General features: G+C 71.7%; 54 protein-coding genes and 1 pseudogene (2 of these 55 running past the window's edge). 37 read left to right on the top strand and 18 right to left on the bottom strand.

All coding sequences use genetic code 11. The features are described from left to right. The 6 genes in view from FE633_RS03885 to FE633_RS03855 are tightly spaced (each overlapping or abutting the next) and all read right to left on the bottom strand, a layout consistent with a single transcriptional unit that may run on beyond the window. Positions 1–98, bottom strand: partial view of a carboxymuconolactone decarboxylase family protein gene (locus tag FE633_RS03885; protein WP_138043630.1) — the start only. The gene continues 379 nt to the left of window position 1, outside the view; only the first 98 of its 477 coding nucleotides appear in the window; the start codon lies at positions 96–98; its stop codon lies beyond the left edge, outside the window. Then, the gene (locus FE633_RS49425) at positions 95–1576 is read right to left on the bottom strand and encodes a Gfo/Idh/MocA family protein (protein WP_342790830.1); all 1482 of its coding nucleotides are present in this window, start codon (positions 1574–1576) and stop codon (positions 95–97) included. The genes FE633_RS03885 and FE633_RS49425 overlap by 4 nt, the downstream gene beginning before the upstream one ends. Further along, entirely contained in the window at positions 1576–2745 is a 1170-nt protein-coding gene (locus tag FE633_RS03870) for an Ldh family oxidoreductase (RefSeq protein WP_212747153.1), read from the bottom strand. The genes FE633_RS49425 and FE633_RS03870 overlap by 1 nt, the downstream gene beginning before the upstream one ends. Continuing rightward, entirely contained in the window at positions 2742–4106 is a 1365-nt protein-coding gene (locus FE633_RS03865) for a M20 family metallopeptidase (RefSeq protein ID WP_138043629.1), read from the bottom strand. Before FE633_RS03865 ends, FE633_RS03870 begins: the two co-directional genes overlap by 4 nt. Further along, on the bottom strand, positions 4103–5059 hold the full coding sequence (locus FE633_RS03860) for a sugar phosphate isomerase/epimerase family protein (RefSeq protein WP_138043628.1): 957 nt from the start codon (positions 5057–5059) through the stop codon (positions 4103–4105). Before FE633_RS03860 ends, FE633_RS03865 begins: the two co-directional genes overlap by 4 nt. Further along, positions 5049–6104 carry a Gfo/Idh/MocA family oxidoreductase gene (locus FE633_RS03855; protein ID WP_138043627.1) on the bottom strand — a complete coding sequence of 352 codons (1056 nt, stop codon included), beginning with the start codon at positions 6102–6104 and terminating at the stop codon, positions 5049–5051. Before FE633_RS03855 ends, FE633_RS03860 begins: the two co-directional genes overlap by 11 nt. A 333-nt stretch (positions 6105–6437) precedes the next feature. Here FE633_RS03855 and FE633_RS03850 point away from each other — a divergent pair, with 333 nt between their 5' ends. After that, entirely contained in the window at positions 6438–7649 is a 1212-nt protein-coding gene (locus FE633_RS03850; protein WP_138043626.1) for a DegT/DnrJ/EryC1/StrS family aminotransferase, read from the top strand. Continuing rightward, on the top strand, positions 7646–8773 hold the full coding sequence (locus FE633_RS03845; protein ID WP_138043625.1) for a DegT/DnrJ/EryC1/StrS family aminotransferase: 1128 nt from the start codon (positions 7646–7648) through the stop codon (positions 8771–8773). Before FE633_RS03850 ends, FE633_RS03845 begins: the two co-directional genes overlap by 4 nt. 18 nt (positions 8774–8791) lie before the next feature. On the opposite strand, the gene FE633_RS03840 is transcribed toward FE633_RS03845, so the two are convergent. Further along, positions 8792–10048, bottom strand: a complete 1257-nt coding sequence (locus FE633_RS03840; RefSeq protein ID WP_138043624.1) for a nucleotide sugar dehydrogenase — start codon at positions 10046–10048, stop codon at positions 8792–8794. A 262-nt stretch (positions 10049–10310) separates the two neighbouring features. On the opposite strand from FE633_RS03840, the gene FE633_RS03835 reads away from it, so the two are divergent. The 9 genes from FE633_RS03835 to FE633_RS03795 all read left to right on the top strand — a co-directional run bounded on the left by FE633_RS03835 (position 10311) and on the right by FE633_RS03795 (position 21159). Further along, a complete protein-coding gene (locus FE633_RS03835) occupies positions 10311–10811 on the top strand; it encodes a hypothetical protein (protein WP_138043623.1) in 501 nt (166 codons plus the stop codon). Positions 10812–10910: 99 nt separating this feature from the next. Further along, positions 10911–11237, top strand: a complete 327-nt coding sequence (locus FE633_RS03830) for a hypothetical protein (protein WP_138043622.1) — start codon at positions 10911–10913, stop codon at positions 11235–11237. A 53-nt stretch (positions 11238–11290) separates the two neighbouring features. Next, entirely contained in the window at positions 11291–12106 is an 816-nt protein-coding gene (locus tag FE633_RS03825; protein ID WP_246113394.1) for a class I SAM-dependent methyltransferase, read from the top strand. Next, positions 12103–13848 carry a CoA transferase gene (locus tag FE633_RS03820; protein WP_138043621.1) on the top strand — a complete coding sequence of 582 codons (1746 nt, stop codon included), beginning with the start codon at positions 12103–12105 and terminating at the stop codon, positions 13846–13848. Before FE633_RS03825 ends, FE633_RS03820 begins: the two co-directional genes overlap by 4 nt. Next, positions 13845–15617 carry a class I adenylate-forming enzyme family protein gene (locus FE633_RS03815; RefSeq protein WP_138043620.1) on the top strand — a complete coding sequence of 591 codons (1773 nt, stop codon included), beginning with the start codon at positions 13845–13847 and terminating at the stop codon, positions 15615–15617. Before FE633_RS03820 ends, FE633_RS03815 begins: the two co-directional genes overlap by 4 nt. After that, complete coding sequence (locus FE633_RS03810) at positions 15617–17077, top strand: FAD-dependent oxidoreductase (protein WP_138043619.1); 1461 nt, start codon at positions 15617–15619, stop codon at positions 17075–17077. Before FE633_RS03815 ends, FE633_RS03810 begins: the two co-directional genes overlap by 1 nt. Continuing rightward, positions 17074–18054 carry a UbiA family prenyltransferase gene (locus FE633_RS03805; protein WP_138043618.1) on the top strand — a complete coding sequence of 327 codons (981 nt, stop codon included), beginning with the start codon at positions 17074–17076 and terminating at the stop codon, positions 18052–18054. Before FE633_RS03810 ends, FE633_RS03805 begins: the two co-directional genes overlap by 4 nt. A gap of 122 nt (positions 18055–18176) precedes the next feature. Continuing rightward, positions 18177–19775 (top strand): class I adenylate-forming enzyme family protein, encoded by a 1599-nt coding sequence (locus tag FE633_RS03800; protein WP_138043617.1) that lies wholly within the window; start codon positions 18177–18179, stop codon positions 19773–19775. Positions 19776–19827: 52 nt separating this feature from the next. Continuing rightward, positions 19828–21159 carry a protoporphyrinogen/coproporphyrinogen oxidase gene (locus FE633_RS03795; protein ID WP_138043616.1) on the top strand — a complete coding sequence of 444 codons (1332 nt, stop codon included), beginning with the start codon at positions 19828–19830 and terminating at the stop codon, positions 21157–21159. 21 nt (positions 21160–21180) lie between these two features. Here the strand turns inward: FE633_RS03795 and FE633_RS03790 are convergent, their stop codons facing one another. Then, the gene (locus FE633_RS03790) at positions 21181–22560 is read right to left on the bottom strand and encodes a hypothetical protein (RefSeq protein ID WP_138043615.1); all 1380 of its coding nucleotides are present in this window, start codon (positions 22558–22560) and stop codon (positions 21181–21183) included. 207 nt (positions 22561–22767) lie between these two features. Between FE633_RS03790 and FE633_RS03785 the strand changes: the two are divergent. Continuing rightward, positions 22768–22926 (top strand): annotated as a pseudogene (locus FE633_RS03785) (IS5/IS1182 family transposase); the annotation flags it as partial. A 56-nt stretch (positions 22927–22982) separates the two neighbouring features. Then, positions 22983–23525, top strand: a complete 543-nt coding sequence (locus FE633_RS03780) for a GNAT family N-acetyltransferase (RefSeq protein WP_138043614.1) — start codon at positions 22983–22985, stop codon at positions 23523–23525. Here FE633_RS03780 and FE633_RS03775 read toward each other — a convergent pair. Then, positions 23522–24046, bottom strand: a complete 525-nt coding sequence (locus tag FE633_RS03775; RefSeq protein ID WP_138043613.1) for an HAD domain-containing protein — start codon at positions 24044–24046, stop codon at positions 23522–23524. The two genes, FE633_RS03780 and FE633_RS03775, sit on opposite strands and share 4 nt — an antisense overlap. Before the next feature lie 397 nt (positions 24047–24443). On the opposite strand from FE633_RS03775, the gene FE633_RS03765 reads away from it, so the two are divergent. From FE633_RS03765 to FE633_RS03755, 3 genes are all read left to right on the top strand, one after another. Further along, positions 24444–25961: an alpha-N-arabinofuranosidase gene (locus tag FE633_RS03765; RefSeq protein ID WP_138043612.1), complete on the top strand. Its 1518-nt coding sequence runs from the start codon at positions 24444–24446 to the stop codon at positions 25959–25961. 51 nt (positions 25962–26012) lie between these two features. Then, positions 26013–27365, top strand: a complete 1353-nt coding sequence (locus tag FE633_RS03760; RefSeq protein ID WP_246113393.1) for a glycoside hydrolase family 27 protein — start codon at positions 26013–26015, stop codon at positions 27363–27365. Between the two features lie 91 nt (positions 27366–27456). Continuing rightward, the gene (locus FE633_RS03755; protein ID WP_138043611.1) at positions 27457–28491 is read left to right on the top strand and encodes a LacI family DNA-binding transcriptional regulator; all 1035 of its coding nucleotides are present in this window, start codon (positions 27457–27459) and stop codon (positions 28489–28491) included. Positions 28492–28539: 48 nt separating this feature from the next. Here the strand turns inward: FE633_RS03755 and FE633_RS03750 are convergent, their stop codons facing one another. Then, positions 28540–28911: a DUF4333 domain-containing protein gene (locus FE633_RS03750; RefSeq protein ID WP_138043610.1), complete on the bottom strand. Its 372-nt coding sequence runs from the start codon at positions 28909–28911 to the stop codon at positions 28540–28542. Positions 28912–29071: 160 nt separating this feature from the next. On the opposite strand from FE633_RS03750, the gene FE633_RS03745 reads away from it, so the two are divergent. Then, complete coding sequence (locus FE633_RS03745; RefSeq protein WP_138043609.1) at positions 29072–30229, top strand: sensor histidine kinase; 1158 nt, start codon at positions 29072–29074, stop codon at positions 30227–30229. Positions 30230–30327: 98 nt separating this feature from the next. Here the strand turns inward: FE633_RS03745 and FE633_RS03740 are convergent, their stop codons facing one another. The 3 genes from FE633_RS03740 to FE633_RS03730 form a co-directional block, all read right to left on the bottom strand. Beyond that, entirely contained in the window at positions 30328–31239 is a 912-nt protein-coding gene (locus tag FE633_RS03740) for an SDR family NAD(P)-dependent oxidoreductase (protein WP_138043608.1), read from the bottom strand. A 208-nt stretch (positions 31240–31447) separates the two neighbouring features. Then, the gene (locus tag FE633_RS03735) at positions 31448–32095 is read right to left on the bottom strand and encodes a response regulator (protein ID WP_138043665.1); all 648 of its coding nucleotides are present in this window, start codon (positions 32093–32095) and stop codon (positions 31448–31450) included. Continuing rightward, entirely contained in the window at positions 32083–33792 is a 1710-nt protein-coding gene (locus FE633_RS03730; protein ID WP_138043607.1) for a sensor histidine kinase, read from the bottom strand. The genes FE633_RS03735 and FE633_RS03730 overlap by 13 nt, the downstream gene beginning before the upstream one ends. 225 nt (positions 33793–34017) lie before the next feature. Here FE633_RS03730 and FE633_RS03725 point away from each other — a divergent pair, with 225 nt between their 5' ends. The 9 genes from FE633_RS03725 (at position 34018) to FE633_RS03685 (ending at position 41929) form a co-directional block, all read left to right on the top strand. Beyond that, positions 34018–35787 (top strand): AMP-binding protein, encoded by a 1770-nt coding sequence (locus tag FE633_RS03725; RefSeq protein ID WP_138043606.1) that lies wholly within the window; start codon positions 34018–34020, stop codon positions 35785–35787. After that, positions 35784–36533 (top strand): PIG-L deacetylase family protein, encoded by a 750-nt coding sequence (locus FE633_RS03720; RefSeq protein ID WP_138043605.1) that lies wholly within the window; start codon positions 35784–35786, stop codon positions 36531–36533. The genes FE633_RS03725 and FE633_RS03720 overlap by 4 nt, the downstream gene beginning before the upstream one ends. A gap of 329 nt (positions 36534–36862) precedes the next feature. Then, complete coding sequence (locus tag FE633_RS03715; protein ID WP_138043664.1) at positions 36863–37870, top strand: PDR/VanB family oxidoreductase; 1008 nt, start codon at positions 36863–36865, stop codon at positions 37868–37870. A 28-nt stretch (positions 37871–37898) separates the two neighbouring features. After that, positions 37899–38954: an aromatic ring-hydroxylating oxygenase subunit alpha gene (locus FE633_RS03710; RefSeq protein WP_246113392.1), complete on the top strand. Its 1056-nt coding sequence runs from the start codon at positions 37899–37901 to the stop codon at positions 38952–38954. Next, a complete protein-coding gene (locus FE633_RS03705) occupies positions 38951–39664 on the top strand; it encodes an alpha/beta fold hydrolase (protein ID WP_138043604.1) in 714 nt (237 codons plus the stop codon). Before FE633_RS03710 ends, FE633_RS03705 begins: the two co-directional genes overlap by 4 nt. A 12-nt stretch (positions 39665–39676) precedes the next feature. Next, the gene (locus tag FE633_RS03700) at positions 39677–39958 is read left to right on the top strand and encodes a muconolactone Delta-isomerase family protein (RefSeq protein WP_138043603.1); all 282 of its coding nucleotides are present in this window, start codon (positions 39677–39679) and stop codon (positions 39956–39958) included. Continuing rightward, a complete protein-coding gene (locus FE633_RS03695) occupies positions 39955–40698 on the top strand; it encodes an SDR family NAD(P)-dependent oxidoreductase (RefSeq protein ID WP_138043602.1) in 744 nt (247 codons plus the stop codon). Before FE633_RS03700 ends, FE633_RS03695 begins: the two co-directional genes overlap by 4 nt. 33 nt (positions 40699–40731) lie before the next feature. Then, positions 40732–41088, top strand: a complete 357-nt coding sequence (gene ligA / locus FE633_RS03690; RefSeq protein WP_138043601.1) for a protocatechuate 4,5-dioxygenase subunit alpha — start codon at positions 40732–40734, stop codon at positions 41086–41088. A gap of 1 nt (position 41089) precedes the next feature. Next, on the top strand, positions 41090–41929 hold the full coding sequence (locus FE633_RS03685; protein ID WP_212747156.1) for a class III extradiol dioxygenase subunit beta: 840 nt from the start codon (positions 41090–41092) through the stop codon (positions 41927–41929). A gap of 78 nt (positions 41930–42007) precedes the next feature. On the opposite strand, the gene FE633_RS03680 is transcribed toward FE633_RS03685, so the two are convergent. The 3 genes from FE633_RS03680 to FE633_RS03675 all read right to left on the bottom strand — a co-directional run bounded on the left by FE633_RS03680 (position 42008) and on the right by FE633_RS03675 (position 44146). Continuing rightward, entirely contained in the window at positions 42008–42895 is an 888-nt protein-coding gene (locus FE633_RS03680; protein WP_138043599.1) for a glutathione S-transferase C-terminal domain-containing protein, read from the bottom strand. Positions 42896–43030: 135 nt separating this feature from the next. After that, positions 43031–43153: a hypothetical protein gene (locus FE633_RS49130; protein ID WP_281291113.1), complete on the bottom strand. Its 123-nt coding sequence runs from the start codon at positions 43151–43153 to the stop codon at positions 43031–43033. Between the two features lie 114 nt (positions 43154–43267). Next, the gene (locus FE633_RS03675; RefSeq protein ID WP_138043598.1) at positions 43268–44146 is read right to left on the bottom strand and encodes a LysR family transcriptional regulator; all 879 of its coding nucleotides are present in this window, start codon (positions 44144–44146) and stop codon (positions 43268–43270) included. A 95-nt stretch (positions 44147–44241) separates the two neighbouring features. On the opposite strand from FE633_RS03675, the gene FE633_RS47010 reads away from it, so the two are divergent. From FE633_RS47010 to ssuE (FE633_RS03625), 11 genes are all read left to right on the top strand, one after another. Then, complete coding sequence (locus tag FE633_RS47010; RefSeq protein WP_171059781.1) at positions 44242–44403, top strand: hypothetical protein; 162 nt, start codon at positions 44242–44244, stop codon at positions 44401–44403. A gap of 199 nt (positions 44404–44602) precedes the next feature. Further along, the gene (locus tag FE633_RS03670) at positions 44603–45379 is read left to right on the top strand and encodes an alpha/beta hydrolase (protein ID WP_138043597.1); all 777 of its coding nucleotides are present in this window, start codon (positions 44603–44605) and stop codon (positions 45377–45379) included. Further along, a complete protein-coding gene (locus FE633_RS03665) occupies positions 45376–46239 on the top strand; it encodes a sulfurtransferase (protein ID WP_138043596.1) in 864 nt (287 codons plus the stop codon). The genes FE633_RS03670 and FE633_RS03665 overlap by 4 nt, the downstream gene beginning before the upstream one ends. A gap of 61 nt (positions 46240–46300) precedes the next feature. Further along, positions 46301–47290 carry an ABC transporter permease gene (locus FE633_RS03660; RefSeq protein ID WP_246113391.1) on the top strand — a complete coding sequence of 330 codons (990 nt, stop codon included), beginning with the start codon at positions 46301–46303 and terminating at the stop codon, positions 47288–47290. After that, positions 47287–48075: an ABC transporter ATP-binding protein gene (locus FE633_RS03655; RefSeq protein ID WP_138043595.1), complete on the top strand. Its 789-nt coding sequence runs from the start codon at positions 47287–47289 to the stop codon at positions 48073–48075. Before FE633_RS03660 ends, FE633_RS03655 begins: the two co-directional genes overlap by 4 nt. Beyond that, complete coding sequence (locus tag FE633_RS03650; protein ID WP_138043594.1) at positions 48072–49091, top strand: ABC transporter substrate-binding protein; 1020 nt, start codon at positions 48072–48074, stop codon at positions 49089–49091. The genes FE633_RS03655 and FE633_RS03650 overlap by 4 nt, the downstream gene beginning before the upstream one ends. A 7-nt stretch (positions 49092–49098) precedes the next feature. Further along, the gene (locus FE633_RS03645; RefSeq protein ID WP_138043593.1) at positions 49099–50196 is read left to right on the top strand and encodes an LLM class flavin-dependent oxidoreductase; all 1098 of its coding nucleotides are present in this window, start codon (positions 49099–49101) and stop codon (positions 50194–50196) included. Between the two features lie 53 nt (positions 50197–50249). Next, the gene (locus FE633_RS03640; RefSeq protein WP_138043592.1) at positions 50250–51305 is read left to right on the top strand and encodes an ABC transporter substrate-binding protein; all 1056 of its coding nucleotides are present in this window, start codon (positions 50250–50252) and stop codon (positions 51303–51305) included. After that, positions 51302–52477 carry an acyl-CoA dehydrogenase family protein gene (locus tag FE633_RS03635; RefSeq protein ID WP_138043591.1) on the top strand — a complete coding sequence of 392 codons (1176 nt, stop codon included), beginning with the start codon at positions 51302–51304 and terminating at the stop codon, positions 52475–52477. The genes FE633_RS03640 and FE633_RS03635 overlap by 4 nt, the downstream gene beginning before the upstream one ends. Positions 52478–52535: 58 nt before the next feature. Then, entirely contained in the window at positions 52536–53978 is a 1443-nt protein-coding gene (locus FE633_RS03630; protein ID WP_138043590.1) for an FAD-binding oxidoreductase, read from the top strand. A 33-nt stretch (positions 53979–54011) separates the two neighbouring features. Then, positions 54012–54572, top strand: a complete 561-nt coding sequence (ssuE, locus tag FE633_RS03625) for an NADPH-dependent FMN reductase (protein WP_138043589.1) — start codon at positions 54012–54014, stop codon at positions 54570–54572. A gap of 37 nt (positions 54573–54609) precedes the next feature. Here ssuE (FE633_RS03625) and ssuE (FE633_RS03620) read toward each other — a convergent pair whose 3' ends face one another. Further along, the gene (gene ssuE, locus FE633_RS03620) at positions 54610–55167 is read right to left on the bottom strand and encodes an NADPH-dependent FMN reductase (protein ID WP_138043588.1); all 558 of its coding nucleotides are present in this window, start codon (positions 55165–55167) and stop codon (positions 54610–54612) included. 76 nt (positions 55168–55243) lie between these two features. Further along, on the bottom strand, positions 55244–55616 hold the 3' end of the coding sequence (locus tag FE633_RS03615; protein WP_138043587.1) for an ABC transporter substrate-binding protein. Its footprint extends 611 nt past the window's final position; the window shows 373 of its 984 coding nt (coding positions 612–984); its start codon lies off the right edge, out of view; its stop codon occupies positions 55244–55246.

Below are 55616 nucleotides of genomic sequence, written 5' to 3'. Positions count from 1 at the left end.
TGCTGGAAGGCGACCATGGCGTGGTAGGCGGCGGGCGCGGCGGCCATCACGTCGACCCGGTCACGGTCCTGGGTGGTGTCCGACATGTCAGCGGTCATCGAAGCTCCTCGATTTCTTCCTCGGGCATCTCGGTGGTGCCGTCCGGCCCGGCAGCCGTCGCGGCGGGGACGAACCGGACGTCGGCCCGGGGTGCCAGCGCCAGGTCACGGCCGGTCACCGGCTCGGGGACGGAGATCAGGATGTTGTAGTGGTTGGGGAAATGGCAGGAGTCGAAGCCGAGGACGGTGCCGACCGGCCGACCGTCGATCCAGACCCGGTCGCCCCGGTCCAGAACACCACCGCAGCCCATCTCCGCGAAGCCGAGGAAGCCGACCCGGTCCACCCGGGTGCCCGGGGCCGTCTCCCTCTGATCGGTGGTCACCAGCTCATGGATCTCGCCCCGGCGGACGCAGCGGCTGGCGAAGTCCTCCAGCCGCATCCCCCGGTCGTCCCTGCGATGGGTCAGGACCTTGACCAGGGTGCCGTGGGTCGCATGCTTGACGGCACTCTCGCCGTGCATCGGTTCGTGGCTCTCGCCGTTCATCGGTTGGCGGCTCTCGCGGTGCATCGGTTGGTCTCCGTCCTCGGCGGGGCGCCCGCGGCTCCCCGGCACGCGGGCCGGCGGGTGGCACGCGAGCCGGTACGTCTCCTCCACCAGCGAGAGCGCGACGAGTCCGTCACCGGTGCGGTCGGTGGCCATACGGATCGCGTGGTCGAAGTCGTCGAGCACCCCGACGTACTCGTGCCACAGCGAGCCCTTGAACGCCCGGAACCCCCGCAGCATGTCGGCCGTGCGCACGGCGCCGTCCGCCAGCCGCACCGTGACGTCCTTCACCTCACCCGGGTACGACCAGTCGAGCTCGACCCGTACGGGCAGGCCGGCGCGCGAGCGCAGCCGCACCGTGGCCCGCCGGTCGGTCCCGAACCGGTCCCGTACCACCTCCGCGTGCTCCACCCGCACCTCGCCGGCCAGCAGCCGCGCGAGGTCGTACGCGTTCGGCCCGTTGTCGGCGACGCAACCGCCGCCGCACCGCGCCGGGTCCAGGTACCAGGCGTCGTCGCCGATGTGCTCCTCGATCCGCTCGAAGTAGCGGATGGCGAGCTCGGCCGGCGCGGCGCCCGCGCGCAGCTCACGGACGAGTCGTCGGACCTCACGGTTGTAGCGGCGGTGGAACGCGGTGAACAGGCACACTCCGCGTGCCCTGGCCTGTTCGACCAGCGCCTCCGCGTCGGCCGCGCGGGTGGCCAACGGCTTCTCCACACAGACCGGGAGGCCGGCGGCGAGGACGTCCGCCGTGATCGCCGCGTGCCGGTCGTTGGGCACCGCGACGACCACCGCGTCCAGCCGTGCCTCCGCGAGCAGCGCGCGATGGTCGGTGAAGACGGGACACCGGTCACGGTGGGGGGCCAGTCGTTCCGGCGACACGTCGCAGACGGCCGCGAGCTGCCAGGCCGCCGCCGATTCCTCGATCGCGGCCAGATAGAACCGGGAGATCGCACCGAGTCCGATGACCGCGATCCGTCGCGGCGCCGCCATCACGCCTCTCCCGCGCTCGTCGGGAACGGCAGACCGTACGCGGCAGCGAGCCGCGCCAGTTCGCCACGCACCACCGGCTCCAGGGGTACGCCGTGCTCGCGGCGGTGACGAGCCCGCTGTGCCTCCGGCCAGCCGGGATAGCGGACCGGAGCGTCCGCGTCGCTGGGCGGGCAGGCCAGCACGGTGCCGAACAGCCGCTCCGCGTCCGCGATGACGGACTCCTGTCCGCGCAGCAGCCCGGGTGCGATCGCCACCATCAGCATGCCGATGTCGTCGTCCCGGCCGGACGGGCGCCCGTCGGCGCCCAGTGCCTCGCCGGCGGGACCGAACCCGGAACCCGCGACCAGCGCCGACAGCACCTCCACCATCAGGCCGAGCCCGAACCCCTTGAAACCGCCGGCCGACGTCGCCCCCAGCCAGAGCAGATGTGCCTCTCCACGGTCGAAGGCGGCGGGATCCGTGACGGGTCCGCCGTTTTCGTCGGCGAGCCAGCCCGGCGGAATCGACTGCCCGGTACGCGCCGCCGCCCGCACCCTGCCCGTGGGTACCGCGGTGGTGCTCATGTCCAGGACGAACGGCGGGTGCGCGCCGGCCGGGGCGGCCACGCTCAGCGGGTTGGTGCCCAGCAGCGCCACCCGGCCGCCCGGAGGCCGGGCGATCCGCTGCCGACCGCAGTTGGACGCGACCAGCCCGATCATTCCCTGTTCGGCGGCGCGCAGCGCGTGATGGCCGGCGCAACCGAAGTGCGTGCCGTCCCGTACCGAGACCAGGCCGACGCCGAACCGCGCGGCTCGCTCCACCGCCAGGTCCATGGCCTCTCCCGCCTGCCACAGACCGAGTGCGCGGCGCGCGTCGACCAGTACGGCCGCCCCGAGATCGGCCACGACGGCCGGGGAGGCGACCGGTTCGGCCCGGCCCTGCTCCAGCAACGGCAGGTAGAGACGTGACAGGTTGACCGTGCCGTGCGAGCCGGCGCCGACCAGGTCTCCGTAGCAGAGCGCCTCGGACGCCTGCCGGGCCCGCGCGTCGGGGACACCGTGTGCCGTGAAGGCGGCGGCGACGACGTCGAGCAACTGCTCGTAGGGGACGGGGACTTCGGTGGGAGCGCCGGACCCGGCTTCGGCAGGGGCGCGGGATCCGGCTTCGGCGGGAGCGCTGGTTCCGATCACTGTGACCGGCCCTCGTTTCGGGTGTAGTCGCGGGAGTACGGGTATGAGTGGTGGCTGGGGAGCATGGCGTCGAGACAGGTGCCGCGGAACGCGAGCAGGATCCTCGCGACACCGGCGGCGAACGCTTCGAGGTCCGCGAGGTCGACGAACTCCCCCCGCGCATGCGCGTGGTTGTGTTCCAGCGATCCGGGCCCGTACACCACGGTCGCCGCGTCCTCGCGGTCCGCCAGCCAGATCGCGTCGCAGGTGAACGCGGACTCGCCGTCCGGCCACCGCTCGACGCCGGCGACTTCCTCCAGCAGACGCTCGGCCCAGGCCGGCGTGTGGGCGAGGGCGGGCAGTCCGCACTTGAGCCAGTGCAGCCGGGTGATGTCGGCGGCGTCCTGTGCGGTCCTGGCGAGTTCGCGGACGGGGGCGAAGCGCGTACGGAACTCGGCGATTCCCGTGCGCAGGGCGTCGCCGGTCGCGGCCTTGAGCCGATGTGCCGTCTCGGTGCTCGTGTAGGAGAGGTTGAGCAGCAGCTCGCCGCGGCCGTAGACGCGGTTGTGCAGCGACCCGGTGGTCAGCCCGGCGACACAGACCCGCCCGTCGGCGGCGAGCGGTGGCAGCGTCCGGCCCAGGTGCTGTGCCAGATGGCCGAGGAGCACCGTGGCGTTGTGGCCGTGCTCGGGGCGGTCGTCGACGGCGTCGTCACCGTCGACCCGGATGCGGGCGGTCATCGCCGCGCTGGCCCGGGGGAGGTAGCGCAGGCCGGTCGGCTCACAGAACACGTTGAGCCGGCCGTACCAGCCGCGGTCGACCAGCGGACGGGTGCCGATCGTGCCGAGCGCGCCCCCTTCCTCGCCGGCGACGGCCTGGATCAGCACGCCGATCTCGTCGCCGAGCCGAGGCCGCGCGGCCAGTGCGGCCCTGACACCGGCCAGCAGCCCCACGGCGGGGCCCTTCGCGTCGACCGAGCCTCTCCCGGTGAACCGCCGGCCGTCGAAGCCGACGGGCTCCACGCCCGACACGGTGTCCAGGTGCACGTTGAACATGACGGTCCGGTGCCGTGGGTGGCGGGCCCCCAGCCGGAGCACCAGGTTCGGCTGGCAGCTCAGAAATCCGGGGCTCTCCGCGACGGCCTCGCGGACCGGGAGCGGCACGCCGTCCACCGCGAGATCCTCGGGGCGCGCCGCCGCATGGTGAGTGACCGAGAAGCCGAGCGGCGCGGCCGCCTCGGCGTAACGGCGCCCCGCGGCCCACAACTGCGGCTCGGGGAAGTCCGCGCCGGTCTCCAGCGGTCCTGCCGTGGGAAGCCGCAGCAGGTCGAGCAGCAGGCCGTGCTCGGCCGGGCCCACCCGCGCGCCGGTCGTCGTGGTCATCCCGGCCGCCCGTCACCGAGGGCGAGGCCGGGAGCCCGGGCCTCACCGAGAGCGGGAGCCCGGGCCTCACCGAGGGCGAAGTCCGGGCTCCCGCCCTCGGCCGTCCGCTCCCCGAGCAGTTCGGTGAGCGCGCGTCCGGCGGCGACGAACGCCGCCGCGCACACGCTGTCGGGCTCGCGGCGCCCCTCGTGCGGTACGACGGCCAGATGCGGCTCGATCGAGAGGGCACCGGCGTAGCCCGCGTCGAGCAGCAGCCGCAGACAGTCCGCGACACCCGCGTCTCCCTCACCGGGCAGACAGTACGCCGGAGCCGTGGCCGGGCCCTTCGCGTCCTTGACGTGGACGTGGTCCACCCACCCGACGATGTCGCCGAGCAGGTCGGGGGCCGCATAGCCGTACGCGATGCCGTTGCCGATGTCGAACAGCAGCCGGAGCGCCGGACTGTTCACGGCCTCCAGCACCTCCCGCATGCGATCGGCGCTGCTCGCGGCCCAGCCTGCGCAGTTCTCGACCAGCAGGACCAGTCCGGCGTCGGCCGCGCGGTCAGTGAGCACCCCGATGCGGTCGATCGCGGCCGTCCGCCAGGCCGGCCCCGACAGGCCGCCCCGGGGATAGGACATGATCCGGACGTAGGGGGTGCCGAGCGAGCGGCAGCGCCGGGTGAGTACGTCCAGCTCGGCGAGATCGGCGGCGAAGTCGCCGTCGGCGGTGCGCGCCCATCCCCCGATGCGGGAGTCGACCGCTACAACGCGCAGCCCGGCAGCGTCCACCGCCTCGGCCACCTGCGCGAACGCCTGATCGGAAAGGTCGGCCAGTGCCAGGCCGTCGACGCTGCGCAGCTCGATCGCCGACCAGCCGAGCGCCCGGACCGCGGCCACCTGCGCATGGATCCCGTACCCCGCCTCGTCGCCGATACCGGCGAGGAGGAGGCCCTTGGACGCGTCAGCCGGCATGGCGTACCGGTCCGGCCGTGGTCCTCGGGCGCCCCGGCCCGCCCTCGTGATGAGCGCAGTACCGCTTGGCCGCGTCCACCAGTCGCACCACCTCGGCGTTGACGGCCAGATCGCTGCCGAACGGGCCTTGGTCCGCGAAGCGTTGGTAGGCGTCGAGGACGAACGCGGTCAGCGCGTCGTCCGGGAACACCTCGCGCACCGCGCCGTCCTGGTCGGCGACGGTGAGCTGGGCGTAGCCGTCGTCCTGGCTGACGGGGTAGTGCCCGATGACGTTGGCGCCGGTGAACTCGCAGACGATGCTGCGCTCCCGGACCGGCGCCGTCAGGTCCGAGACGAGACAGGTCGCGGGTCCCCGGTGGTGGGTCAGACGCAGCGTGGCGGGGCCCAGTCGCGGCCGGACGAGATCTCCGGCCACGAGGTCCGACCAGGTGGCGCCGGTGAGTTGGGCCGGTCCGGCCAGCCGGAGGGCGACGCCCAGCGCGTGCGGGATCTCGATGTCGAAGGCGGTCGGGTGGCCGTTCGTGGCCGCGCTGCGGGTGAAGCGCGGTTTACTCTGGGTGAAGTGGATCGTCCGCAGCTCGCCGTACTCCCCGCCCGTCACGCATCGCTCCAGGCGCCGGGTCAGACTGCTGACCAGCCACTGCGCCACCACGACCAGGCGGAGCCCGAACCGGCCGCACAGCTCTTCGATGCGTGCCAACTGGGCGGCGTCGACCGCCAGTGGCTTCTCGACGAGGAGATGGACGAAACCCAGCCGGGCCAGGTGCCCGAGTACCGCGGCACGGTCCTCGGGCGGCGTGCAGACGTGGACGACCGTGGTCTCCGGGTCGAGTTCGGCCCGGGCTCGCTCGAGGGAGGGCAGCACGAGCGTGCCCGGCCGGTGGAAGGAGGGTGGCGGAGCGGGGTCCACGGCGACGATCGGTGCGTCGGCGAACGGCCCGCCCATGGCGTCGGTCTCCGCCCGAAGGCGATCCAGCACGGGCAGGTGCAGGGCAGCGCCGGCCCGGCCCAGGCCGACGACGAGGGTGCGGAACTTCGGGCTCATCCGTTGTGCGTCCGCCTGATCGATTCGGGAACACGGGACGCCGTCCCGGGCGAATGCCCACATGGTGGGGACCGTTCACGAACTCCCGTCGGGCCCAGGTCGGTTCGTGCAGAATTTCCAAGGCATACGAGTACTGTCAAGCGACCCTCTGAAAACACTCCGCCGCCCGGGTGAATGTGACGGGCCTGGCGTGCCGAGAACGCGATGGGTTCCCCGCGACGGCAAAGTAGCCGGTCGGTCCGGGCATGAGAACGGACTCCCCGCGCAACCGACCGTATTCCCTTCACGACCGCCCCATTTCGCTTGTGCCCGCCTGCAATTCAAGGGAGACGCATGCAGCTCACCTCGTCTACCGAGCGCGGTCATGGTGATCCGTTCGACACCGGCCACCCGCGGGTTCCGTTCTTCTCCCAGGCCGCGTCGTTCGAGCGCGTCTGGCCCGAGATCCAGCGACATCTCACGGAGGTGGTCGAACGGGGCAAGTACTCACACGGACACAAAGTCGCCGAATTCGAAAGCGCGTTGGCCGATTTCACCGGCGCGCGGCACGCCATCGCCGTCAACAGCGCGACCGACGCACTGATCCTGCTGCTGCGGGCCGCCGGACTGCGCCCCGGTGACGAAGTCGTCGTCCCGGCCATGTCGTTCGTGGCCTCGGCCTCGTCGGTGGTTCTGGCAGGTGGGCGGCCGGTGTTCGCGGACATCGACCCGGTCGGCTACGCACTCGATCCGGCCTCCGCCGCCGCGGCTGTCACCCCGCGGACCCGGTTCGTCATGCCGGTCCATCTGTTCTGGCAGATGGCCGAGATGGACGCGCTGACCGATATGGCGGCCGAAAAGGGGCTGACGATCGTGGAGGACAGCGCCGAGGCCATCGGTATGCGATGGAACGGAAAGCACGCCGGACTGCTCGGCGCGGGCGGTGTTCTGTCGTTCTTCCCGGCAAAGACCCTCGGTGCCCTCGGGGACGCCGGTGCGGTACTCACCGACGACGACGAAATCGCCGAAACGGTGGCCGCGCTCAGGCATCACGGCAGATTCGGGCCGACCGTCGGTGATTTCCGCCGGATCTCCACCGAGACCACGGTGTCCGGCGTGAACAGCAAGATGGACGATATCCAGGCCGCCGTTCTCCTGGCCAAACTCGGCCGTCTGGGCACTGATATCGCGCGTCGCGCCGAGATCGCCGCGAGATATACGGAACGCCTCGCGCATGTGCCCGTAATCCGGCGGCTGCCGACCGTTGTTCCGCGTGAGGCCACGACCAATCCGGTTCACTATGTCTATCTGGTGGAGGCCGATCACCGCGACGAGCTGGCACGGTTCCTGGCCCGGCACGACATCGGCACCGAGACCTATTACCCGATCCCCCTGCACCGCCAGCCCGCCTTCGCCGAGTTCGACCGCTCCGTACGCGGATTCCCGCACGCCGAGGCCGCGTGCCGGTACGCCCTCGCTCTGCCGCTCCACGCGGACTTGACGGACGATCAGGTCGACTACGTCTGCGAGACGATCGAAGCCTTCGCCCATGGAGGTGCCGCGTGATCGAGTTCTTTCCGCCGGACGTCTTCGAGGACGATCACGAGACGTTGTTCGAGATCATCCGGGAGATCGGCCTCGCGCCGGAGCAGCGGTTCATCCTGGGCGACCACACCGCCCGGTTCGAGCGGGAACTCGCCCTGAGCCTCGGCGTCGCCGACGTCATCGCCTGCTCCAGCGGAACCTCCGCCCTCACCCTGATCCTGCACGCCATGGGGGTGGGGCCCGGAGACGAGGTCGTCGTCCCCGCGTTCGGGTGCGCGCCACTGGCCGCGACCGTGGTCAACCTGGGTGCCACGCCCGTGTTCGCCGACATCGACCCCTGGACCATGGTCATCGACCCGTCCGACGCGGAGGCGTGCGTCACGGAGCGGACCAAGGTGCTGCTACCGGCCCACGTCTTCTCCGTGATGGCCGACATGCCCCGGCTGCGGGAGATCGCCGAGCGTCACGGCCTGCGGCTGGTCGAGGACTCCGCCGTCGCCCAGGGGGCCGTTCTCGACGGCCGCCCGGCCGGGCTGTGGGGCGAGGCCGGGCTGTACTCGTTCGTCCAGGTCAAGAGCTTCGGCACGGCGGGGGAAGGCGGTGTCGTCGTGACGGACGATCCCGAACTGGCCCGCGCCGTCCGCATGCTGCGCAACCACGGCCAGGACGGCCGCCACCGGTTCCTCCACCATGTGATCGGCTACAACAGCCGGTTCGACGAGATCCAGGCCGCGTTCCAGCTCCACCGGCTGCCCGGCCTCCCCCAGCGGCTGGAGCGAAGGGCACGAATCGCCGACTACTACGCCGAGCGGTTCGCGGGCCTGGCCGAACACGGTGTCCTCGCACCGCCACCGGGCCGCAACGGCCGCTGCTACTACGTCTACACGCTGCTGACCGAGCGGCGGGACGCACTGCGCGACCACTTGGCGCGGCACGGAATCGCCGGTCACGTCTACTATCCGCGGCCGCTCCCGGCCCAGGCGGCCTTCGCCGGTTACGCGCCGGCCGGACGGCGCTGGCCGGCCGCCGAGCAGGCAAGCCGGCGCGCGCTGTCGATTCCGGTGCACCCGCTGCTCACCGACGCACAGGCGGAGCGGATCGCCGACGCGGTCTGCACGTTCGCCGCCGGCCCCGGCCGTCCCTGATGGGGGACGCCGGCGGCGTCACAGTCTGACCACGCGCTCCCCACATGCCCGGCCCGTGACGTCGAACAGCAGCCGGGCGGAGCGGCCGAGCCGGTCCAGATCGTAGGCGCGGTGGGCGTGCAGCAGAACGCTGATGTCGGCGTGCGCGGCGGCCTCGTAGGGATGGTCCGCCCGTCGCAGCGGCGTCCCGTCGACGTCGAGCCGGTCCACGTGCGGATCGTGGAAGAGGGCTTGGGCGCCGAGCTCGGTCAGCCGCTGTGCCACCGCGATCGCCGGTGACTCGCGCAGGTCGGCGACGTCCGGCTTGTAGCTCACCCCCAGCAGGAGCACCTCCGCTCCCCGGACGGGTCGCCCGGCGTCGGCGAGCAGTCCCGCAACGCGGCGTGCCACATGAGCGGGCATGTCCTGGTTCACCTGCTGGGCGGCCGCGACGACCTTGAAGGTGAACCCTTCGGAGCTGGCCTTGTGCATCAGATAGGCCGGATCCACCGGGATGCAGTGCCCGCCGACACCGGCACCGGGCCTGAACGGCTGGAACCCGAACGGTTTGGTCGCCGCGCACCGCAACACGTCCCAGACATCGACCCCGAGCCGGTCGCAGTACATCGCGAACTCGTTGACCAGTGCGATGTTGACGTTCCGGTAGGTGTTCTCGAGCAGCTTGGCCATCTCCGCCTCCCGGGTGCCGCGGGCGATCACCACCGTGTCGACGAAGCGCTCGTAGAACGCGGCACACCGCTTGGCGCACGCGCGCGTGTGCCCGCTGACCACCTTGGGGGTGTTGTGGATCCCGAACGTGCGACGGCCCGGATCGATCCGTTCCGGTGAGTAGGCCAGACAGAAGTCGTCTCCCGCCACCAGGCCGGTCCCCTCCAGGATCGGCCGGATCACCTCGCTGGTGGTGCCGGGGTAGGAGGTCGACTCGACAACGACCAGGGCGCCGGGACGCAGGTGTCCGGCCACGGTCGTCGACGCCCGCACCAACGGGCCCAGATCCGGCGCCCGGTCGGCATCCAGCGCGGTCGGGACGCAGATCGCCACGGTCTCCGCATCCGCGAGGACGGCCGGATCGGTGGTCGCGTCGAACCCCGCGGCCAGTATCTCCTTCACGTCCTGGTCGGTCACGTCCTCGATGTGCGAGCGTCCGGAGCGCAGTCCGGTGACGACTCGCTCGGACACGTCCAGTCCGGTGACCGGGACTCCGGCGGCACCGGCGGTTCTGGCGAGCGGAAGCCCGACGTAGCCGAGACCCACGACCACCAGACCGCATGCCATCCGCGACTCCTTCGTTCCCGCCGAGTTGCGGCAGGAGGGCACCTCTGCTTTCGCACAACCCCTCCCCCGCCTGCGGTGATTCTGGCATCGGGGTGGGCGATGGAGGGTGCGCGAGCCGGGCCGGACTCCGATCAGAGGAGTCCCCTCACTCGCGGGGGTGAGAATCGCGCAGACCGCGAGGGCCCGACTGTTCGTATTTGCGTTTTGTGATCGACTGTGCGTGGTTTTCGGGCGATGGGCCCGAAATCATAGAGGAGGTTCCATGCAGAGACCTGTCGCAGGCAAGCGGATCGCCACCGCCCTCGCCACCGCCTCGCTCGCGGCCGCCCTGGGCGCGGCCGGCGCGGCGCCGGTCCAGGCGGCGGACCAGTCGACGACGCCCGAGCCGGTGTCGTTCGTCATCGACTTCACCACGACCTCGATCCCGCAAGTGCCCAGCCTGGGCGGGGGCTTCGCCGGCAATGGCCCGGTGACCGACGCTCTGGGCAGGCGGATCGGCAAGGTCTACGACACCTGCACCTTCAACGCCATTGAGGGTCTCACCTCCGCGAGCGCACTGTGCAAGGCCGTCGTCGTGTTCAACGACGGCGATCAGCTCAGCCTCAGCGGCCAGGCCAAGATCGAGCTCAACCCGCTCAAGTACCCCTACGAGTTCAAGGCCATGGTCGAGGGCGGTACCGGCGACTACAACGGCGCGCGGGGAGAGGCGACGGTCACCGCGGAGCGGCCCGGCGTCTACAAGGTCGACGTCCAGTTCAAGTAATCACCGAGCCGCATCAACCGCATCAGCTGAATCGACGGGGGAGCCGCCGCAGGGCTTGGCGGCTCCCCCGTTCCTGAAAGGTCGACTCCCATGCTCCGTATGTCCCGCATCTTCCGCATGTCCCGCAGAGCGCTCACCGCTGCCGCGACCGCCGGTCTCGTCGTCGGCACCGCGGTTCCGGCCCTCGCCCAGAACGCCACGGACGACGACAAGGTCGTGGTGTTCACCACCGAGATCGACAAGCTGCACACCTACTCCGACCCGCAGGGCTGCCATCGGCTTCCCCTGGCCGCGCACACCCTGAACAACCACACCTCGGGGATCGTCTACCTGTACCCGGACCCGTTCTGCACGAGTGTGGGGATCCCGATCCTCCCCGAGCACGGGATGCACACGCCGCCGGTCGGCGGCAGCTTCTCCGCGTGACGGCCGCGGCGGCCCCGATCACCCCCGAAACTCCCCCTCCAACAGGAGCATCGGTGCAGCTCCCCTTGCAAGAAGCACGCGAAGGGCACGAGGGATACGTCTTCGACAACGCCAACACACAGGCGGTCGAACAGCACCGCTGCCTCGCCGCCTCCCTCGACCCGATCACCACCTCGCGGCTGGCCGCCACCGGCGTACGTGCCGGCTGGAACTGCCTCGAGGTGGGCGCCGGCGGCGGAAGCGTCGCGCGCTGGCTCGCCGACCGTGTGGCCCCCGCCGGCGAGGTGGTGGCCACCGACATCAACCCCGACCATCTGCGGGCGCGGCCGGGCCTGCGCGTACTGCGTCATGACGTGGTGCGCGACCCGCTGCCCGAGGAAGCCTTCGACCTCGTCCACGCCCGGCTGGTACTGCTGCACCTGCCCGAACGGGAGGCCGTACTAGCCAAGTTGGTGAGGGCACTGCGGCCGGGAGGCCTCCTGCAGCTCGACGAGTTCGACATCGACTACGGCCCGGTTCTGCTGGCCCCGAGTCGCGGTGCCGCCGAGCTCTACGAGCGGTTTCTGGCGGCCAAGGCGCGTATGTTCGCGGACGCGGGTGCCGACGGGAGCTGGGGGCGACACGCGGCCGCGGCCATGCGGGCCGCCGGTCTGGCCGACATCGACCCGGTGCCGTACCTGGTGCCCTGGCGCGCCGGGTCACCCGGCGTCGACCTGCTCATCCACCACACCCACCATCTACGGGACCGGTTCATCGCCGCCGGCCTGACCGACGCCGAACTCGCCGACGTCCGTGAGGTCATGCGCCACCCCGACTTCCGGGCCAGCTCCTGCGCGATCTACTCCGTCCAGGGGCGGCGGCCACGATGACGGTCGGGGAGTACGTACGCGACCGGGGGCAGCGGGGGCAGACGTCGAGCCCGCCACTCGGCGGCGTTTCGGCGGCTTCCTTCGGCGCGTCGACCTCGCTGGCGGTGGCGGCCGAGCATCTGACGCTTCTCGGCTGTGCGCCGGCCGATCAGTCGCTGAGCACCGGCACCGACCCCGGCGACGCCGCGACGATCGTCACCACCGCCGGTACGGGGCGAGGCCGAGCCGAGATCACCTGTGCCGTCGACTGGGCGGGACCGGTGGCGCTGCCTCTGGCGGCCGAGGCGGAGGTCCAGGCCGCCTGCGGCATCGCCCAGGTGCACGGCCGCAGGTACGGACGGCCCACGCTGCTCCCCTTCGACTACGCGTCCGCGGTCACCGGTGTGCTGGCCGTGCACGGCGTGCTCGCCGCGCTCCATGCCGCCACCCGGGGAGTCCGGATCCGCCAGGTCCGCACCTCCGTCGCACAGGGCGCGCTCCTCGTCATGAGTCAGTACCTGGCAGCGGCCGGGGCGGTCGGCGGCACCGGCGGAACAAGCGGGACCGACGGGCCCGACGATGAGCCCACCCCTGCCGTTCCGTTGCCCGCCGGCCCGCCCGATGCGCGGACCGCACCGCCGTTCACCAGCGCCGACGACGTCACCTTCGAGATCGAGACGCTCGACGCGGAGGCCTGGCAACGGTTCTGGCGCGCGCTGGGCGTCCCTCACCGTGCGATCTCCCGCGGCTGGCGGCCGTTCCAGTACCGCTATGCCGCCGCCGTCTGCCCGCTCCCCGATGAGCTGCGCCGCGGCGTCGCGGCGCGTCCGTATGCCGCGATCGTCGCGGCGGCCGCCGAGGTGGGTGTCAGCGTGGTGCGCGTCCGCGGCCTCGACGCGGCGGACGCTCTCGCGTCCGCCGCCCCCTGGACCATCACAGAGCTGCCCGCGGACAGGCACGCGGCGCACCCGGCGGCACCGGGCGGGCCGACGCCCACGACCCGACGCCCGCTCGACGGTCTCGTCGTAGTGGAGTCCACCCGGCGGGTGCAGGGGCCGCTGGCCGGGCACGTGCTCGCCCTGCTCGGCGCGCGAGTGATCCGGGTCGAACCGCCGGGCGGAGATCCGGCTCGCGGCGTGCCTCCCCTGGCCGGTGGCTGCTCCGCCCGGTTCCTCGCGCTCAACCGGGACAAGGAGGTCGTCGAGGCGGACCTGCACACCCCCGGCGGCCGCTCGGTCCTGCGTGAACTCGCCGCCGGCGCCGATGTCTTCCTGCACAACTGGGCTCCCGGCAAGGCGGCCGCCTGGGAACTCGACGCCGGGGACCTGGCCGCGGTCCGGCCCGGCCTCGTGTACGCGTGGGCGTCCGGCTGGGGAGAGGCGTTCGGCCCCACCCCGCCGCTGGGCACCGATTACCTGGTGCAGGCCGGCAGCGGGTTGGCCGAACTCACCGCGCGTCCGGGCGAGCCACCGACGCCCTCGCTGATGACGCTGCTGGACGTGCTCGGTGGCCTGGTCTGCGCCGAAGGGGTGCTCGCCGCGCTGGTGGCGCGCAGCACCACCGGACGCGGCCGGCGCGTGGACACGTCGCTGCTGTCCGCGGCGACCGTGCTGACCAGGCACGGCAGGGCGACAGCGGACGCGCCACACGCGGCCGCTCTGTGCACCGATCTCACCGAGCTGATCGCCGACCCGCGGTTCGCCACCGCGCTGACGCGGGCCGAGTGCGCGCTGCCCGACAGCCCCTGGGAGTTCTCGGCATGACGGCGGCATGGAGCTCGGCCAACGGCATCGTGGTGCCCGACCGGGTACCGGCACAGCTGCGCCGTCGATTCGCCCGGCAAGGGCTCGTGCCCGACCAGGACCTCACCACGCTCTTCCGCGCACAGGTACGGAAGCACCCCGGACGGCCCGCGGTCATCGACCCCGAAGGGGAACTCGACTACGCGACGCTCGACGAGCGCGCCCAGCGGATCGCCACGGCGCTCACGGCTTCCGGCATCGGCGCGGGCGACGTGGTCGGCGTACAACTGCCCAACGGCTGGCGGGCCCTCGCCACGGACCTCGCCCTGGCCGCGATCGGTGCCGTGGCGCTGCCCTATCCCGTCGGGCGGGGCACCCAGGACTCCCTTGCCCTGCTGGGCGGTTCGCGGGCCAGTGCCGTGATCACCACGGCCGGGTGGCAGGACGGACGGCTCGCACGGACCCTGGCCGGGCTGCGGCCGGACCTGCCGGACCTGCGGTTCGTGTTCGCCTTCGGTGCGCCCGCTCCCGGATGTGTTCCGCTCGAACCCTGGCTCGACGGTCCGGCGACGGCCCGTACCCCGGAACCGGCGGCCGTGCACCCCGAAGCCCCCGCCCGCATCCTGGTCTCCTCCGGTTCCGAGACCGCGCCCAAGATGGTCGTCTACTCGCACAACGCCCTGGCCGGCGGCCGCGGCAACTACCTCAGGGCGCTGGGGATCGGCGGCGACGCGCTGCGCTGCCTGGTCCTGGTGCCGCTCATGTCCTCGTACGGCTCGCTCGGTCTGGTGGTCCTCGTACGGCTCGGGGGGACGCTGGTGCTCATGCCCGGCTTCGAGCCCGCCGCGGTGCTCGAAGCGGTGACGCGACACCGCCCGAGCCATGTCTTCGCGGTCCCCACCATGCTGCGCCGCATCGCCGACGCGCCGCGGGCCACGGGCGAGGACCTCTCCTCCGTACGGGCCGTCGTCTCCAGTGCCGCCCCTCTGCAGCCGGGCACCCTGCGCGCCGCCCTCGCCAGGTTCGGCTGCCCGCTGGTGAACGTCTACGGATCGTCCGACGGAGTCAACTGCCACACCGTCTGGGCCCGTCCGGCGGACGACGTGCGCCGCGTCGGGCGGCCGGATCCCGCCGTGGCCGAGATCCGGGTCGTCGGGCCGCTAGGGCGCGGGCTGCCGCCCGGCGAGGCCGGCGAGATCCAGGCACGCGGCCCGATGACCCCGCTGTGCTACCTCGCGGCGCCGGACCTCGACGCCGCCCACCGCACCCACGACGGCTGGGTGAGAACAGGGGATCGCGGGTTGATCGACGACAACGGGGAGCTGTGGGTGCTCGATCGGCTCCGGCACACCGTCATCCGCGGCGGACACACGATCAGTCCGGCCGAGGTCGAGCGTCATCTCGGCGGGCACCCGGCGATCGCGGACGTGGCGTGCGTCCCGGTGCCCGATCCGGATCTGGGCGAGCGGTTGTGCGCCTGCCTGGCCACACGCCCCGGCTCGAAGCCGCCCACCCTCGTCGCGCTCCGGACCTACCTCGAGGGTGAGCGGGGGCTGGAACGCCGCAAACTGCCCGACCATGTGCTGACGCTGGATCAGCTGCCGCTCGGCCCGACCGGCAAGGTCTGCCGGAAGACCCTGACCCGGCTCGCGGCCGACCGCACGCTCACCGGCACCGGCGCCAGTACCCGCACCGGCACCAACACCAGCACCAGCTCCGGAAGCGGAAGCGGAAGCGAGCGGGAGACACCCGCACCGCCCGCCCGGCCGACCCCAGAGGGAGTGCGCTGATGGGCGACTGCGACCGCAAGCACGGCGTGGTGATCGGCGGGGGTGTGGCCGGGCTGCTGGCCGCACTCGCACTGGCCGAGGTCGTCGACCGGGTCACCGTGATCGACCGTGACCACCTGCCGGACGGGCCGGCGCCGAGGCCCGGCGCCCCGCAGGGTCATCACGCGCATGTCCTGCTGCCGCGCGGCGCCACCGCGATCGAGTCACTGGCCCCCGGAACGCTGGCCGCCCTGTCCGACGCCGGCGCTCCCCAAGTCGGCCTGCCCAGCAGCATCGTGGTGCGCAGCCCGTTCGGCTGGATGGCCCGGCACGGCCCCTGGGAATCTCTCCTCACCTGTACCCGGGGCCTGATCGAATGGGTACTGCGCCAGCGCCTCGTCGCAGGCGCCCGTACGACACTGCTGTCCGGCACCGACGTCATCAGTCTGCTCGGCGACGCGAGCCGGGTCACCGGCGTCGTGTACCGTCACCGCGCCGACGGCACCCTCACGTCCCTCGACGCGAATGTCGTCGTGGACGCCTCCGGCCACGGCTCCGCCGCGCCGCGCTGGCTCGCCCGGTTCGGTCTGGCCGTGCCCGAGACCGTCGTCGACAGCGGCGTCGCCTACACGACGCGCCCCTACCACGTGCCCGCGGCACTCGCCGCACGGTTCCCGGCCGTGTACATGCAGCTCGACATGCGCAAGGTGAGCCGGGGCGGTCTTCTGGTGCCGGTGGAGGACGACCGGTGGCTGGTCACCCTGTTCGGCACCCGGGGCGCGACACCGTCGTCCGGCGCCGACGGTTATCTCGACTTCGCCCGCAGGCTTCCGCACCCGCTCATCGCGGAGCTGCTGGCCCTCGCCGAACCGGCGGGGCCCGTACGGGGATTCCGCCGTACCGCCAACCGCCGCCGTCACTACAACCGCATGCGCCGCCTGCCGGAGGGCTTCGTCGTCCTCGGGGACGCGGCCTGCACCTTCAACCCGGTCTACGGGCAGGGCGTCTCGGTCGCCGCGCTGGGCGCTCTGGCCCTGCGCGACGCGTACGCGACGAACGCCGGGGGCCACACGGCACGCGAAGCCCAGCGCGCGGTGACGAGGGCCGCGGACACCGCCTGGCAGATCGCGGCCGGGGTGGATCAGCGCAACCCGCTGACACGCGGGGCGCGAGGGCCGCGGACGAGCCGACTGCGGGACCGCTATCTGGACCGGCTCGGCGCGATCGCGGACCACGATCCCCTCGTCCAGCGCGAGGTGATCGGGGTCTACGCCCTGACGGTGCCGCCCGCGCAGCTGCTCAGACCGGCCATGCTGCTCACCGCCGCACGAGGTCCCGCCGCGCCACCCGCCGGTCAACCGCCCCTGACCAACGCCGAGTTGGGCGCGCTGGCCCGCGCCCGAGCACAGGGAACGCAGCACCGTACGCCCGCGAGCCGCTCGGCGGTCGACGTTCTCGACCACTCGGGAGGGGCACGATGACCCACTCCTCCACCGTGGGGCCCACGAGGGTCCCGTCCGGTCTCCCTTCCGGCCGGTCGACGGGGGCGCGCCTGCGCGCATACCTCCGGCTGGCGAAGGCCGGCATGATCGACTACTACCTCAGCCTGGTCGTCGTCTGGTCACTGCTCCCGGAACAACCGCTCAACGGGCCGGTGTCGGCGACGCTGGCCGCGCTGCTGCTCGGCCAGATGTGCCTCGTCGCCGCGGCGGTCGCCTTCGACGATGTCACCGGCTACCGGGACGGCAGCGACGCCACCAACTACGGCCCCGACGCGCCGGCGCGCAAGCTGGCCCGTAAGCCGTTGCTGGCCGGAACGCTCCACGAGTCGAACGCGGTCCGCTTCGCCCGGGGAGCACTCGTCGCCGGTGCCCTGTGCTGGGCGACGGCCGTGTGCACCGCGCCCTGGCGGCCGGCCTGGGCGGTGCTCGGGCTGGCGGCTGCCGCTGTCGTGATCCCGCAGTACTCGTGGGGCCTGCGGCTGAGCTACCGCGGATTCCAGGAGGTGTTCCTCGCCGCGGTCGGCTGGGCCTTCGTGCTGCCGTCCTACGGTCTGCTCACCGGGCGGATCACCGGCCTCGCCGTGGTGGAGGCGTTCCTGTTCGGTCTGGGCCCGCTGCTCTTCGGCGTCTACTCCAACACCCATGACATCGCCGGTGACCGGGCGGTGCGCCGGCCGACCGCCGCCTGTGTCCTCTCCTCCCGCGGCAACACCGTGTTCGTCGGCGCGCTCTGTTTGCTGGAGACCGCCGTGATCGTCGCCGCGGCGCCGCTGGGGATCGCTCCGTGGTGGTTCCCGCTCGTGCTGCTCCCGGTGACGGTGACCCGCGCCGTGCAGTTCACCGTCGGCATGGTGCGCGGCGACGTACTGCGCGCCCGGCTGACCGGTATCCGGGCTCACCGGCTCCTGGTCGTCGCGCTGGTGACGGCCAATCTGCTGGGGGCCGGTACGGCGTGACTCCCTCGGACCTGTGGCGCCTGTCGCCCGCCAGCCCCTGCCCGAGCGATCCGCCGGTCCCATCGTCCGCGGTCGTCCGCCGTCGTCGTCCGCCGCCGTCCGTGTCGGAACAAGGAATGCGTATGAACCTCCCCTCCCCCGGACCGTTCTTCGACGTCCTGGCCGACCACGGCACCCGAACGACGGTCCACCTGAGCCGGCCGCTGGACCTCGCGGACGACGACCGCACCGCGTACGACAGCGAAGGCCTCGCCGCCCTGGTGGCCGAGACCGCGGGTCGGCTCGCCGCACTGGGCGTCGGGCCGGGCGAACGCGTCGCCGTGATCAAGCCCAACCACTGGGACTACGTCCTGCTCGCCTGCGCCGCCGCCCGTATCGGCGCGCTGCCGGCGCTGATCTCCGACCGCCTGCCGCCCGAGACGCTCCAGGTCCTGCTCAAACGCCTCGACGCCACGGCTCTGGTCACCACCGCGGCCACCCTGAGGGCCGCCCACGAGGCGGGAACCGACCTGACGGCATGCGTCCGCCGTACGTTGACCCTCGACGGCCCCGCACCGGGTGCCGTCCCGGTGGCGGACGTGCGCGGCCACCGGCCACCGCCGCCCCGCCGAACCGCCGAGGACGCGCCCTTGGCCATCATGCACACCTCGGGCACCACGGGGATCCCGAAGCTGGTCGTCCACTCGACCACGACATTGATCCACCGGATCGTCGCCGCCGAGGCCCGGCGCATGCCGGTCGTCTCCAGCCGCCGCGACGACACCGTCGCGCAGGCGACCTCGTACGCCCATGGGCGCGGACTCGCCTGGACGCTCAGCGTGTTGTGGCTCGCCCCGCGCGAAGTGGTGATCCTGGACAGCTTCGACCCGCGGCGAGCCGAACCCGTGCTGCGCGCCCATCCGCCGACCACGCTGGAGGCGGTGCCTTCCGCCTTCGTACGCTGGCAGCCCCTCGCGTCCTCGCCGGACAACCCGTTCCGGAACGTACGGCTGTACGTCAACACCTTCGACGCGATCCACCCGCCCGCGGTACGGACGTTCCTCGCCGCCTCACGACGTCGCCGGCCGCTGTGGGTACAGGTGTGGGGGCAGTCGGAGACCGGGCCGCTCACCTTCCGCTGCCTCACCAGAAAGTCCGTACGCGCGACCGGTGAGCGCCACCCCACCACCCGTGACCTCGGGCGGCCGGTCCCCGGGAAGGCCAGGCTGCGGGTCGTCGATCCGCAGACGCTGCGTCCCGTCCCACGGGGGCGCCCCGGCCTGGTGCTGGCCCGGACTGCGGCGTTGTGCGCCGGTTACGTCGGGGAGCCGGAGCGGTTGCGGGCCAAGCTGGCCGGTGGCTGGTTCGCCACGGGAGACCTCGGCGTCAGGACGCGCTCGGGCCGGCTGGTACTGCTCGACCGCGAGGTGGACACGGTGCCCGGCGGCAGCTGCGTCGAGATCGAGGACGTACTCCACGATCGGCTCCCGGAGGTCATGGAGGCGGTGGTGCTCGGTCAGGCGAACGGGCTGCCGCTGCCGGTGCTCGTGACGCACGGCGGCCGGCCGCTGGACAGCGCCGCGTGGCACCGGGCCGTGGCCGACCTGCCACCACTGGACGAACCGGTGTTCCTGACCGCGGATCAGCTTCCGCTCACCGCGACGGGCAAGGTCCGGCGACAGGAACTGCGCGACCGACTGCTCGGCGGAGCATCGCCGTACGGCACCGGCCACTGGACCTGACATCACGTCACCGTCACTGAGAACCGTCGACACCGTGAGGGACACCCAGCCGATGACCGAGACAGATGTGGACGTCGCCGTCGTGGGAGCCGGCATCTCCGGCTTGACCAGTGCCCACGTGCTGACCGAGGCCGGCAGATCGGTACGGGTATTCGAGGCGGCCGACCGGGTCGGCGGACGCATGGCCAGCCGCCACCACGACGGCTACGTCATCGACGAGGGCGCGGAACAGATCGCCACGCGAGGCTACGACTCCACCTGGGAGTTGCTGCGGACGATGGGGGCTGCCCAGGACGCCGTCGTCCCCGTCGGCGGCCGGATCGCGATCTGGCGTGACGGCCGCGCCCACGCCAACTTCGGCCATCCGGCCGGGTTCATCACCGGTGCGGGCCTGTCATGGCGGGGCCGTCTCGCGTGGCTGCGGTTCACCGGAGCGATCATGGCCCGCGGAAGCCGTTTCGACCAGGACCACCCCGAGGCCACGCCTCTGGGCGACGCGACCATCGCCGCCTACGCTCGCCGCTACCACCGCGACCTGTACGACTACCTGCTGCAGCCGCTGGCCGGCGGCCTCTTCGGCTGGCAGCCGGAGCACTCGGCGATCGGGCCCATGGCGGCGCTCCTGCGCGCCGTGGGCGGCGCGGGGGCCCGCTGGGTGGCGTACCGCGGCGGCATGGACACGCTCGCCCGGGCGCTGGCCGAGCGGCTCGACGTGGTCACGGGTACGTCCGTCGTGACCGTCAAGCCGGGGGACGCCGCCGTACGCCTGGACCTGGCGGACGGCACGACCGTGTCGGCCCGGCGTGTCGTCCTGGCGGTGCCGGCACCCGTGGCGCTCACGCTGCACACCGCCCTGCCGGACGACGAGCGCCCCTACCTCGCGGAGAGCACCTACTGCCCGATGCTGAAGGTGGTGTGCCTGCTGGACCGCCCGCTGCCGAGTCCGACGCGCCGGCCGTCCTACGCGCTGGAGGTCTCCGCCGCGGACGACCGGGTCTTCGCCGGCGCCATCCTCGACCACATCAAGGCTGCCGACCGGGTGCCGACAGGCTGTGGCCTCGTCAGCCTGTTCGCCTCCCCGTACTCCTCGCGGGCCCTGCTGGAGCGGTCCGACGACGAGATCGTGGCCACGCTCCGCCGGCGCGCCGAGCGCTACCTGCCGGGGCTCGCGCAAGCCACGCGTGCCACGCTCGTGGTGCGCTGGCCCCATGGCCTGCCCGAGGCGACACCGGCCGCGCTGCGCTTGCGGCGTGCGTTCCTCGACCGTCCCGTCCGACGCGTCGAGTACGCCGGCGACTGGGTGATGCTGCGCCCCAACAGCGAGGCGGCCGTCCATTCGGGCCACCTCGCCGCACACCGCATCCTGACCGCCGACCGGGGATGACAGCCCCAACGGGCGCCCTGGTCAGTGGGTGCCGAAGCCGAAGCCGTTCGTGAAGCTGGTGGGCCAGCTGCCGACGGGGCCGTGGTGGCGAGTCGGGGACGAAGGTGTCTCGGCAGACTTGGGAGGCTTGGGCATGGGGTCGGGACGGCCGGAGCTGAGTACCGCCGAGCGGATGCCTCTGCTCAGCGCGTACATCCAGTCGTCGTTGAGGCAGTCGTGGTTGAGGCTCCGCTCCGGGTACGAGGCGCAGAAGGCGGTCAGGAAGCGGCCGTCGGGATCAGCGGCGTCGTAGCGCTCCCACTGCTCGGTGGCGAACAGGAACACCGCCCTGTGTTCCTCGTCGAAGACGGAGGGGAGGTAACCGGCGTCGACGGCGGCGGCGCGCATCTTCTCGTGGCCGTACAGGGCCCTTCTGCACACGTCGTCGCGGGCCACGGGGTGCTCCAGCTGCCGCAGCGCCTGCCGGCATGCCTCGGTGAACTCGGACGGACCCGGCAGGGACAGCCCGTCGCTCAGCGAGCTCACGACGCCGTGCGGTCCCCGGCGGCGCAAGACCGGTCCGACGAGGTCGTGCCTGCCCTTCAGCAGGGCCAGCAGGACATCGGGGGCATGGGTGTACCAGGGTGGGTCACCGTCGGACGGCGGCGGCAGTACAGGCAGGTGCGGATTGGCCGTCAGTACGCGAGTGAGCAGGGTCGGGCCGGTGTCCCTCCACAGCCGGTACGGCCTGACCGCACGGGCTTCGTCCGTTCTGCCCGCGTAGTGGGCGGCATCGTGGACGCCGGAGGAGAACGCCGAGGAGAGGGCGGCCAGCAGGTCGGGCTGATCGGTCCGGGCGAGCGGGTCCGACAGCGGGCCGAAGGCCTGGCCGACGGCGAGTTCGGTGTCGTCCTCGGCCATCGCGGCGTGCACGAGCCATTCGGCCAGTCGGCGATGGGTTCCGCTGGCGGGCCCGGGCAACGGGAGTTCGGGCGCGGCCAGGAACGAGAACACCCGCCCGCTCGGCCCCTGCCTTGCGTCCTCGACCCGTTCGAGGAGGAACGCGGTGACCGGGGGCGGCAGGGGACGGGGACGGAGGAAGGCGAAGCCCCGGCCGAAAGCGCCGCCCAGGGCCTCGGTGCAGAACGCGGCCAGCAACTCCCTCAGCGCGAGCGGGTTCTCGGCCGCCTCCCGCGCCGCCCGCAGCGCGATACGGGAGGTACGGCTGCCCTCGGGCGCCGTCCACACCGTGAGGGCGAGCTCCCGGAACACTCTCGGCCGACGGGACAGCAAGGGGTACTGGTCGAAGCCGCGGGCAAGCCGGCGCCTTACCCGTACGGCCTGTATCCACGCCCCAGCGGGACGACGGGCCGCTCCACGCAGACCCGAACCCTGCCTGTCCGCCCCACCACCGTCTCCCATGCCGGAGAGCATTCCCGGCGCGGGGCCCACCCACCCCGGCGCCCGCGCCTCCATCAAATCGGGACCGGTACTCGGCCCATGGCCGGGCCCCGCCCTGGCGTCGAATCTGGGTGAACATACCTACGGTGACCGGCGCTTGGCGGGTGGGGGGTGTGCTGGACTCAACGGCCCCATCATGCGCGTTCGGGCTTCGTCCAGCTCAGGAGGTCAAGCCGCCTGGGCCGCCACCGCCGGGTGGTCGAGCGCACCATGTCCCGGCGCGATGGCTGCCGCCGCCTGTACAGGCGCCACGAGCGCAAAGCCGAGCACTTCCTGGCCTTCGTCGGCACCGCCGGCGCCCTCATCTGCTACCGCCGCTGCACCAACTGCGACGACCGCTTATTGGTTTGCCGCCGGCCAGCCCGGTCGGATAGGAAGCTTGCATGCTAAGGGGCAGCAAGGTCGGGCTCAGGGCCCGGCACGAGGACGACATTCCGATCCTGCAGGCCGAGCTCTACGACGACGTGGTCAACTCCTCGCGGGCCGATGGCCGGCCGTGGCGGCCGATCACGCCCGGCTCGAAGGACTCGCGGCTCGTGGTGGACGACAAGGAGGAACGGCACGTCCCGTTTTCTGTGGTGGAGCTGGACGGCGGCACGCTGGTAGGCACCGCGGTGCTGTGGAACATCGACAACCACAACCGGTCCGCGCACATCGGGCTGGGGCTGCTGCCGTCCTCCCGAGGCAAGGGCTACGGCACCGACGTGGTCGCGGTGCTGTGCCACTACGGTTTCGTCGTGCGCGGCCTGCAGCGGCTGCAGATCGAGACGCTGTCGGACAACGCCGCGATGCTGCGCTCCGCCGAGCGCAACGGCTTTGTCCGCGAGGGCGTGCTGCGCTCCTCGGCCTGGGTGATGGGCGAGTTCCTGGACGAGGTGCTGCTCGGGCTCCTCGTCCAGGACTGGAAGCCGGACTCGAAGACCTAGAGACGAGCCGAGGCGCCGGATACGTCCCGTAGCCAGTCGTCGAGCGCCGCGAGGTCGGTGTCGGTGAGGCCGATGGCGGAATCGACGCGGTGGAGCAGGGCCTGTCCCTCGTGCTGTGCCGCCACCCATGCGCGATCAAGGTCGCTGATCTCGTCGTCGACCCAGGCGAAGGGGCGTCCGGCCGCGGTCTCGACCAGAGTCCGCGTCTTCCAGTGCAGCACGCCCGCCTCGTCTTCGTCAGGCGCGTCCGGCAGGTCGGCCACGGGCAGTTCTGGCAGGCCGAGCAGTGGGGCTATCACCTCGTTGGCGTCGTGCATCCACGCAGTGGCCCACATCAGGTCGCAAGGCAAGGCCAGCAGCCGCGGGCCATGTCCGGGAACGACCTTGGCCAGTTGTGGATTGGACGGGTGCTGCCACTGGCCCCATTGTTCGAGGGTTGACGGCAGTTGTGCTCCGCCGCAGGGCAGGAGCGTTCCGTCGACGTCCAGGAAGAGCAGTGGGCGCTGCGCGGGCTTGGTCACGGCGGCACAGTATCGGCCAAGGTCCGAGGTATCGATTGGGGCAGCTCAGGCGGCGGTTGTCTCCTCGGTTCGTTCGGCGAGGATGCCACGTTGGACGCGGGCTCCCACGCGGGCTCCCACGCGGACGAGGGCGACGAGGTGGGGTGCATTCACGGCCCGCCAGCGGGCCTGAGCGGACTCGACGAGCCTGAACACCGACTCAGCGGGGAAGTCGAAGAACGCCGGCGGCAACTTCGCACCGCAGAGCTGAGCGAACGTTGTCTGATGCGGCACTGGGCGCCGTGGCAACCCGTACCGCCAAATGTCTCCGCACCTCTCTTGACACGTCCCCAACCCGATGCGAACTTTTATCGATACAAACGCTCACCACGCCCCACCCCCACCCCTGGAGTACTCCGTGGCCAACGCCACCGCGGTCATCAACCTCGACATCGAGGGTCCGAAGATCAGCCGCCACCTCTACGGCCACTTCGCCGAGCATCTCGGTCGCTGCATCTACGGCGGCTTCTGGGTCGGGGAGGACTCGCCGATCCCCAACGAGGGCGGCATCCGGCTCGACGTCGTGCGGGCCCTGCGCGCCCTGAACATCCCCAACCTGCGCTGGCCCGGCGGCTGTTTCGCCGACGAGTACCACTGGAAGGACGGCATCGGCCCCAGGGACCAGCGCCCCCGGATGGTCAACACCCACTGGGGCAATGTGGAGGAGAACAACCACTTCGGCACCCACGAGTTCATGGCCCTGTGCGAACTGCTCGGCGCCGAGCCGTACATCAGCGGCAACGTGGGCAGCGGCACCGTCCAGGAGATGAGTGAGTGGGTCGAGTACCTGACCCGCGACGGCGACAGCCCCATGGTGCGACTGCGCAAGGCCAACGGCCGCGAGGAACCCTGGCGCGTGAAGTTCTGGGGCATCGGCAACGAGACCTGGGGCTGCGGCGGCAACATGCGCGCCGAGTACTCCGCCGACCTTTCCCGGCAGTACGCGACGTACTGCCGGGACCACGGTGACAACAAGCTCTACCGCATCGCCTCGGGCGCCTCCGACGACGACTACAAGTGGACCGAGACGCTGATGCAGCAGATCAGCTGCTTCGGCTGCGAGGCCACCCCGCGCACCTTCTTCCAGGGCGTCTCCGTCCACTACTACACGGTGTCCGGGTCCTGGGAGGCGAAGGGCAGCGCCACCGACTTCGACACGGACGCCTACTACCGGACGATGGCCTCCGCCCAGAAGATCGACCGCATCCTCACCGGCCACTCCACCGTCATGGACTGCTACGACCCCGGCCGCACGGTCGGCCTGGTCCTGGACGAGTGGGGCACCTGGTGGGACGTCGAACCCGGCACCAACCCCGGCTTCCTGTACCAGCAGAACACCCTGCGCGACGCGCTCGTGGCCAGCACGCACTTCGACATCTTCCACCGGCACGCCGAGCGCCTGTACATGGCCAACATCGCCCAGACCGTCAACGTCCTGCAGGCCATGGTCCTCACCGACGGCGACGCACTGGTCCTGACCCCGACGTACCACGTGTTCGAGATGAACAAGGGCCACCAGGACGCCGCCTCGCTCGCCGTTCACCTGCGTACGGAGGGCGCCCGCCGCCGTGTGGGAGACGCCGACCTGGACACCTTGTCCGCTTCGGCCAGCGTCAAGGACGGATCGGTCCTCATCTCGCTGTCCAACCTCGACACCGAGGAGCCCGCGGAGATGACGCTAGACCTGCGCGGCGGCTCCATCGGTGAGGCGACCGCCCGCATCCTCACGGCCGACGGGCTCCAGGCCCACAACACCGCGGCCACCCCTGCGGCGGTCCGCCCGCGCCCCTTCGACGGCCTGAAGGTCACCGACCAGGGCTTGACCCTGACGCTGCCGCCCCACTCGTTCCTCACCGTCCAGGCTCCGTCGGCCTGACCCACCGCCACCCGCCTCGTGACGAGAACCGACGTCAGGAATAGTTCAGACATGACCCGCTCCGCACGACCGATTCCCGCGCGACGCCTGCGTCCGCCGATGGGCTGGAACAGCTGGGACTGCTACGGCACCACCGTCACCGAGGAAGAGGTCCTCGCCAACGCGACCTTCATGCGGGACCACATGCTCGCGCACGGCTGGGACACCGTGGTCGTGGACATCCAGTGGTACGACCCCACGGCCCGCGCGCACGGCTACAACGCGGACGCCCCGCTGGTCCTGGACGACCACGGCCGCCAGCTGCCGGCGCCGAACCGGTTCCCCTCGGCGGCGAACGGCGCGGGGTTCGGGCCACTGGCCGACCGCGTGCACCAACTCGGTCTGCGTTTCGGCCTGCACATCATGCGCGGCATCCCGCGCCGTGCCGTCGACGCCCGCCTGCCCGTGGCGGGTACCGACTGGACCGCCGACGAGGTCGCCGACACCGGCTCCGTCTGCCCCTGGAACTCCGACAACTACGGCCTGAACCACGACCATCCGGGCGCGCAGGCGTACTACGACGCGCAGGTCGCCCAATTCGCCCGGTGGGGCGTCGACTTCATCAAGGCCGACGACATGCTCTTCCCCTACCACGAGCGGGAGATCTCCGCGTACGCCCGTGCCATCGCCCGCAGCGGCCGGCCCATCGAGCTGAGCCTGTCTCCCGGAACAGACGTCTCCCTCGCCCACCTCGACCACCTGCGGGAGACCGCCACGATGTGGCGGGTCTGCGACGACCTGTGGGACCGGTGGGAGGACGTGGAAGCCCAGTTCGCCCGGATGGCCCGGTGGGCTCCGTGGCAGAGCACGGTGTCGACATGCGGCTCCGCCGCGGGCGGCTGGGCGGACGCCGACATGCTGCCTCTGGGCCGCATCGGCATCCGGGCCGAGAGGGGCGATGACCGCGTCAGCTCCCTGAGCCGTCCCGAGCAGATCAGCCTGCTGACGCTGTGGCTGATCTCCCGCTCGCCGCTGATGATGGGCGGCGACCTGCCCACCAGCCCGCCCGAGACGATCGAACTGCTCACCAACGACGAAGCCCTCGACGTCCTGTGGCACAGCGGCGACAACCGCGAGGTCCTCCGCGAGAACGACCTCGTCCTGTGGACCGCCCGCGACACCGACGGGGATGCCCGCTACGCCGCCGTGTTCTCCCTGGCCGACCGCCCCGAGCGCGTCACCGTCCCGCTCGGCTCCATCGGCGCCCGGCCCGACGACCGTGTCCGGGAACTGTGGACCGGCACCGACACCCCGCACGACGGCCACGCGCTGCACGCCGACCTGCCCGCCCACGGTGCTGCCCTCTACCGCCTCACCCCGTCCGGGCCGTCCGCGCCGTCCAGGCCCTCCGGCACCACCGCCTGAACGAGGCCGAGCCCTGCCTCGCACCGGCGAGGCAGGGCTGAGATGCGATGATGTCGGGGGCTTCGCGAAGACCACAGACCCGGGGGCGTACGTGGCAACGATCCAGGACGTGGCGAAGGCGGCCGGAGTCTCAGCGATGACCGTCTCGAACGTCATCAACAACCATCCCAACGTGCGCAGCGCGACGCGGGAGAAGGTCCTCGAGGCGATGGCCCGCCTCGACTACCGCGTCAACGTGGCGGCCCGCAATCTGCGCAAGGGCCGAACCGGCACCGTCGGTCTCGCCGTCCCCGAGGTGAACAGCTCCTACTACGGTCAGTTGGCCGCCGCCATCATCGCCGCGGCCGAGCGGCACGACCTGCGGGTGTGCATCGAGCAGACCGGCGCCTCGCGGGAGAACGAACTCGACGCGCTGTCCCTGTCGCGCAACCGGCTCTACGACGGGCTCATCCTCAGCACGGTGGGCATGGGCCAGGCCGATGTCGAACGGCTCAAGGTGGACTACCCGGTGGTCATCCTGGGCGAGCGGATCTTCGGCGGCCCCGTCGATCACGTCGCCATGCCCAATGTCGACGCGTCACAAGCGGCCACCCACCACCTGATCGAGCGGGGCTGCCGACGTATCGCGGTGCTGCGTGGGCCGGTGACCGACGAAGTCGACGTGTCCAGCCTCCGCCACACGGGCTACCGTCAGGCACTGCGGGCAGCCGGCCTGCCCGAGGACCCCGACCTCGTGCAGACCCTGCATGCGCTCACCCTGCGCGCGGGTGCCGAACGCGCCCGCGGGATGGTGGAGAGCGGGCTCGACTTCGACGGCGTGTTCTGCGTGACCGACACCGTGGCCATGGGCGTGCTGCGTGGGCTGGCCGATGCCGGGGTGCGGGTGCCACGGCAGGTCAAGGTGATCGGATTCGACAACATCGAGGAGAGCGAGTTCCTCGTCCCCTCGCTGTCCACCATCGATCCGGACCACGACATGATGGCGCAGCGGGCGGTCGACCTGCTGGCCAGGCGGATCGAGCAGACCGATCCCGGCGGCTCGGAGTCGACGGAACGCGAGGAGTTCGTCAGCGACTTCTCCGTGGTGGTCCGGGAGTCGACGGGCGGAACGGGCGGCCCCGGCTAGCGCTCGAACCCTGCGCTCGAACCCAGCGCTCGAATCTAGCGCTCGAATCTAGCGCTCGAACTTCCAGGTGACGGAGTCGCTCGTGGCCTTGACCACGGTGACCGGGATGTCGACGTTCTTGCCGTCATTGTTCTTGCCGGTGCAGGTGATGGTGGCCCCGGCGACGGCCTTGAGGCCGCTGGGACAGGTGACTGCGGAGACCTTGTCCCCGACCCAGGGGAGCGGGTGGTACTTGCTCTGTGCGCGTCCCGCGACGATGTCGCCCGCCAGGGCCTTGTGGCCGCCGACGGTCACCGTGGTGTGCTCGTCCAGCTCGCTGGTCGACTCGGTGCCGGAGAGCAGGTAGGTGCCGACACCGCCGATCGCGAGCACGGCGGTCGCGCCACCGACGATGCCGACGAGGAACTTGCTGCGCTGCATCACGTACTCCTGTGTCTCCGTGGGAAGGATGCGGTCCACCCTCGTCCGCGGGCAGGGGCGCGCGCCTCGGCCATAAGGTCAGGGATGGCGCGGAGGGCTGTTCGCTCCTTCGGCCATTCGGCCGATACGGCTGTCGGTGATTGTGCATACGGTGACCCGCATGGCTTCCCATTCCGGCCGGGGCTGTGCCCAGGGCTTCGGCGTCGGCTTCCTGCTCGTGGGTTCGGTCGTCGACGTTCTCTACGCGGGCGGCTCGGGCTACAGCGTCTGGCCGATCACGGTGGTGCTGCTGGCCGGGCTCGCTGCCGTGCTGGTTCCAGTTGCCTGGCGGCCGGAATGGCTCACCCCGCAGCTGCGCACCTCCGTACCCGCCGCGCTCTCCCTCGTGTACTCGGCGGCTGCGCCGTTGATCGGCCGGTCGATCCTGTTCGGTCCGGGCGAGGCGGCGATCCTGCTGTCTCTGCTGTTCATCGCCGTACGGCACTGCCCGCGGCCCTGGGCCGTGGTGTGCGGCGTGCTGAACGGCGTCGCCCTTCTCGTCCTGCCGGTGCGGTACACCCGGTCGGTGCAGGGCGAGACACCGGGGTTCCTGGTCGTGGGCCTGATCCTCATCGGCCTCATCGCCGGACTCGCCGTCTACCTGCGCTCACTGGACTACCGCCGCACCGTCACGGTCAGCGAGACCCGCCGCGCCGAACGCCTGGCCATCGCCGCCGACCTGCACGACTTCGTCGCCCACCATGTCACCGGCATCCTCGTGCAGACCCAGGTGGCCCGGATGATGGCGGACAGCCGGCCGGACGAGCTCGACCCCGTCCTCGCGGGTATAGAACGCGCCGCGACGGAAGCCCTGGCGTCGATGCGCCGCACGGTCGGCGTGCTGCGCGACACCGGCGAGGAGGCGGCCGACCGCCGCCCGGTGGGCGACCTGGCCTCCGTCGTCGAGCTGACGGAAGGGTTCGCGAGCCCGGGCCAGAAGGTCACCGTGCACCACGACCCGTCGCTGCCCGGCGACATCCCGCACGAGGTGCAGGCGGCAGCCTTCCGGGTCGTCCAGGAGGCGCTGACCAACGTACGGCGGCACGCGGCCGACGCCACCGAGATCACCGTCCACCTGCGACACGAGGCCGGTCGCCTGGGGGTGTCGGTGTCGGACGACGGCCGGGGCGGCTCCCAGCTGCCGGCCGCCGCGCACGGCGGCGGCTTCGGCCTCGTCGGCCTGACCGAACGCGTCACCGCGCTCGGCGGCGAGCTGTACGCGGGGCCGCGCGCCCACCACGGCTGGGAGATCCGGGCCGTCTTCCCGATGGGACGCTGAGGGCAGCCTCGCCAAGGAGCGACGCGATGTCGTCGACCCGTCCGCCGGCGAGGTCGTCACTGACGCCGGTCGCGCCACGGCGCGCACGCGGCCGCGGGTCACCCCTCCGCGATGGCTTCGAGGTCGAGTGGTGTGGGCCTGTACTCCTGCAGCCGGTCCGCGTAGGCACCGGAGAAGAGCTCACCCACCGACTCGGCCGTCCAGCCGCCCGGGCGGAACTGCTCCGCGACTTCACCGGGGTGCGTCCACAGGGCGATCCGGTCGCCCCCTGCGGCGATGGCCTGTCCGGTGACCTGGGCCGACTCCTTCGACGCCAGGTACACGATCAACGGTGCGACGTCGTCCGGCGAGCCCAGGCCCTGTCGCCGGGCCGCCTCGGGCACGGGCTCCCCCGCGTCGACCTTCGCCACGAGGTCACCGAGTCCGGGCATGGTCGCGACCATGCGCGTCAGTGCGGTCGGCACGATGGCGTTGACGGTGACGTCGATCTTCGCGAGCTCGACCGCCCAGGTGCGCGTCATCGCGACGATCGCGCCCTTGGAGGCCGAGTACGCGGTCTGGCCGAAGCTGGCGCGTTGTCCCGCGGGTGAGCCGACCAGGATGAGCCGGCCGCCCTCGCCCTGCTCGCGGAAGCGGGCCGCCGCGGCGCGGCCGCAGGTGAACGTACCGCGCAGGTGGCTGGTGACGACGAGGTCGAAGTCCTCGTCGGTGGTGTTGCGCAGGGTCCGGTCGCGCAGCGCGCCGGCGTTGGTGACCATCACATCGAGCCGGCCGAACTCGTCGACCGCGCGCCGCACGAGCGCGTCGGCGAACTCGGAACCGCCGACCGCGCCCACGTGGGCGACGGCCGCTCCGCCCGCGCCCGTGATCGCGTCGGCCGTCTCCGCGGCCACCTCGGCGTCCAGGTCGTTCACGACGACGGAGGCACCCGCCGCCGCCAGCGCGCGGGCGTAGGCGCGCCCCAGACCTCTGCCGGCACCCGTGACGATGGCAACCCGTCCGTCGAGCATGATGTCCTCCTGAGCTGGGCGTCCGTACGGCGACCTCCCGAGCGTAGGAACGCCCCGGGCTCGCGAGGATCCCGCCGATGACGGCATCCGATCCCGGCCTGTGTCCCGGCCGGTCCGGGACATCCGTCGCGGTCGGCAGGTCGGTCGCCCCGCGGCGGCGCCAGTCCGTACGGCGGTCAACCCGCGGCGGCACCAGCCCGTACGAGGATCAAGCCCGCGGCGGCACCAGCCCTTGCCGCACCGCGAACAGCGCGGCCTGGGTCCGCGAGGTGAGCCTGAGTTTGCGCAGGACGTTGCTCACGTGGGTGCGGGCGGTGCGCTCGCTGATCACCAGCTCGTCGGCGATCTGCTGGTTGGACCGCCCCTCGGCCACGAGGACGAGGACGTCGCGTTCCCGGCTGGTGAGCGAGGCCAGCCCGGTCGGCGGCGAGACGATCTCCTGGGTGAGTCCCCGGGCCACCGCGGGATCGAGGAAGACCTCGCCCTGGGCGGCCGCGCGGATCGCGGCGACCACCTCACCCGCTTCGGCGTCCTTGAGCAGATAGCCCGCGGCTCCCTGCGCGAGCGCGGCGTGGACGCGTTCCATCTCGCCGAAACTGGTGAGCACCACGACCCGGACATCGGGATGACTCGTCTTGATCATTCCGATCGCCGTGGCCCCGTCCATCCTGGGCATGAGCAGGTCGATCAGCACCACGTCCGGCAGTTCCCGGTGCGCCGCCATCGCGTCCAGCCTGGTGAGCGCCTCCTGGCCGTCGGCGGCCTCCGCGGCCACCTCCATGTCGTCGAGGACCTCCAGGTAGGCGCGGATACCACGGCGTACGACGGCGTGGTCGTCGACGATCAGGACCCGGATCGGGCGGGGTTCGGTGTCTCGTGCAGGGGCACCGCCCCCGGGTCGCTCCGCGAGCCGTCCGAGTCCACGGGCGCCGACTCCGGCACCCGTACGGGGAGGGGTATGACCACGCTCACGGTCGTACCGTTCTTCGCCCCGGATCTGATCCTCATGGTGCCGCCCCATCGTTCCGCCCTTTCCCGCATCGTCGTCAGTCCGTAGCCGTGGTCCCAGGCGGCACCGGCCGCCCCGCCGCCCTCCGGCACGCCCTCTGGCCGGTCGGCTTCCGGCACGTCCTCTGGCCTGACGGCTTCCGGCACGGCACCCGGCCCGCCGCCCTCCGGCAGTCCGCGACCGTCGTCGTGGACGCGCGCGGTCAGCGTGTGGTCGCGTACGCCGAGTCGAATGGCGACCGTGGTGGCTTCCGCGTGCTTGACCACGTTGTGGATGGCCTCCGCGACGATTCGGTACATGTCCTCGGCCAGCTCCGGTTCGACCGCCTCGAGTTCCTCTTCCTCCTCGCAGAGCAACCGGATGACGATGCCCGTCCGGTTCGCGGTGCTCTTGACGAGCGCGCTCACCGCGTCCTCCAGCCCGAGCCGGGTGGAGGATGACGGGCGCAGTTCGTGCACCATCGCCCTGAGGTCGGCGAGAACGGTCTGCGAGAGTGCCCCGACCTCGTCCGCGAACTTCCGCACGGTCTGAGCGGGAACCGGTCCACCGCGGGCTCCCAGCACTCCGACGGCGTTGGCCTGCATGCCGATGGAGAACACCTGCTGGACGATCGAGTCGTGCAGGTCGCGGGCAAGACGCTGGCGCTCGTTGCGACGGGCCCCTTCGCGTTCGCGCTGCAGCAGCGTGGCGTAGTCGACGGCGAGCGCGGCCTGTTCCGCCATGGCGGCGAGGAACTCCAGGGTCCGGCTGCCGATCTCCTGCCCGGGCGCGAAGTACGCGTTCAGCACACCTTCGGCACGGCCGCGCGCCATCAGCGGAACGCTGACGAAGGAATCCCAGTTCAGCTCGCCGAGGTAGCCGTGCAGCGGTTCCCAGGCAGGGTCGGTGCGGATCTGGGCCCATCGATGGGGGACGACGATCGGCTTGCGCTCCTTCAGAGTGTCCAGCATGCACAGCCGGGCCCCCCGGTCGCGGCACTCCAGCAGCCGGTCGAGGAAGGCGTCCCAGTGCCGCAGCCCCGCGGAACCCATCAGCCTGAGTTCCCGGCCCGTGCCGTCCAGGATGAGGATCTGCACGCCGGCCAGGCCGTCGGTCCGCACGATCTGCCGGGCCACGGCGTCCAGGGTCGAGCCGAGCGAACCCTTCGACGCCGGCGCGATCGAGGTCCGGGCGATCGCCGCGATCCTGCGCTGCCGGTGCCATGCGGCGGTCACGTCCCGGAACGACACGACCGTGAACTTCGGGTCGGCCGGCAGTCTGCGGGCACGGTAGGCGAACTCGCGCCGGGTTCCGGCGGCAGGCACCCAGTGGGCGACCTGTTCGTCCGGCTGTTCCTCCAGCAGACCGACCTGGCTCGCGGCGGCCCCCTCCACGAGCGCGAACGGGGACGGCGCACCGAGCAGCTCGGCCTCGTCGCCCGCACCGCACAACACCACCGCCGCCGGGTTGAGGCGGAGGAAACGGCCGGCGTCGTCCAGTACGGCGAGACCGTCCGGCGCGACGGCGGCGACGTCGTCCCACCCCACGAGCGGCGATCCGGACATGGCCGATCTCCTCATCATGGTCATCATCGGCGAGCGACGAACCCCGGGCGTGACTCGCGGTCGGCCCCAGCATCGTAGCCCCGCGGTTTCGGCGCCGGTCTACGTCATTCGACCTGTTCGCCGCACGGTCGAAGCGCCGAGCCGGTTCGGTCATTGCTCGCGTTCCCGTGGAGGGGGCACCTGCCTAGATTGAGGAGGCCCCCCGAGGACGAGGAGGTCCGAGACATGGACGTGTCGATCGGCACGATCTGGGAGGCGGTCTCCCGCGCGCTGCCCGATGCCGTCGCCATCACGGAGCCAGGTCGCGAGACCACCTACCGGGAGTTCGACGAGCGTGCCTCACGGCTGGCCGCCGCGCTGGAAGCGGCCGGGGTACGGGAGGGCGACACCGTCGCCTGCTACCTGTACAACGGGGCCGCCTACCTGGAGACGGTCTTCGCCGCCTTCAAGCTCGGCGCCGTGCCGGTGAACGCCAACTACCGCTACACCGGTGAGGAGCTGTCCGAACTCCTCACCGATGCCGACGCGGCAGCCCTCGTCTTCAGCGGCGCCCTGGCCGACCGGGTCACTCATGCCGCAGGACACGTACACACCTTGAAGCTGCTCGTGCGGGCGGGCGATCCGCCCGCCCAGGGCCCGGCCGGGCCCGCCGTGCCCGAGCTGGAGGACCTGCTGGCGGCGCACGCACCGCGCGAGCCACGGCCGCGCCCCGGATCGGACCGGCTCTTCATGTACACCGGTGGAACCACGGGCAAGCCGAAGGGCGTGGTCTGGCGGCAGAGCGATCTGCTCCACTCCCTCGTGGTCCCGATCTTCCACCCGCTCGGTGTCACCGATCTCCCCGCGACACTCGACGAGGCCGTGGCCATCGCGACCAAGGCGCACCACGACGGCCGCGCCCCGACCACAATGCCGGTCGTGCCGCTCATGCACGCCACCGGGCTGTTCAACACCATGGGCGCCCTGATGGTGGGCGGCCGGGTGGTCACCGCACGGCAGGGCGGTCTCTCCCCGGAGCACGTCTGGCACACGGTCGCCGAGCAACGCGTCGAGTTGGTCATCATCGCGGGCAACGCCGTCTGTCAGCCGCTCGTCGACGAACTCCTGCACGCCGAGCGGACCGGCACACCGTACGACCTCGGCTCGCTGCGTACGCTCCTCAGCTCCGGCACCGCGCTGGGCGACCGGCTCAAGAAGGCACTGCACGAGCGTGCCGACGTCACGATCATCGACGCCATCGCCTCAAGTGAGGGCGGCCCCTTCGCCTTCGCGGTCACCTCGTCGGTACGGGACCTGCCCGCGCGGTTCTTCCCCGTGCCCGCGACGAGGGTGATCGGCGCCGACGACCGCTGCGTCGAACCCGGCAGCGGTGAGACCGGAACCCTCGCCTACTGCGGGCCCATGCCGCTCGGCTACTACAAGGACACCGCCAGGAGTGCGACAACATGGCGCACCGTCGACGGAGTCCGGTACGCGATCCCCGGCGACCTCGCCACGCTCGAGGCCGACGGCGCGATCCGGTTCCTAGGACGCGGCTCGGGCGTGATCAACACCGGTGGGGAGAAGGTGCATCCCCAGGAAGTGGAGAACGTCCTGCTCTCGCACCCCGCGGTGACCGACTGCGTCGTCGTCGGTGTCCCCGACGAGACCTGGGGCGAACGAGTCGCGGGCGTGGTGGCGGTCTCGCCCGGTGCCACGGTCACCGAGGAGGAACTGCGCGACTGGGTCCGGCGGAGCCTCGCCGGCTACAAGGTGCCGCGTTCCGTCGTCCTGACGGACGCCCTGCCGCGGACTCCGACCGGCAAGCTCGAAATCGCCTGGGCGAGGAGGAGGGCCCAGAAGGCTCAGGAGGCCCCGGAAACCCAAGAGGCCCCGAAAGCCCCGGAAGCCCAAGAGGCCGACGAAGCCCAGGCAGCCCAGGAAGCCAAGGAAGCCCAGGAGGCCGAGGGTTCCGCCCCGTCCGCTCTGTCCCGCGAGCACAAGGAGTCCCGATGACCCCCACCACCTCCCGTTCGTCCGAAGGCGCACTGCTGGTGATCAGCGCGCACGCCGGCGATTTCGTCTGGCGGGCCGGCGGCGCCATCGCCCTGGCCGCCGAACGCGGTCAGCGTGCGAAGGTGCTGTGCCTCAGCTTCGGCGAGCGCGGGGAGTCGGCCCGCGCCTGGCGGGAGGGACTCGGTCTCGACGCGATCAAGGAGCTGCGCCGCACCGAGGCCACGAACGCCGCCGCGGCGCTGGGCGCGGAGATCGAGTTCCTGGACGCCGGGGACTACCCGCTCCTGGAGACGCCGGAGTTGGTGGACCGTATCGTCCGGGTCTATCGCGAGGTCGATCCGGCGGTCGTGCTCACCCACCCGTCGGCCGACCCGTACAACGGCGACCATCCGGCGGCCTCCCGGATGGCGCTCCAGGCACGCGTGCTGGCCCAGGCGATCGGCTACGACGCACCCGGTGAACCCCTCGGCGCTCCCCCGGTGTTCTTCTTCGAGCCGCACCAGCCGGAGCAGTGCGACTTCAAGCCGAACGTCCTGCTGGACATCACCCCCGTCTTCGACAAGAAGCGCAAGGCCATGGAGTGCCTGGCCGCCCAGCAGCACATGTGGGACTACTACACCGACCTCGCCAAGCGACGCGGCGTACAGCTGAAGCGGAACGCCGGCCCGAACCTGGGTCTGTCGCACACGACCATGGCGGAGGCGTACGTACGGCTCTACCCGCAGACGACGGGGGTCCTGGCGTGAGGGAGAAGAGCACCGCAGAGGAGAGCGCCGCAGAGCGGTCCCGGGTGAGCACGCCGGAGCAGCCCGGAGTCACCCATGTCTGGCTTCCCTTCCGCGACACATCCCTCTACGTGGCGTCGCCCGACGAGACCAGCCGGACGCGAACCCTGCTGGCCCGTGCCCTTCCCCAGGGCGACGTCACTCAGGACACCCGCTACGGCGAGCCGTTGTGGCGCGTCGACGCGGGCGACCTGCACGCCGTCGTCGAGGCCCTCTGGAGCACCGGCCGCCCCGTGCGGGTCCACCTCGACCAGGCCCCGCCGTCCGCACGGCCGGCCGAACCGCGACGGATGACACTCGCCTCCGCCGAAGCCGGCAGCGGCTCCCGGCGCGAAGCCACGTTCGACGGCACCCTCGTCGTGCTGTCCCGGCGGAACGCGGCGGACGGCGTGGTGTCACTGGAACTCGGCACGCGCTCCGGCGAACCGCTGCCGTCCTGGCAGCCGGGATCGCACATCGACGTCGTCCTGCCCACGGGGGTCACCCGGCAGTACTCGCTGTGCGGCCCCTTGGACCGGGCGGGGAACACGGCCCGCTGGCACATCGCCGTCCTGCGGGAGCCCGACGGACGCGGCGGATCGCAGTGGATCCACGACAACGTGCAGGAAGGCGCCGAACTCCGGGTGCGCGGCCCGCGCAACAACTTCCCGCTGCGGCCCGCGGCCCGGTACCTGTTCGTCGGCGGCGGCATCGGCATCACCCCGCTGCTCCCGATGCTCGCCGAGGCCGAGGCGGCGGGGGCCGAGTGGTCCCTGCTCTACGGCGGCCGGACACGCGCGTCCATGGCGTTCGTGCCCGAACTGGAGGGCTACGGCGAGCGCGTGACCGTACGGCCGCAGGACCGGTACGGCCTGCTCGACCTCGCCGGCTTCCTCGGCGGCCCCGACCCGTCCACCCTGGTGTACTGCTGCGGCCCCGCCGGGCTGATCGACGCGGTCGAAGCGCACTGCGCGGCCTGGCCGGCCGGGTCCCTGAACGTGGAACGGTTCGCCGCGGCGGCCGGGCGGCAGCCCGCCGGCACCGAGGACGAGCGGCCGATCGAGGTGGAGCTGCGGGTGTCCGGGGTGACGCTGACCGTGCCGCCGGAGCTGTCGGTCCTCGAAGCCGTGGGGCAGGCGGGCATCCCGGTGCTGTCCTCCTGTGAGGAAGGCATCTGCGGATCATGTGAGACCGCCGTCATCGAGGGCGAGGTCGACCACCGTGACTCCCTGCTCACCGATGACGAGCGGGCCGCGAACGACACGATGCTGATCTGCGTCTCCCGCGCGCGGGGCGGCCGCCTCGTGCTGGACCTCTGATGCCCTGTCACCGAAGGAAGGACGTGCCATGACACCTGCCATGACACAGCACGTACGCAACGGCTGGTACCTGGGAGCCTGGTCCGACGAACTCGGCCGGACGCTCACGCAGCGCTGGATCACGGACATCCCGGTCTGCTTCTACCGGCTGCCCGACGACACCGCCACCGCGGTCGAGGACCGCTGCCCCCACCGCAAGTACCCGCTGTCGCTGGGCCACTTGGACGACGAGGGCACCCTCCAGTGCGACTACCACGGCTACCGCTTCGACGGCCGGGGCGTGTGCGTCGGCGTCGCCGAGCAGGCCGACCGGCCCAAGGCCGCGCTGCGCCGGTTCCCCCTGGTGGAGCGGGACGGCGCCGTGTGGATCTGGCCCGGTGACCCCGAACTGGCCGACGAGAGCCTGCTGCCCGACACCTCGTGGCTGAGCGACCCGAAGTGGACCCATGTACAAGGCGTCGTCCCGTTGAAGGCTCGGTACCTGCTGCTCCTGGAGAACCTGCTCGACCTCACCCACGAGACGTTTCTGCACCCGACGAGCATCGGCAACGCCGCCGTCGCCTCGACCCCGATCGATGTGACGGTGGACGGCGACCGGGTCGGCTTCAGCCGGCACATGATCGGCATCGAGGCTCCCCCGTTCTACGAGAAGTCCTGCGGGCTGACCTCTCCCGTGGACCGCTGGCAGGACGGTGACTTCTACCCGCCGGGCGTCTTCATCCTCAACATCCGGGTCGCGGCCACCGGCACCGAGGAACCGGAGGGCTTCCACATGAAGGTGCTGTACGGGATGACGCCGGGGCGCGGCAACGAGACCCACGACTTCTACGCCCTGGGGCGCGACTACCTCATCGACGACCAGGAGCTCACGAAGTTCCAGCACGAGCAGCAGCTCGCCGTGATGCAGGAGGACGTCGACGCCCTGGAGGCGCAGGAGATCATGTACGCCACCGACCCGGGCGGCAGCGTCGAGTCCAGCATCAGGTCCGACCTCGCCGCACTGCGCGGACGCCGCGCGGTGGCCAAGATGCTGGCCCGTGAACAGCGGAACGACGACACGCGCCGTACGGGGGCGTCCGTATGAGCGTCTTCGTCCTGCTGCACGGAGCCTGGCACGGCGGCTGGGTGTGGCAGCGCGTGGCACCGCTGCTGCGCGCGGCCGGGCACGAGGTGCACACCCCCACCCTGACCGGGGTGAGCGATCGTGCCCATCTGCTCAGCCCGCAGGTGGGGCTCGGCACGCACATCCAGGATGTCGTGGCACTGATCGAGACCCATGACGCCCGGGACGTGGTGCTCGTCGGCCACAGTTACGCCGGCCAGGTCGTCACCGGGGTCGCGGACCGCGTCCCGGAGCGGGTGGCGAAGCGGGTCCACCTCGACGCCTTCGTCGGTGACGACGGTGACGCGGCGATCGATCTGCTTCCCTCGACCGTCGCCGGGCATTACCGGGAGTCCGTGTCCGGACCCGGTTTCGGGTGGCTCATTCCGGTGCGCTCGCTGAGCGTCCTGGGAGTGGAGGAACCGGCGGACCTCGACTGGCTCGCCCCCCGGCTCACCCCGCACCCGTGGCTCACCTACACCGAGCCGTTGCGGCTCACCGGCAAGGTGGACCAGGTTCCCGGTGCCTTCATCGAATGCACCGACTGGATGCGGGTGTTCACCCCGCACGCCGAGCGGGCCGCCGCCCGCGGCTGGCCGGTCCACGAGATCGCGACCGGACACGAAGCCATGGTCACCGCCCCCGGCGCGCTGGCCGAACTGCTGCTGGGGATCGCCGCAGCCCGACCCTGAAGGGACGCCCGCATGGAATTCCTCGTCCGCACCGAGAACAGACTGCCCCCGGACACCCCCTTCGACGTCAGCGAGGACCTGCGCATGCGCGAGCGGGCACGAGCCATGCAGCTCCGCGAGGCGGGCATCCTCAAGCGGCTGTGGCGGGTTCCCGGCCGCAACGCCACCATCGGTCTGTACGAGGCGGCCGACCCGGCGGAGCTGCACGACGCCCTCGTCTCCCTGCCGATGTGGAAGTGGATGGACATCACCGTGGAGGCGCTGGCCACTCATCCGCAGGAGAAGGCGCCATGACCGGACCGGACGAGGCGAGACCGCGGGTCGCGGTGGTCACGGGCGCCGCCGGCGGCCTCGGGCTCGCCATCGTCCGCCGACTGGCCGCGGACGGGTTCGCGGTCGCCGCACTGGACATCGCCGAACCCGACAGCACGGGCTCGATTCCGGGCGCCCGAGCCTGGCGTTGCGACATCAGCGACCCGGCCGCGACCCGCCGAGCCGTGAACGAGATCGCCGAGGCATACGGCGGGGTCGACGTCCTCGTCAACAACGCCGGCCTGCTCTCCGGCCGGGCACCGCTGCTCGAGACAACCCCGGAGGAACTGCACCGCTTCTTCGCCGTCAACGCCGTCGGCCCTCTGCTCATGGTGCAGGCCTGCGTGCCCTGGCTGAGCAACAGCCCGCACCGCGGGCGGGTGGTCAATGTCGCGTCCCGCACCTTCTTCACGGGATCACCGGGCCAGATCGCCTACGTGGCCAGCAAGGGCGCACTCATCGGCATGACCCGGGTGATGGCGCGCGAACTGGGCGAGCACCGGATCACCGTCAACGCGGTGGCGCCCGCGCAGGTCGCCACCCCTGGCACCAGGGCGCACTCCGGCGACGAGGTGTTCACCGCGACCATGCGCCAACAGGCGATCAAGGAGTTCGTCACCCCGGAGCACTTCGCGGGGCTCGTCGCCTATCTCGCATCCCCCGACGCGGTCATGGTCACCGGCCAGACACTCGTCTGCGACGGCGGCGGGCTCCTTCACTGAACGGCGAGAACACGGGAGAGGAGAGGAACGGCAATGTCCAGCACCACACCCCAGGTCCCCGGCACCTACGTCTTCGACGCCGCCGAGAGCCGCCGCGGCCGAGCGCTGAACCGGCTCTGCGGGTCCCTCAAGGACGCCGAGAACCGGGCGGAGTTCAAAGCCGACGAAGCCGCGTACTGCGAGGCGTACGGGCTCACGGCCGAGCAACGGGACGCCGTCCTCACGCGGGACTGGAACCGGATGATGGAGCTGGGCGGCTCCATCTTCTACGTCTTCAAGCTGGCCATGGTCGACGGGAAATCCATGCAGTACCTCGGCGGGGTGTTCACCGGCATGACGACGGAGGAGTTCGCGGACGTGCTGAAAGCGGGAGGGCGGAGCTTTGGCTGAGGTGATCTGGGGTCTGGCCACCTCACATGTACCGTCGATCGGTGCGGCCATGGACCACGGGAAGACCGAGGACCCGTACTGGAGGCCGCTGTTCGACGGTTACGCGCCGGCGCGTGCGTGGATGGCCCGGCACACCCCCGATGTCGCGGTCGTCATCTACAACGACCACGCCAACGCCCTGGACATGAGCGTCACCCCGACCTTCGGGATCGGGACGGCCTCGTCGTACACAGTGGCCGACGAGGGGTGGGGCAGCCGCCCGGTTCCGGTGGTCACCGGCGCCCCGGAGTTCTCCGACCACCTCGTCGAGAGTCTGGTCGACGCCTCGTTCGACATGACGGTGTATCAGGAGCTCGACGTGGACCACGGCCTGACCGTGCCGCTGTCGGTGTACTGCCCCGACCCCGGGGAGAGCTGGCCGTGCGCGGTCGTTCCCCTCCTGGTGAACGTCATCCAGTATCCGCAGCCGACCGCCGCGCGGTGCCTGGCCCTCGGCCGCGCGCTCGGCGAGGCCATCCGTTCGTTCCCCGAAGACCTCAAGGTCGCGGTCTTCGGCACCGGCGGCATGTCGCACCAGCTCGCGGGCGCCCGCGCGGGACTGATCAACCAGGACTTCGACCGGATGTACCTGGACGCGATCGAGCACGCCCCCGAGAAGCTGGCCGCGCTGACCCGTGAGGAGTACATCCGCGAGGCCGGGTCCGAGGGCATCGAGCTGATCATGTGGCTGATCATGCGCGGCGCGCTGGGCCCCCGAATCCGCCGCGTGCACGAGACCTACCACGTGCCCGCGTCGAACACGGCGGCTGGGATGGTCCTGTTCGAGAACCTGGGGCGGTAGGCACGGGGGCCCGTGGTCACGGCGCCGGCGTCGGTGCCGGCACCGCCGTCTGCGTCGTCCTCGTCAACGCCGTCTGACTCAGCAGCCGGGCTGGCCGGTGGCCCCGTCCGGGATGCGTGCGGCCCAGTCCAGGATCTGCACGGCCGCCCCCGCACCCTCCAGTCCTTGGCAGCGGGCGTGGTGCCTGAGGGCGATGCCGTCCAGGTCGAGGTGCGGGCCGAAGGCCGGGTGGGCGGCCAGTCGTCCTGCGTAGGCCCACAGGTGCGGGTGGTCGGCGATACGGTGCACCGCGGCGGCGTCCAGGTGCTGGCGGTGCACGGTGTCGAGCTGCACGAGGGTCACCCACAACCGCACGTCGGCGGCGGTCAGTTCGTCGCCCAGGATGAAGTCCTGGGAGGCGAGCCGCCACTCCAGTGAGCCCAGTACACGAAGCAGCGAACTGAGGGCCGTGTGGCGTGCCGTCGCGTCCGCTCCCGCCTGCCCGGCCTGCTGTGCGGCTTCGTCGATGCGGTACTCGCAGAGGCGCTCCACGGCCTCGATCTCCACCTCCTCGCCGTGCGGGTACAGCACAGGCCGATCGGAGTCGCCACCGCCAAAGTGCCGGGCCAGGTCGCGCAGGATGTCTGGGGTGTGGGTGCTGACGATCCGTCCCGTCCAGTCGTCGCTCAGTACGGGGGCCACGGCGGGCCCGGGATACCGGTGCCAACTCGCCTCGTACGACGGGCGCAGAGCGCGGTGTCCGCCGTCGCGCCCGTCGGGCACGGACGGCAGCAGTTCCACCGGGAGGGTGTCGTCCAGGTCGAGCAGGCTGTGGGTGGTGGCGATCCGCAGACAGTGGGGGCAGGACAGCGAGAGGTGGAGGCGGTAGCGGCGCGACGCGGCGTAGTAGCCGCTGCTCGCGTCACAGCCGATCCTGCCCCGGAACGACGGCGGGGACGGCATGGTGGTCAGGGGTGCGGCGGACATGTGTCTCCCTGGGTCCGGGGGCGGCTTCTGGGTCTCAGAGCCGCGGCGGGCGGCGGGCGTGGCGTGAAGGGCGCGCGGCGGCGTCGGCGCGTACCCGAACGCGGCGGGGATGCGGTGCCGGTGGGCACAGCCGATTCAGCGCGGCGGGCCGGCCGCGCTGCAGACACGCAGGAGGTCGATGTGGCGGCGGGAGGTCAGCAGGAGGGGCACCCGACCCGTGCGCACGGCACGGTCGGCGGGCGACTCCCAACGCTCCATGATTTCCTACCCATCCACTAGGAATCCTGCTCTGGAGTGTCAGGGGGCCTTCGAGCCCCGTCAAGAGGGCCTTCCCGCACCGTGCCCGGCATCTCACATGATGGGAGCAGGGTGCTACGCCGCCCGACCCGCCTCGCGGGAGGCGAGCAGGGCACGCACGGCTTCGACGGCCGCCCCGATCAGGGAGGGTTCGGAGCCCCGCCGCGCGAGGGCGCTGAGCCGGACCGGCGGAACGGCGGGGAGATCCCGGCGCGGGGTGAGCCCTTCGGGGCTCTGTCCGCCGGGGACGGCGAGCAGCGCGGCGCCGAGCCCGGCACGGGCCGCGTCCAGGACACCCGCGAGATATCCGGCCTCGGCGACCACGGTCGCCGGGGTGTGACGGGCGGCCAGTTCGGTGAGGGCTCGACGACGGATGACGCACGGCGCGTTGATGGCGACCAACGGCAGCGGAGCTGCGGCGGGCGGCTTCCAGCCGGGGGCGGCGTACCAGCGCAGCGGGAGTGCGCCGACGGGGGTGCCCGCGGTGGCGGTCGCTTCGGTGACATAGACGGCGAGGTCGAGCTCTCCGCGTTCGACCGCCTCGGTCAGCCGCGCCGAGCGGTCGATCCGCACCCGGACCTCGGCTTCCGGCCGGACCTCGCGGACGGCCTCGGTGAGCACGGGGAGAATCTGGTCGGCACCGTGCTCGGTGGCCCCGATCACGACGGTCGCGGCCGCCGGCCCTTCCTCGCCCAGGAGCCGTCGGACAGCGGCGTCATGCGCGCCGACGATCAACCTTGCCTCTTCCAGCAGTTGGGCGCCGTGGACGGTGAACCGGGTCTTGCGGCCGTCGCGTTCGACGACGGGAATGCCGAGGGACTTCTCCAGGCGTCGCACGTGCTGACTGACCGCGGACTGACTGAGCGCCAGCACCCCGGCAGCCCGGTGGAAGCCGCCGTAGTCGGCGACGGCGATGAGGCTGCGCAGTGCCACGATGTCCAGAACCGGCCGCATGGCCGAAGGCTAACATCAACTGATTACGAATCGTGATCGATTTTGATGGCGAATCATCGTTGGACGCCCGGTTCTTGCTCATGCATGCTGAGCACATGCCGCCTACAGCCATCGCGACGGCCCTTCGGCCGCGCGCCCACCGCATCGAACCCGGGCCATCGGCCACCGGGTCGGCGGCGCGCTGCGGCATGGGCGCCCGGCTGACGCAGCGGCGCGTGATCGACTTCGGCCGCAGCGGCGCCATGCGCTGTCGCTGACCCCTTCGCCTTCTTCGCCTCTTCGCCCCCCTTTTTTTCGCGTTTTTCGCGCGCGCTTCGAAATCGCCGCATTGCGCCATTGCGCCACTCCGCACGATGCCGCCGATGCCGCGATGCCGCCGATGCCGCGCGGGTTCTGGACCGTTCTTGGACGCCCAGCCCTGTACGGGCGTCGCCACTGTCGATGAATCGAGTCGCCATGAGCTCGTCCCAGCCTGTCCACTCCTGGGACGAACCAGAAGGAATCGCCCCGCGCGGCACCCTCGTCCTCCTCCCCGGTCGTGGTGAACACGGCGGTGTGTACGAGCGGTTCGGCCGCCGGATCGCCGCCGACGGCTATCGCGTACGGGCCTTGGGGGACGCGTCCCTCGACCCGGCCGCCGTCGCCGACGCGGCCGCCAAGCTGCTGCGCGACGAAACACTGCCCAGTCCGCGGGTCCTGGTCGGCGCCGACACCGGCGCGTCGTACGCCGCGGAGCTGGCCGCCCGCAACACTCCCGGCCTGGACGCTCTGATCCTCGCCGGGCTGCCGGCCGGTTCCCACTCCGCTGGCACCGACACGGGCACCGGCACCGGCACCGGCACCGGCACCGGCACAACAGTCGCGGACTGGGAGAGCGAACTGGAGCAGCGCACCGCCTGCCCCACGCACCGTGGCCGGCTGACCGCCGACGCGGCCTTCCGGCGTGGCGCCTTGGAGGAGGCTCCGGCACAGGAGCCGCCCGCGCTGGACCGGATCTCCCTTCCGGTGCTCGGGCTGCACGGCGCCGACGACAGCATCAGCCCCCTCGAAGAGGCCCGCCGCGTCTACAGCGCGCTCCCCGGAGCGGAACTGGTGAGCTTGGCCGGGACCCGGCACGACGTCCTCAACGACGTCACCCACCGCACCGCCGCCGCCGCGGTCGTGCTCTTCCTGGAGCGGCTGCGGCTCTCCCCCCAGCTTCCGCCCATCGCCATCGCCGAGGACATCGCGTGACCGCCTTCGAGACCGTCCCCGTCCTCACCACCGCCACCGAGCTGCACTCCCTGTTGCGCACGGGCGATCCGGTCCCCGTCGTCCTCGACGTACGGTGGCGGCTCGGCGATCCGCACGGCCGCGAGCACTACCTCAAGGAGCACATTCCCGGCGCGCTCTACGTCGACCTCGACACCGAGCTCGCCGCTCCCGCCACACCGGAGGGCGGCCGTCATCCGCTGCCGGACCCGGCGTCCCTGCAGGCCGCGGCGCGCCGCTGGGGGCTCTCCGCGGGACGCGCGGTGGTGGTCCACGACGACAACGGCAACACCGCGGCCGCCCGCGCCTGGTGGCTGCTGCGCTGGGCCGGGGTCGAGCAAGTCCTGCTGCTGGACGGGGCGTTGGACGCCTGGCGTGCGGCTGGGCTGCCGACGGAAAGCGGCGAGCCGGAGGCGCCCGCCTCCGGCGACATCGTGCTCGCCCCGGGGCAGTTGCCCGTGCTGGACGCCGACGCAACGGCAGAAGTCGCCCGTACCGGCGTGCTGCTGGACGCGCGGGCCGCCGAACGATACCGGGGCGAGAACGAGCCGGTCGACCCGCGCGCCGGGCACATTCCGGGTGCCCTGTCCGCCCCGACCGGTGACCATCTCGCGGCGGACGGTACCTTCCGCCCTGCCGAGGACCTCGCGCTGACCTTCACCGCGCTGGGTGCCGACGACGCCACCGAGGTCGGCGTCTACTGCGGCTCCGGCGTCACCGCCACCCACACCATCGCGGCGCTGGCCCATGCCGGCATCCCCGCCGCGCTCTACCCCGGTTCCTGGTCCGCCTGGTCCACCGACCCCGCACGCCCCGCAGCTCAGGGGGAGCAGCCGGGCTGACCCCGTCCGCTTCCGCGCCCGCCCCTGGCTCCTCCGCGTTCCCCGACCGAGAGGCCGCGTCATGCCCTCCCCGCACTCCGCCGTGTCCGGAGCCTCACCGCCCGCACACGAGTCCCCGCCGCCCACGACCCTCGCAGGTCAAGAAATCGCCGCACCCATCGAACCGACCGCTTCCGCGGGGAAATCCGCGGGGAAACCGGCCCGCCCCACAGCCACGGGCAACGCCCACCCCGGCGCCCCGCGCAAACTCTCCCGCCCCCGCCCCCGCCCCCGTCCCCGCCTCCGCGTGCCGCGTGGCGTGCGGCGGGCTTCCGGGCCCGTCGGGTTGTTGCTGGTCTGGTTCCTGACCAGCACCACGGGCGTGCTCCCCGAGTCCGTGCTGGCCTCCCCCATCGACGTCGTCCAGCGCGCTGTCGACCTGACCGGCACCGGTGAACTGCCGCAGGCCATCGCCGCGTCCGGTCGCCGTGCCGCGATCGGGTTCCTCATCGGTGCGGCCGTCGCGCTCGCGCTGTCGCTCACCGCCGGGCTGTTCCGGCTGGGAGAAGACGTCATCGACGCGTCGATGGGCATGTTCCGGGCGATCCCCTGGGTGGGGCTGATCCCGCTGTTCATCGTCTGGTTCGGCATCGAGGAGACCCCGAAGATCGCGCTGGTCGCGCTCGGAGTCACATACCCGCTGTACTTCAACATCTACGGTGGCATCCGTTCCGCCGACGCCCAACTGATCGAGGCCGGGCGGATGGTGGGGCTCGGCCGCATCGGTCTGATCCGTTACGTGATCCTGCCGTCCGCACTGCCCGGAGCGCTGGTGGGACTGCGGTACGCGCTGTCCACCGCCTGGCTCGCCCTCGTCTTCGCGGAGCAGGTCAACGCGGACGCCGGCATCGGTTATCTGATGAGCAACGCCCAGCAGTACTTCCAGACCGACGTCATCGTCCTGTGCCTCGCCGTCTACGCGGTGCTGGGGCTGGTCTGCGACTTCGCCGTACGGCTGCTGTCACGTCGGTTGCTGGCCTGGCGGGCCTCGTTCGAAGGCGAGGGGGCATGAACGCGGTGAACAGCCATAACAGCCATAACAGCCCGAACAACGTGGCGAGCAGCCAGAACAGTGTCGAGGTACGCGGCCTGACCCGTGCTTTCGACGGCACGGTCGTGATCGACGGGCTCGATCTGACGATCCACCGGGGCGAGTTCGTCGCCCTGCTCGGACAGAGCGGCTGCGGAAAGTCGACCCTGCTGAAGATCCTCGCCGGTCTGGACAGCGAGACCGAGGGCGAGGTGACCGTGCCGGAGCGCCGCTCCGTGGCCTTCCAGTCACCGCGGCTGATGCCGTGGCTGCGGGTGTGGCGGAACGTCGTGCTCGGTCTGCCCGGAGCGCCCGACCGGGAGCTCGCGGACCGCTATCTGGCCGAGGTCGGCATCGAGGAGCACGCGGGAACCTGGCCCAAGACGCTCTCCGGCGGCCAGGCCCAGCGCGTCTCACTGGCCCGCGCCCTGGTGCGCGAGCCCGAACTGCTGCTGCTCGACGAGCCGTTCGGCGCGCTGGATGCCCTCACCCGCGGCAGGGCGCAGCGGCTGGTGGCCGATCTGTGGCAGCGGCACGGCTGCTCGGTGCTGCTGGTCACGCACGACGTCGAGGAGGCGCTGCTGCTCGCCGACCGGGTGCTGGTGATGGACGGCGGACGGATCGCGTACGAGGCCGACGTCGGCCTGGAGCGCCCACGCGACCTCGGCTCCCCGGACTTCGTACGGCTGCGCGGCGAACTCCTGCACCGGCTGGGCGTCCACGACGCCTCGGCGCATCCGCACCATCTGGAAGAGGCAACCGCATGAACCGCTCGGACCGCGGAACCCGCACGACCACGCGCACCACGCGCGCCACGCGCCCCCTGGGCGCGGCGCTCTCGCTCGCCGCCCTGCTCACCACCACCGCGTGCGGCGGCAACACCGAGGCGGCGTCCGGCGACGACTCGTCGCGGGTGACGCTGACGATCGGCGACCAGGCCAAGAACCTGCAGACGCTCCTCAACGCCTCCGGCGCCCTCAAGGGGACGTCTTACCAAGTGAAATGGGCCGAGTTCGAGGGCGCCGCGCCGCTCTTCCAGGCCGTGCAGGCGGGTGCCGCGGACACCTCGTACGCCGCCGATCTGCCCACGCTCCAGGCCGTCGCGGGCGGTGTGCCGGTGAAATCGGTGGGCGCGCTGCACAACGACGGCACGCACACCGGGCTAGTGGTCCGCGAGGGCTCGTCGGTGAAGAGCGTCAAGGATCTCAAGGGAAAGAAGGTCGTGGTCTCCTCGGCCAAGGGGTCCATCGCCGAGTACCTGCTCGCGCATGTGCTGCGGCAGGCGGGGCTTGGTTACGACGACGTCAAGGTGCAGTACCTGCTGCCGACCGACGCCCAGGCCGCGTTCACCTCCGGCAAGGTCGAGGTCTGGGCCACCTTCGGGGTCTACAAGGCCGTCGCCGAGCAGCAGGGCGGCCGTCTCCTGGTCGACGGCTCCGACGGACGGGTCAGCGGCTACGGCTTCATCGGCGCTTCCGAGGAGGCGCTGGCCGACCAGGGGAAGAAGGCCGCGATCTCCGACTATCTCCGCCGCCTGGACAAGGCGCTGGCCTGGTCGAAGAAGCACCCGGCCGACTACGCCAAGGCCATCCGGCGGAACAACGGCGCCTCCGCCGAGATCGCGAAGACGCTGGTGAGCCAGTCCAACAGTGAGCTGCTGCCGGTGGGTTCGGAAGTCGTCGAGGCCGTCCAGCAGGTCGGCGACACCATGCACGGCATCGGTGTCCTCACCCCGAAGCCGGCCTTCGCCGACCACGTCGACACCAGCCTCTTCAAGGAGTGACCCCGCCATGCCCGTCGAGTTCATCAGCGCCGTCCACCCCAACCCCGCCACCGAGGGCGACCCCACCGCGGGCTCGGGCATCGACATCGACTACGCCCGCCGCTACGCCCGCGCCCTCGACGACGGCGGCTTCGACTACACCCTCGTCACCTACCACTCGGCCTCCCCCGACGCCCTGCAGCTGGCCCAGTTCGTGGCGAACCACACCGAGCGGATCAAACCGGTGCTCGCCCACCGCCCCGGGGTGATCTTCCCGACCCACGCGGCCCGCGCCCTGGCCACGCTGGACCGGATCAGCACAGGGCGGCTGGTGGTGCACATCATCTCCGGCGGCAGCGACGAGGAGCAGCGTCGCGAGGGCGACTATCTGAGCAAGGGCGAGCGATACGCGCGCTCGGACGAATACATACAGATCCTGCGCGAGGTGTGGGCGGCCGACGGACCGGTCTACCACGAGGGCCCGCACTACCGCTTCGAGGGCTTCCGCTCCGACGTCACCCCGTACCACGGCACCATCCCCATCTCGGTGGGCGGCTCCTCGGAGGACGCCTACCGGGTGGGCGGGCAGCAGGGCGACATCTTCGGGTTGTGGGGCGAGCCGCTGAAGGAGACCGCCGAGCAGATCGCCGCCGTGAACGTGTACGCGGACTCCGCCGGACGGCCACGTCCCCGTATCTGGGTCTCCTTCCGCCCGATCATCGCTCCCACCGACGAGCTCGCCTGGGAGAAGGCGCACCGCATCCTGGGCGCGGTCAAGGCCAACCACGCGGAGCGGGCCAAGCGCCGGCACTACCCGCCGGTCGGCCAGGGCGTCCCGGCCAACGTCGGCTCGCAGCGACTGCTGGCCGTCGCCGAGCGCGGCGAGGTCCACGACCGCTGTCTGTGGACCGCGCCCGCCACTGCCACCAACGCCGCCGGCGCCTCCACCGCTCTGGTCGGCTCCCCCGAGACGGTCGCCAAGGCGCTGCTCGACTATGTCGACATCGGCTGCGAGCTGCTGTCGATGAGGGGCTACGACCCGCTCAACGACGCGATCGACTACGGCCGTTACGTACTGCCGCTGGTCCGCCAGGAGCTGGCGCACCGCGCCGCCACCGCGGCCTGACCCCCGAGCCTTCTCCAGCCTTCTCTCCCTCCGCCGCCACGAAAGGCACCCCTATGTCCAGGCCACCGGCCTCCCGTCGTCTCCGGCGCGCCCGCGTCCGTACCGTCCTCGCCGCCGTCCTGGCCCTGGCCGCCGGTGCGCTGAGTGCCTGTGGCGGCTCGGCCGGAGCGGACAGCGACGACGGAACGGGCGGGGACGGCCTCTCCTCGGTCTCGCTGCGCGTCGGCGCCACCGGGTGGCAGAAGGAGGAGGCCCTGCTGAAGTTCGCCGACTTGGACGACACGCCTTACGACGTGAAGTGGAGCCTCTTCCAAGGCGGCGACAAGCAGTTGGAGGCGGTACGGGCCGGGGCGCTGGACGTGGCGAGTTCCAGCGAGATCCCGCCGGTCTTCGCGGCCGCCGACGGAAAGCCGAACTTCAAGGTCGTCGCCGTACAGCGCGGCACCACCCTCAACCAGGAAGTCGTCGCCCCCAAGGGCTCGAACGTCACCTCGATCGGGCAGCTGAAGGGGAAGAAGGTCGGCTACGTCAAGAACACCACCGCTCACTACTTCCTCTATGAACTGCTGAAGCGGTCCGGACTCGGCTGGAACGACATCACCGCCGCCCCGTTGGAGCCCGACAAGGCGGTCGCGGCCTTGAACGGCGGAGCCATCGACGCCTTCGCCGGATACGGCAACTCGATCATCGCCGCCCACCAGCAGGGCGCCCACACCGTCGGTTCCGGCAAGGACATCCTCTCCGGCAACTTCCTGTGGACCGCCTCGGACGACACCCTGGGCAGCACCGCCGAGCGTGCGGCGGTGGCCGATCTGCTGGCCCGTCTCGACAAGGCGTACGCATATGTCCGCGACGGGCACGAGAAGGAGTTCGCGAAGGTCATCGCCGCCGCCACCCACCAGCCGGTGGAGCAGGCGCTGGAGGAATACAGCGCGGGCGAGACACAGCGGAAGACCGAGGTGCGGCTGGTCGACGCCGAGGCCACCGCCTCCCAGCAAGAGGTCGCCGACGTCTTCCTGGACCTCGGGGCGCTGAAGCAGCGGCTGAAGGTGAGCGGATTCTGGAGCGACCGCCTGAACGCCCCGCTGCGGAAGGCGCTCGCCTCATGACCACCGGGCTCCTGCTCCGCACCCCTGACCTGGGCACCCTGCCCCGCGTCACGGAACGGCTCGCCGCCACCGCCGCCGCGTACGACCGCAGCGGCGCCTTCCCCGGCGAGGGGATCCGCGCCGCGCACGAGGCGGGGCTGCTCACCGCGACCGTTGGCGCGCGGTACGGCGGTCCGGGGCTCGGCGTCGCGGCGACGGCCCGGATCCTCCACGCCCTCGGCGAGGGCGACCCGTCCGTGGCGCTCATCGCCGCGATGAGCCTCACCGTCCACCACCGCCAAGCCGTACGACCGCACTGGCCTGCGGAGTTGTACGGGCAGGTGCTGTCCGCCGCCGTTCAGCGGCCGGTGCTCCTCAACCACGTACGGGTGGAGCCCGAACTCGGCTCCCCCGCGCGCGGCGGCCTCCCCGCGACAGTGGCCCGGCGCACGGCCACGGGCTGGTCCCTCACCGGCCGCAAGCGCTTCGCCACCGGTGTGGAGGGGCTGGACTGGCTGCTGGTGTGGGCCACCACCGACGAACCCACCCCGCGCGTCGGCACGTTCGCCGTGCCCGGCGGCACTCCCGGCATCGAGATCACCCACCGCTGGGACCACCTGGGGCTGCGCGCCAGCGGCAGCCACGACATCGCGCTGCACGAGGTCGGGATCCCGGCCGGGAATGTGGTGGAGATATCCGCGCACGGCGCGGGCGCGGAGCAGGACAACCGCGCCGGCGCCGCACTCCACCTCCCGCTCGCCGCCCTGTACCTGGGCGTGGCCCGCGCCGCCGAGCGGTACTTCCACCGCTTCGCCCTTGAACGGGTTCCCGCCAACCTCGGTCACCCCGTGGCCCGCACGGAACGTTTCCGGCGCACGGCGGGCGAGATCGCGCTTCGGCTCGACTCCGCCGAGCAGTTGGTGTTCCGCGGCGCCGAACGGGTGGACGCCGCCGACGACACGTACACACCCGAACAAGCCCTGGGCGCCCGCGTCCTGGCCGACCGGCACGCCACCGAGGCCGTCGCGCTGGCTGTACGGCTGCTGGGCAACCCGGGTCTGACCCGCGACAACCCCCTTGAACGCCACTTCAGGGACGTCCAGTGCGCCCCGGTGCACGCCCCGCAGGAGGACACGGCGCTGCTCACCATCGGCGGGCAGGCACTGGGGGCGGGCCGACCCGGCCGCCCCTAGCCGTGTCCCAGCCGTGCCCTGGCCGGCTCTTCACCCTCGTACGCAGAAAGGCAGTCCGATGCCCCTCCCGCAGGCCGGCCCACCTGCCGCCCAGTACACCAGCGCCTCCGCCCGGCAAGTCACCGAGTACACCGGCACCTCCGCCCGGCTGCTGTCCGCGCTCCGCCGTGAACTGCCCGAGGGGGCGCTCAGCACCGGTCCCGAGGCCACCGCGCCGTACGCCGCCGACCGCTCCGGCAGTCGCCCGGATGGGACCCCGCTGGTGGTCGTGCACGCCACCCGCGCCGAACACGTACAGACTGCGCTGCGTCACGCGCACGCCCTGCGGGTACCGGTCGTGCCGCGTGGCGCGGGGACCGGACTGTCCGGCGCGGCGAACGCGGGGGCGGGCAGTGTCGTCGTCGACCTGTCGCGGATGAACCGGATCCTCCAGCTGAACCCCGAGGAGCAGACCGCCGTCGTGGAGCCGGGCGTCATCACCGCCGAACTGGACCGTGCCGCAGGTGAGTTCGGGCTGCGCTACGCGCCCGACCCGGCGAGTGCGGCGATCTCCACCGTGGGCGGGAACATCGCCACCAACGCGGGCGGGCTGCGCTGCGCCAAGTACGGGGTGACCCGGGACGCGGTGCTGGGGCTCGACGCGGTGCTCGCGGACGGAACGCTCGTACGGACCGGTCGGCGCACCGTCAAGGGCGTCACCGGCTACGACCTGACGGCGCTGCTCACCGGTTCCGAGGGCACCCTGGGTGTGATCACCGGCGCGACGGTGCGGCTGCGCCCGGTGCCGGAGTCGACGGTGACCGTCGCCGCGTACTTCGACTCCTTCTCCGCGGGCGCCGAGGCCGTGTCGGCGCTCACCGCCGCCCGGCTGGAGCCTTCCATGGCCGAGTTGCTGGACGGGCCGGTGCTGGCAGCCGTGGACGAGGCACAGGGCACTGATCTGCGCGCACGAGGCGGTGCACTGCTGCTCCTGCAGTGCGACGGGCGGTCTGCGGCGGCGGAGGCAGCGCTGGCGGTACAGCTGCTGGGCGAGCATGCGGAGTCGGTCGAGACCACCGCCGACCCGGTGGAGGCGGACCGGCTCCTCACCGCCCGCAGGCTCGCCCTGCCCTCCCTGGAGCGTCTGGGCCGCGTGCTGATCGAGGACATCGCCGTCCCCAGGACCCAACTGGCCGCCGCCGTCCGGGAGATCACGGCCATCGCCGAGCGCCACGACGTACGGATCTTCACCTTCGCCCACGCCGCCGACGGCAATCTCCACCCCATCCTCGTCCTCGCCCCGGACCTCTCCGGTGTCCCGGAAGCGGCGTGGCGGGCGGCGGGAGACATCTTCACCGCCGCCCTCCGCCTAGGCGGCACCCTCACCGGCGAACATGGCGTGGGCACCCTCAAGCGGCAGTGGCTCGGTGACGAACTCGGCCCGGAGCAGCACGCGCTGCAGCGACGACTCAAGGCGGCCTTCGACCCGCACGGCGTCCTCAACCCGGGCAAAGCCCTATGACCACCCCTCCACTTCCTCTCCAGGAGATCGCCCATGGCCACCGTCCTCTCCGTCTCCGGCAGCGCCTCCCCCTCCGCCACCTCCCGCACCGCCCGGCTGCTGCGCCACCTGGACCTGCGGCTCACCGCCCAGGGACATGAGGTGATCCCCCTGGACGTCCGCGCCCTTCCGGCCGAGGCCCTGCTGCACGCGGACTTCGGACACCCGGAGATCGTCCGCGCCACGGAGCACTTCCGCCGCGCCGACGGCATCGTCGTCGGCACTCCGGTGTACAAGGCCGCGTACTCGGGACTGCTGAAGTCGTTGCTCGATCTGCTGCCCCAGTACGCGCTGGAGGGTAAGACCGTGCTGCCGCTGGCGACCGGCGGGAGTACGGCGCACGTCCTGGCGATCGACTACGGGCTGCGTCCGGTGCTCGCCTCGATGGGGCCCTCGCACATCACGCCCGGCTGGTTCGTCCTGGACAAGCACATCGAAGTGCGGGAGGACGGTGGTGTCGTGGTGGAGCCCACCGCCCGCGAGGCCCTCGAACGGGCCGCCGATCAGTTCTCCGCCGCGCTCGGTGGAAGCGTGGGACTGGGGGCAGTGGCGTGAGCCTCGCCGTCGGCGGCGAGGCTCACCGTCACGGTGCTCATCCGGCGGCCGCCAGCAGGGTCGTACGGCTGCCGAGGGCGACGGAGAACTGGTCGACGACCTGGGCGAGGGCCTCGGCCGAGCCCGGCGCGACAGTCAGCGTGCCGTCGTCGCCCACCACGATGTCCTTGTCGAGTGTGAACCAGCCCTGGACGATGTGCGCGGCGCCCATGGAGCTGAGAACCGGGCGCAGCGCGTAGTCGATCGCCAGGACGTGCGCCGTGGTCCCGCCGGTCGCCAGTGGCAGCACGGTCTTTCCTTCCAGCGCGTACTGGGGCAGCAGATCGAGCAGCGACTTCAGCAGTCCCGAGTACGCGGCCTTGTAAACGGGTGTGCCGATCACGACCCCGTCGGCGCGGGCGAACAGTTCGGTCGCCTCGACGATCGCGGGGTGCCGGAAGTCGGCGCCGAGCAGCGCCTCGGCGGGGATGGTGCGGACGTCCAGGGGGATCACCTCGTGTCCCTGGGCGGTGAGCCGCGGATCCAGGTGGCGCACCAGACGGGCGGTGCGGGAGTTGACGGAGGGACTTCCGGAAACGGACAGGACGGTGGCCATGACGGACCCTTCGGGAGCATGAGGTTTTCGTGGGACGGGTGCGGGACCACGCACGCGGGCCCCGCACCTACGACGGCTACTTGTTGGTCTTGGGCAGGCCGGGCGGGTTGATCTCCGACTTGGTCACGGCCTCGTTGGACAGGCCCCAGCGCTTCAGCACCTTGGCGTACGTGCCGTTCTCGATGATCTCGTCGAGCGCGTCGGCGAGCGGCTTGACTAGGCCGCTGTCCTTCTTGGTGGTGGCCGCGATGAGGCCCTGCAGGGTGGCGCCGGCACCGGAGTACGTACCGACGATCTCCGTCTGCCCGGTGGTGGCCGCGTGGTAGGCGGCGGTCGGGTTGGGGCCCAGGTAGAGGTCGATCCGGCCGGACTGGAGAGCGACGTAGGTGTCGCTGTCCTTCTGGTAGTACTTGATGTCCACCGGCTTCCGGCCGGCCTTCTCGTTCTCC

The organism is Streptomyces montanus (assembly GCF_005786655.1).
In the GTDB taxonomy this organism is placed as follows: domain Bacteria; phylum Actinomycetota; class Actinomycetes; order Streptomycetales; family Streptomycetaceae; genus Streptomyces; species Streptomyces sporangiiformans.
This window is presented reverse-complemented; position numbering and strand designations above follow the sequence as displayed.

Coding starts and splice junctions, on each gene's coding strand:
- FE633_RS03675 (WP_138043598.1), bottom strand. CDS start 44,146: ATGCGGCCGGTTCTGGACATCGTGGCACTGCGCAGCCTCATCGCCGTC.
- FE633_RS03860 (WP_138043628.1), bottom strand. CDS start 5,059: ATGCCGGCTGACGCGTCCAAGGGCCTCCTCCTCGCCGGTATCGGCGAC.
- FE633_RS03800 (WP_138043617.1), top strand. CDS start 18,177: ATGAACCTCCCCTCCCCCGGACCGTTCTTCGACGTCCTGGCCGACCAC.
- FE633_RS03745 (WP_138043609.1), top strand. CDS start 29,072: ATGGCTTCCCATTCCGGCCGGGGCTGTGCCCAGGGCTTCGGCGTCGGC.
- ssuE (WP_138043588.1), bottom strand. CDS start 55,167: ATGGCCACCGTCCTGTCCGTTTCCGGAAGTCCCTCCGTCAACTCCCGC.
- FE633_RS03645 (WP_138043593.1), top strand. CDS start 49,099: ATGCCCGTCGAGTTCATCAGCGCCGTCCACCCCAACCCCGCCACCGAG.
- FE633_RS03750 (WP_138043610.1), bottom strand. CDS start 28,911: ATGCAGCGCAGCAAGTTCCTCGTCGGCATCGTCGGTGGCGCGACCGCC.
- FE633_RS03640 (WP_138043592.1), top strand. CDS start 50,250: ATGTCCAGGCCACCGGCCTCCCGTCGTCTCCGGCGCGCCCGCGTCCGT.
- FE633_RS03760 (WP_246113393.1), top strand. CDS start 26,013: ATGACCCGCTCCGCACGACCGATTCCCGCGCGACGCCTGCGTCCGCCG.
- FE633_RS03740 (WP_138043608.1), bottom strand. CDS start 31,239: ATGCTCGACGGACGGGTTGCCATCGTCACGGGTGCCGGCAGAGGTCTG.
- FE633_RS03700 (WP_138043603.1), top strand. CDS start 39,677: ATGGAATTCCTCGTCCGCACCGAGAACAGACTGCCCCCGGACACCCCC.
- FE633_RS03650 (WP_138043594.1), top strand. CDS start 48,072: ATGAACCGCTCGGACCGCGGAACCCGCACGACCACGCGCACCACGCGC.
- FE633_RS03680 (WP_138043599.1), bottom strand. CDS start 42,895: ATGTCCGCCGCACCCCTGACCACCATGCCGTCCCCGCCGTCGTTCCGG.
- FE633_RS03840 (WP_138043624.1), bottom strand. CDS start 10,048: ATGGCATGCGGTCTGGTGGTCGTGGGTCTCGGCTACGTCGGGCTTCCG.
- FE633_RS03810 (WP_138043619.1), top strand. CDS start 15,617: ATGGGCGACTGCGACCGCAAGCACGGCGTGGTGATCGGCGGGGGTGTG.
- FE633_RS03720 (WP_138043605.1), top strand. CDS start 35,784: ATGACCCCCACCACCTCCCGTTCGTCCGAAGGCGCACTGCTGGTGATC.
- ligA (WP_138043601.1), top strand. CDS start 40,732: ATGTCCAGCACCACACCCCAGGTCCCCGGCACCTACGTCTTCGACGCC.
- FE633_RS03850 (WP_138043626.1), top strand. CDS start 6,438: ATGCAGCTCACCTCGTCTACCGAGCGCGGTCATGGTGATCCGTTCGAC.
- FE633_RS49130 (WP_281291113.1), bottom strand. CDS start 43,153: ATGGAGCGTTGGGAGTCGCCCGCCGACCGTGCCGTGCGCACGGGTCGG.
- FE633_RS03655 (WP_138043595.1), top strand. CDS start 47,287: ATGAACGCGGTGAACAGCCATAACAGCCATAACAGCCCGAACAACGTG.
- FE633_RS03725 (WP_138043606.1), top strand. CDS start 34,018: ATGGACGTGTCGATCGGCACGATCTGGGAGGCGGTCTCCCGCGCGCTG.
- FE633_RS03805 (WP_138043618.1), top strand. CDS start 17,074: ATGACCCACTCCTCCACCGTGGGGCCCACGAGGGTCCCGTCCGGTCTC.
- FE633_RS03790 (WP_138043615.1), bottom strand. CDS start 22,560: ATGGGAGACGGTGGTGGGGCGGACAGGCAGGGTTCGGGTCTGCGTGGA.
- FE633_RS03730 (WP_138043607.1), bottom strand. CDS start 33,792: ATGTCCGGATCGCCGCTCGTGGGGTGGGACGACGTCGCCGCCGTCGCG.
- FE633_RS03635 (WP_138043591.1), top strand. CDS start 51,302: ATGACCACCGGGCTCCTGCTCCGCACCCCTGACCTGGGCACCCTGCCC.
- FE633_RS03715 (WP_138043664.1), top strand. CDS start 36,863: ATGACACTCGCCTCCGCCGAAGCCGGCAGCGGCTCCCGGCGCGAAGCC.
- FE633_RS03695 (WP_138043602.1), top strand. CDS start 39,955: ATGACCGGACCGGACGAGGCGAGACCGCGGGTCGCGGTGGTCACGGGC.
- FE633_RS47010 (WP_171059781.1), top strand. CDS start 44,242: ATGCCGCCTACAGCCATCGCGACGGCCCTTCGGCCGCGCGCCCACCGC.
- FE633_RS03710 (WP_246113392.1), top strand. CDS start 37,899: ATGACACCTGCCATGACACAGCACGTACGCAACGGCTGGTACCTGGGA.
- FE633_RS03660 (WP_246113391.1), top strand. CDS start 46,301: ATGCCCTCCCCGCACTCCGCCGTGTCCGGAGCCTCACCGCCCGCACAC.
- FE633_RS03780 (WP_138043614.1), top strand. CDS start 22,983: ATGCTAAGGGGCAGCAAGGTCGGGCTCAGGGCCCGGCACGAGGACGAC.
- FE633_RS03865 (WP_138043629.1), bottom strand. CDS start 4,106: ATGACCACGACGACCGGCGCGCGGGTGGGCCCGGCCGAGCACGGCCTG.
- FE633_RS03820 (WP_138043621.1), top strand. CDS start 12,103: ATGACGGTCGGGGAGTACGTACGCGACCGGGGGCAGCGGGGGCAGACG.
- FE633_RS03815 (WP_138043620.1), top strand. CDS start 13,845: ATGACGGCGGCATGGAGCTCGGCCAACGGCATCGTGGTGCCCGACCGG.
- FE633_RS03830 (WP_138043622.1), top strand. CDS start 10,911: ATGTCCCGCATCTTCCGCATGTCCCGCAGAGCGCTCACCGCTGCCGCG.
- ssuE (WP_138043589.1), top strand. CDS start 54,012: ATGGCCACCGTCCTCTCCGTCTCCGGCAGCGCCTCCCCCTCCGCCACC.
- FE633_RS03835 (WP_138043623.1), top strand. CDS start 10,311: ATGCAGAGACCTGTCGCAGGCAAGCGGATCGCCACCGCCCTCGCCACC.
- FE633_RS03795 (WP_138043616.1), top strand. CDS start 19,828: ATGACCGAGACAGATGTGGACGTCGCCGTCGTGGGAGCCGGCATCTCC.
- FE633_RS03670 (WP_138043597.1), top strand. CDS start 44,603: ATGAGCTCGTCCCAGCCTGTCCACTCCTGGGACGAACCAGAAGGAATC.
- FE633_RS03630 (WP_138043590.1), top strand. CDS start 52,536: ATGCCCCTCCCGCAGGCCGGCCCACCTGCCGCCCAGTACACCAGCGCC.
- FE633_RS49425 (WP_342790830.1), bottom strand. CDS start 1,576: ATGGCGGCGCCGCGACGGATCGCGGTCATCGGACTCGGTGCGATCTCC.
- FE633_RS03855 (WP_138043627.1), bottom strand. CDS start 6,104: ATGAGCCCGAAGTTCCGCACCCTCGTCGTCGGCCTGGGCCGGGCCGGC.
- FE633_RS03705 (WP_138043604.1), top strand. CDS start 38,951: ATGAGCGTCTTCGTCCTGCTGCACGGAGCCTGGCACGGCGGCTGGGTG.